The organism is Streptomyces sp. NPDC049585 (genome assembly GCF_040675615.1).
Lineage (GTDB): Bacteria > Actinomycetota > Actinomycetes > Streptomycetales > Streptomycetaceae > Streptomyces > Streptomyces luteosporeus.
Genome location: NZ_JBFAPE010000021.1, coordinates 1 through 56,473 on the forward strand (window position 1 = coordinate 1; position 56,473 = coordinate 56,473).

Sequence of the window (56,473 nt, forward strand, 5' to 3'; positions counted from 1 at the left end):
TACAACTACCACCGACCCCACACCGGCATCGCAGGCCAAACACCCGCCAGCCGTGTCACCAACCTGCCGGGACAACACACCTAGGGCGTGTCCGGCGGATCTTCGTCACGCGGCACTCCACGGCGCCCCGCAAGGGGCGCGGGGAACTGCGCGACAAGCCACGACGCACCCGCAGATTGCCCGGATCCCGGGGTGGCGTGTCAGCTGCGGGCCGTCGCCGGCTGATCGCGCCCACGCGGCGGTAGCCGCACATCGACACCGCCCCGCGCCCCTTGCGGGGCGCCGTGGTGGCGCGTGACGAAGATCCGCCGGACACGGCCTACGGGCACAGCCGTTCGACGTGCCAGCCGTCCCCGGAGCGGACGTAGCGCAGCCGGTCGTGCAGCCGGTTCTCCCGCCCCTGCCAGAACTCCACGACCTGCGCCGTCACCCGGAAGCCGCCCCAGTGCGGCGGCACCGGCACCTCGCTGCCCTCGGGGAAGCGGGCGGTCATGCGCACGTACGCGGCGTCCAGTTCGGCCCGCGAGGCGGCCACGGACGACTGTTCGCTGGCCCAGGCCCCGATCTGCGAGCCGTACGGCCGGGCCCGGAAGTAGCTGGCCGTCTCCTCGCGCGACACCCGCTCGGCCGTACCGGTGACGACCACCTGGCGGGCCAGCGGGTACCAGGGGAAGAGCAGGCCGACGTGCGGGTTCTCGGCGATCTCCCGGGCCTTGCGGGAGCCGTAGTTGGTGTAGAAGACGAAGCCCCGCCGGTCGTAGCCCTTGAGCAGCACGGTGCGCGAACTGGGCCGGCCGGCGGCGTCGGCGGTGGAGACCACCATGGCGTTGGGCTCGTGCAGTTCGGCCGTGACCGCGTCGTCGAACCAGTGCGCGAACTGTGCGTACGGCTCGGCCGGCAGGTCCTCCTCGGCCAGCCCGGCGAACCGGTACTGCCGCCGCATGGCGGCCAGGTCGTGGGCGAGCGCGTAGTCGGCGGCGTCGAAGTCGTCAGCGTGGGACACGGCCACATCTTGCAGGATGCCGGCCGTCCGCCGGGGCGCGGGGCCGGCGCCGCACGACCTTGCGCGCGCGAGCCGACCATGTCATCTGCCCCGTACGGCGGGTTCCCAATCCTCTCCGCCGGCAAAAGACCGGTGTGCCGGACATCACCTCGCCCGTCCGGGCCGAACTCCCGCGTGATCCCGCAGAATCACCAGGCGGACGGCCGTGCGTCACACGGACCCGTCCTTCTGCGGAGGCCGGGTGAAGTCCCGGGTGAAGTACCTCCGCGCGGGGCATGACCGGGTAGACCGGAACGGACCGCGAGCCGCAGACGCTGCCGCGGAGCCGCAACGGAAGCCACTGTGGCCACCCGTGTGGCCCTCCCCCGACCCATCCGGCCGGAACCGGTGACCCCGGCAGCCGGCGCGGCCGGTCGGCAGCCGCCTGTCGAACACGTCCTCAAGGAGCCGCCTGATGTCCGACTTCGTCCCCGGACTCGAAGGAGTCGTCGCGTTCGAAACGGAGATCGCCGAACCCGACAAGGAAGGCGGCGCGCTCCGCTACCGCGGTGTCGACATCGAGGACCTGGTCGGCAGCGTCTCCTTCGGCAACGTGTGGGGCCTGCTCGTCGACGGCGCGTTCAACCCCGGCCTGCCGCCCGCCGAGCCCTTCCCCATCCCCGTCCACTCCGGCGACATCCGGGTGGACGTGCAGTCCGCGCTCGCCATGCTCGCCCCCGTGTGGGGCCTCAAACCGCTGCTCGACATCGACGAGGCCACCGCCCGCGACAACCTCGCGCGCGCCGCCGTGATGGCCCTGTCCTACGTCGCCCAGTCCGCCCGCGGCCAGGGGCTGCCCATGGTGCCGCAGCGCGAGATCGACAAGGCGGAGACCGTCGTCGAGCGCTTCATGATCCGCTGGCGCGGCGAGCCGGACCCCAAGCACGTCAAGGCCGTCGACGCGTACTGGACCTCGGCCGCCGAGCACGGCATGAACGCCTCCACCTTCACCGCCCGCGTCATCGCCTCCACCGGCGCCGACGTGGCGGCCGCCCTCTCCGGCGCCGTCGGCGCCATGTCCGGCCCGCTGCACGGCGGCGCCCCCTCCCGCGTCCTCGGCATGATCGAGGAGATCGAACGCACCGGCGACGCCGCCGCGTACGTCCGGCGCACCCTCGACAAGGGCGAGCGCCTCATGGGCTTCGGCCACCGCGTCTACCGCGCCGAGGACCCGCGCGCCCGCGTGCTGCGGCGCACGGCGCGCGAGCTGGGCGCGCCGCGCTTCGAGGTGGCGGAGGCGCTGGAGAAGGCGGCGCTGGAGGAGCTGCACAACCGCCGCCCCGACCGGGTGCTGGCCACCAACGTGGAGTTCTGGGCCGCGATCATGCTGGACTTCGCGCAGGTGCCCGCGCACATGTTCACCTCCATGTTCACGTGCGCCCGCACCGCCGGCTGGAGCGCGCACATCCTCGAACAGAAGCGCACGGGCCGCCTCGTACGCCCCTCCGCGCGCTACGTGGGCCCCGGCCCGCGCGACCCGCGCGAGGTCGAGGGCTACGCCGACATCGGCCGCGTCGCCAACTGACGCCGCGCCGCCTCCTCCGGCCTGCCGTCCCCGGATGGCAGGCTGGGGGCATGCGCCCGCACCGCCTCGCCGCCGGCCTCACCGCCGGCACCGCCGCCGTCGCCCTCCTGGCGCTGCCCTGCGCCCCCGCCACCGCGGACTCCGCGCCCTCCGGCTTCACCATCGAGGACCCGCGCATCAAGGAGTCCAGCGGCCTGGCCGCCAGCCGCGCCCACCCCGGCATCTACTGGACGCACAACGACAGCGGCGACGGACCGTACGCGTACGCCGTCGACAGTCGCACCGGCCGCACCGTCGCCCGCGTCACCCTCGCCGGCATCACCGCCCGGGACGTCGAGGCCATCTCCCTCGGCCCCGACGGCGACCTCTACCTCGGCGACATCGGCGACAACCTCGGCGGCAGCTGGCCCGAGGTCCACCTCTACCGCTTCCCCGAGCCGAAGCGGCTCACCGACGAGATCACCGTCACCCCCGTGCGCTACACCGTCCGCTACGACGACGGCCCGCGCGACGCGGAGTCGCTGATGATCGACCCCAAAACGGGCCGCGCCTACATCGTCAGCAAGAAGAAGTCGGGCAAGGGAGCCCTGTACGAGGGGCCGCAGAAACTGTCGCCGGACGGGGTGAACACCTTCCGGCGGGTCGCCGACATCGGGGTGTGGGCCACGGACGGCGCGATCTCCCCCGACGGCACGCGCCTGGTCGTCCGCGGCTACTTCGAGGCCCGCGCCTACCGCTGGCGCGACGGCCGCCCCGTGGAGGAACTCCCCCGCCCGACCGTGCCCCTGCAACGCCAGGGCGAATCGGTGACCTTCACCCCCGACGGACGCACGCTGATGTACGGCACGGAGGGCGTGCGCAGCCGCGTCACCCCGGTGTCCCTGACCGGAACGCAGGTACCGGACGAGGCCGCGAAGCGCGCCCCGTCCGCCGCCCCGGACCGGGCGGCGACGACGGACACCGGCAGCGACGGCGGCACCCGGACCCTGGCCCTGGGCGCGGGAGCACTCGCCGCCGCAGCGGCCCTCGCGGTGGGCCTGCGCCGCGTCTTGCGGCGGCGGGGTTAGCGGGAGGGGGCGCCCCGTCCTCAGGCCAGGCGTTCGATCACGTAGTCGATGCAGGCCGTCAGGGCCTCGACGTCGGCCGGGTCGATCGCCGGGAACATCGCCACCCGCAGCTGGTTGCGGCCCAGCTTGCGGTACGGCTCGGTGTCGACGATGCCGTTGGCGCGCAGCGCCTTGGCCACCGCCGCCGCGTCGACGTCGTCGGAGAAGTCGATGGTGCCGATGACGAGCGAGCGCTGGGCCGGGTCGGCGACGAACGGCTGGGCGTGCTTCGACGCCTCGGCCCAGCCGTAGAGGGTGCGCGCCGACGTGGCGGTGCGGCGTACGGCCCAGTCCAGGCCGCCCTGGGAGTTGAGCCACTGCAGCTGCTCGTTGAGCAGGAAGAGCGTGGCGAGGGACGGGGTGTTGTAGGTCTGGTTCTTCAGGGAGTTGTCGATCGCCGTCGGCAGCGAGAAGAACTCCGGGACGTGGCGCCCGGAGGCGTGCACGCGGGCGGCGCGCTCCAGGGCGGCCGGGGAGAAGGCGGCGATCCACAGGCCGCCGTCGGCGGCGAAGGACTTCTGCGGCGCGAAGTAGTAGACGTCGCTCTCGGTGATGTCGACGGGCAGACCGCCCGCGCCGGAGGTGGCGTCGACCAGGACGAGCGCGCCCTCGTCGGCGCCGGCGACGCGGCGGACGGGGGCGGCGACGCCGGTGGAGGTCTCGTTGTGGGTCAGCGCGTAGACGTCCACGCCCGCCTCGGCGCGCGGCTCCGGGTGGGTGCCGGGCTCGGAGGAGATGACGGTGGGCTCGGCCAGCCAGGGGGCGGCCTTGGCAGCCTTGGCGAACTTCGAGGAGAACTCGCCGAAGCTCAGGTGCTGGGACTTCGACTCGATCAGGCCATGGGTGGCGACGTCCCAGAACGCGGTGGAACCGCCGTTGCCGAGGATCACCTCATAGCCGTCGGGCAGGGAGAACAGCTGCCGGATGCCGTCGCGCACCGAGCCGACGAGGTTCTTCACCGGGGCCTGGCGGTGGGAGGTGCCCAGGAGGGAGGTTCCGGTGGCGGCCAGGGCGTCGAGCGCCTCCGTGCGCACCTTGGAGGGGCCCGCACCGAAACGACCGTCGGCGGGCTTGATGTCAGCGGGGATCTGGATGTCAGCCACGGGCGCAGCCTAATCCGGGAAAGGTGGCCTCAGGGTGCGTCGTCCATCGGGTGAGATGCAGTTCATGCTCGTAGGCTCTTGGCCAGAACCAGCCGATGGGGGGAGTCGAAACCCTATGCAAGGTGCTTTGCTCGACGGCCGGTACCGCCTGGTGGAACGCATCGGGAGCGGCGGCATGGGGCAGGTGTGGGCCGCGTTCGACGAGCGGATGCGCCGGGACGTGGCCATCAAGCTGCTCTCCGACAGCATCGACGCCACCGACCCCGTCATCGTGGCGCGTTTCGAGCGGGAGGCGCGCGCGGCGGGCGGCCTGTCCAGTCCCCATGTCGTCACCGTGCACGACTACGGGGAGGGCGATCTCAACGGGCGGCAGACGCTGTTCCTGGTCATGGAGCGGCTCCGGGGGCAGTCCCTGAGCAGCGTCCTGGCGAAGGGCCGGCCCGACGTGGAGACGGCGCTGGCCTGGGGCCGGCAGATATGCCAGGCCCTGGAGGCCGCCCACCGCACGGGTCTTGTGCACCGTGACATCAAGCCGGCGAACGTGATGGTGACCGACGAAGGACGGGTCAAGGTCCTGGACTTCGGCATCGCCCGCTTCGTCGGCGAGACGGCCTCCTTGACCACGCTCACCGCCACGGACGCGGCGGTGGGCACACCCGCGTACATGTCGCCCGAACAGTTCGAGGGCTCCCGGGAGATCGGGGCGGCGTCCGACCTCTACTCGTTCGGGTGCCTGCTCTACGCGCTGCTGTGCGGGGGGCCGCCCTTCACGGGGGCGTCGCCGTACGCGCTGCTGCGTCAGCACCTGGACAAGCAGCCCGAGCCGCCGTCCCGGCGGCGCTCCGGCATACCCCGCCACCTCGACCGGCTGGTCCTGGACCTGCTGCACAAGGACCCCCGGCGGCGCCCGGCGGACGCGCGCGAGGTCGCGCGGCGCCTGGACGAGCGGGTGCTCGCCGTGCACGGCAGCGAACCGCCGGTGGCGGTGGGAACGCCCTCGGCCGTGGCGACCCCGGTCCGCCCACCGGTGGTCGGCGCCACCCCGCCACCGGTCGCCGCCCAGGAGTCCGTCCTGCGGCCCGTCGCCCTGTGCGCGGGCATCACGATCGGCGGGGTGGCCACGTCGCTCGCCGCGCTGACGCCGCTGGCACCGACCGTGGTGGTGCTCCTCGCGCTCCTGACCACGGGCGTGGCCGCCCTGGTCACCGGCGGGCTGACGGTGGGCGAGGAGCACGAGACGCTGACCGGTCTGACCGTGATGGCGCTGATCGCCGGAACGCTGGGCACGTTCTGCGCCATCGGCCCGTCGCCCTGGTGGGCGGGCCTGCTCACCGGCCTGGGCGTGCTCGTCTGCGGATTCGTGCTGTCGGCCGTGGCGTCGGGCATCTTCCAGGCCGAGGGCGGCTCGAAGACCATGGAGGCCACCGCTCCCGCGGCCGGCGTGACGAACGGGGTGATGTGCTTCGCCCTGATGCTGACCCGCACCGACGGCGGGCTGCTGATCGCCTCGCTCTCCGGCGTCGGCGTCTTCGCCACCACCCTGGCCGGCCTGGGCATCCTGACGTCGATCTCCCGGCGCTGAGGACCACCACCCTGCACCATGGCCGTATGGCTGTGACCGAGACGGCTCCGACCGAAGAACTGCAGCGGGCCCTGCGCGCGGCCGTGCGGGGAGAAGTGGACTTCTCCGCCTCCGGCCGCGCCCTGGTGACCATGGACGCCTCCAACTACCGCCGCGTCCCGGCCGGGGTCGTCGCCCCGCGGGACGCGGACGACGTGGCGGCGGCGCTCGCCGTGTGCCGGGAGCACGGCGTGCCGGTGGTGGCGCGCGGGGGCGGCACGTCGGTGGCCGGGCAGGCCACCGGCGAGGGCGTCGTGCTGGACTTCACCCGCCACATGCACCACATCGTGGACGTCGACCCCGCCGCCCGGACGGCCGTCGTGCAGCCGGGCGTGGTCCTGGACCGGCTGCGGGAGGCGGCCGCGCCGCACGGGCTGACGTTCGGGCCGGACCCGTCGACGCACGGCCGCTGCACGCTCGGCGGGATGATCGGCAACAACGCCTGCGGCTCCCACACGGTAGCCTGGGGCACCACCGCCGACAACGTGCGGGCGCTGGACGTCCTCACGTACGACGGCCGCTGCGCCCGCCTCACCCGCGGCGCCGGCACCGACGGGCTGCCGGCGGAGCTCGCCGAGGGCGTGACGGCCCTGGTGGAGGGCCACTTGGCGGTGCTGCGCACCGGTTTCCCCGCGCTGCCCCGCCGCATGTCCGGCTACGCCCTCGACGCGCTGCTGCCCGAGCGCGGCAGGGACTGGACGCGGGCCTTCACCGGCAGCGAGGGCACCCTCGGCGTCCTCACCCGGGCGACGGTGCGCCTGGTGGAGATGCCGGCCGCCCGCGTCCTGCTCGTGCTCGGCTACCCGGACGAGAGCGCCGCGGCCGACGCGGCCCGGGCGCTGCTGCCCCTGGCCCCGCTGACCGTGGAGGGCATGGCCGCCGACCTCGTGGCCGGCCCGGCCGCCGCGCTGCTGCCGCCGGGCGGCGCCTGGCTGTTCGTGGAGGCCGGCGGCGCGAGCGCCGCCGAGGCGGCCGCCCGCGCCGAGGAGCTGCGCCGGGCCGCCGGTGCCGGCGGCCACGCCCTGGTCACGGATGCCGCCGGGCAGCGGGCCCTGTGGCGTGTACGGGAGGATGCGGCCGGCACCGCCACCCGGCTGCCCGACGGCGGCGAGGCCTGGCCCGGCTGGGAGGACTGCGCGGTGCCGCCGCAGCGGCTGGGCGCCTACCTCCGCGACTTCCGGGCCCTGCTGGCGGCGTACGACCTGCGGGGCGCGCCCTTCGGCCACTTCGGCGAGGGCTGTGTGCACGTGCGCCTGAGCACCGACCCGACCACCGCCGAAGGGATGCGCCGCTACCGGGAGTTCTCCCGTGACATGGCCGACCTGGTCGTCTCCCACGGCGGCTCGCTCTCCGGCGAGCACGGCGACGGGCAGGCCCGGGCGGAGCTGCTGCCGCGCATGTACGGCGACGACGTGGTGCGGCTCTTCGAGCGCTTCAAGGACCTGTGGGACCCGGCGGGCGGCCTCAACCCTGGCATGCTCGTACGCCCCTACCGCCTGGACGAGAACCTGCGCTTCGCCGTCCTGCCGCGGCGGCCCGTGGACGTGGAGTTCGCCTACCCCGACGACCGGGGCGACTTCGCGGTGGCCGTACGGCGCTGCGTCGGCATCGCCAAGTGCCGGCAGACGACCGCGGGCGACGGCGACGACGTGATGTGCCCCTCGTACCGGGTCACCGGGCAGGAGCAGCACTCGACGCGGGGCCGGGCGCGGCTGCTGCACGAGATGCTGGCCGGGGAGGTGGTCACGGACGGCTGGCGCTCGCCGGAGGTCCACGAGGCACTCGACCTGTGCCTGGCCTGCAAGGGCTGCCGCAGCGACTGCCCGGTGGGCGTCGACATGGCCACGTACAAGGCGGAGTTCCTGCACCACCACTACGCCGGCCGGCTCCGCCCGGCCGCGCACTACGCGATGGGCTGGCTGCCGGTGTGGCTGCGCGCGGCCGCCGCGCTGCGCGCCGGGGCGCTGCTCGGCGGCGCGGCCCGGGTGCCCCCGCTGGCGGCCGCGGCCAAGCGCCTCGCGGGCATCGACGCCCGGCGGGAGCTGCCGGTGCCGGCCCGCGAGCCGTTCACCCGCTGGTGGCGGGCGGGCGGCGGCAACGCGGCGGGCCGCGGGCGTACGGACCGCCCGGGCCGTTTGAGCCGCCCGGCCGTCGTGCTGTGGCCGGACACCTTCACCACCCACTTCTCCCCCGCCGTCGGCCGCGCCGCCGTGACCGTGCTGGAGGAGGCCGGCCTGCGCGTGCTCGTACCGCCCCGGCCGGTGTGCTGCGGCCTGACGTGGATCTCCACCGGCCAGCTCACCCGCGCCCGGGCCGTCGCCCGCCGCACCCTGGACGTCCTGGCCCCGGCGCTCGCCGCGGGACTGCCCGTCGTCGGGCTCGAACCGAGCTGCACGGCCGCCCTGCGCACCGACCTGCCGCAGCTGCTCCCCGACGACCCGCGGGCCGCACAACTGGCGGCTGCCGTCCGCACCTTCGCGCAAGTACTTGTCGAACGCGACTGGCAGCCACCCCGCGTGGACCGACCCGTCGCCGGCCAGACCCACTGCCACCAGCACGCCGTCCTCGGCGACGCCGCCGAGCGCGAGCTGCGCCGGCGCGCCGGGCTCACCGGCGAGCTCAGCGGCGGCTGCTGCGGGCTGGCGGGCAACTTCGGGTTCGAGAAGGGGCACTTCGACGTCTCCGTCGCCTGCGCCGAGGAGCAGCTGCTGCCGTCCGTGCGCCGGGCCCCGAGCGGCACGGCCGTCCTCGCCGACGGCTTCTCTTGTCGCACGCAGCTCGCCCAACTCGCCGGTGTACAGGGGCAACACCTGGCCGAGGTCCTGTCGCAGGCCCTGAAAACCGCTGGGGGGACCGGCCGAAAATGACGCAAGCACGCTTGCTTGTTTCCGGGCCCGCTGTCACCCTCCCGTGCCATGCCCGCCTCCGTCCTCCGCGTCGGCAACGCCTCCGGTTTCTACGGCGACCGCTTCGACGCCCTGCGCGAGATGCTCACCGGCGGTCCCCTGGACGTGCTGACGGGTGACTACCTCGCCGAGCTGACCATGCTGATCCTCGGCCGCGACCGGCTGAAGGACCCCTCCGCCGGCTGGGCCCGCACCTACCTCGCCCAGCTGGAGGAGGGCCTGGGCCTGGCGATCGACCACGGCGTCAAGCTCGTCACCAACGCCGGCGGCCTCAACCCCGCCGGCCTCGCCGCGCGCATCACCGCCCTCGCCGACCGCCTCGGCATCCCCGCCCGCGTCGCGTACGTCACCGGCGACGACGTCCTGCGCGACCGCGCCTGGGGAAGCGGCGTGCTCACCGCCAACGCCTACCTCGGCGGCGGAGGCATCGCCGAGTGCCTGCGGGCCGGCGCCGACGTCGTGGTCACCGGCCGCGTCACCGACGCCGCCCTCGTCTCCGGCCCGGCCGCCGCCCACTTCGGCTGGAGCGCCTGCGACCTCGACCCGCTGGCCGGCGCGGTCGTCGCCGGGCACGTCCTGGAGTGCGGGGCCCAGGCCACCGGCGGCAACTACGCCTTCTTCGGCGAGCACGACGTGCGCCGGCCCGGCTTCCCCCTTGCGGAGATCCACCCCGACGGCTCCGCCGTCATCACCAAGCACCCCGGCACCGGCGGCGCCGTCACCGTCTCCACGGTCACCGCACAGCTGCTGTACGAGACCGCCGGCGCCCGCTACCCCGGGCCGGACGTCACCGCCCGCCTCGACACCGTCCGGCTGACCGCCGACGGGCCCGACCGAGTGCGCATCGACGGGGTGCGCGGCGAACCGCCCCCGCGCGACCTCAAGGTGGGCCTGACCCGCATGGGCGGCCACCGCACGGAGGTCGTCTTCGTCCTGACCGGCCTCGACGTCGAGGCCAAGGCCCGCCTGGTGCGCGCCCAGCTCGACGGGGTGCTCACCGCCCGCCGCCCGGCCGAGGTGCGCTGGTCCCTGGCCCGTACGGACCGGCCCGACGCCCCGGTGCAGGAGGAGGCCGGCGCGCTGCTGCGCCTGGTGGTGCGCGACGGCGACCCGGACACCGGACGGGCCGTGCACGCGGCCTGCGTGGAGCTGGCCCTGGCCAGCTATCCCGGCTTCCACCTGGCCGCGCCGCCCGGGAAGGGCACGCCCTACGGGGTGTTCGAGGCGGCGTCCGTGGCGCCCGAGGACGTACGGCACACCGCCGTCCTGCCCGACGGCACCCGTGTGCCCGTCCTGCCGCCCCCGCGCCGCTGCGGCGGGCGGGGCGCCGCCATGGGCCGGCCCCGGGTGCTGCTGCCCGACCCGCTGCCGCCCGGCCCCGTGCGCCGGGCACCGCTGGGGCTGGTGGCGGGGGCCCGCAGCGGCGACAAGGGCGGCAGCGCGAACGTCGGCGTCTGGGTGCGCGACGAGGCGGCCTGGCGCTGGCTGGCCCACGAACTGACCGTGGAGCGCTTCCGCGAACTGCTGCCGGAGACGGTCGGCTTCACCGTCGAGCGGCACGTCCTGCCGCGCCTGCGGGCCCTGAACTTCGTCGTCGACGGCCTGCTCGGGGAGGGCGCCGCCTCCCAGGCCCGCTTCGACCCGCAGGCCAAGGCCGTCGGCGAGTGGCTGCGCTCCCGGCACGTCGACATCCCCGTCGGTCTGCTGGCACGGACGGAGGGGCCGCTGTGACCGTTCTCGTCCCCGCCCTCGACCCGGCGTCGCCCGCCTCCGCGCAGAACCGTTCCGCCATGCTGGAGCGGCTCGCCGAGGTCGAGGCCGGGCATGCGCAGGCCGTCGCGGGCGGCGGCGAGAAGTACACCGCCCGGCACCGCGCCCGCGGCCGGCTCACCGCCCGCGAGCGCGTGGAGCTGCTCGTCGACCCCGACACGCCCTTCCTCGAACTGTCCCCGCTGGCCGCCTGGGGCACCGATCACGCCGTCGGCGCCTCCCTCGTCACCGGCATCGGCGTCGTCGAGGGCACCGAGTGCGTGATCACCGCCAACGACCCCACCGTCCGCGGCGGCGCCAGCAACCCCTGGACGCTGAGGAAGGCCCTGCGTGCCAACGAGATCTCCCTCGCCAACCGGCTGCCGCTGATCTCGCTCGTCGAGTCCGGCGGCGCCGACCTGCCCAGCCAGAAGGACGTCTTCATCCCCGGCGGCGCCCTCTTCCGCGACCTGACCCGGCTGTCCGCCGCCGGCATCCCCACGGTGACCGTCGTCCTCGGCAACTCCACGGCCGGCGGCGCGTACGTCCCCGGCATGTCCGACCACGTGGTCATGGTCAAGGACCAGGCCAAGGTCTTCCTCGGCGGCCCGCCGCTCGTGCGCGTGGCCACCGGCGAGGAGAGCGACGACGAGTCCCTCGGCGGCGCCGGGATGCACGCCCGCGTCTCCGGCCTCGCCGACCACTTCGCCGTCGACGAGGCCGACGCCCTGCGCCAGGCCCGGCGCATCGTGGCCCGCCTCGGCCACCGCCCGGCGCACGCCGGCCCGGCGGCCTTCGACCCGCCCCTGTACGACGCGGAGGACCTGCTCGGCATCGTCCCCGGTGACCTCAAGGTGCCCTTCGACCCCCGCGAGGTCCTCGCGCGCATCGTCGACGGCTCGGACTTCGACGAGTTCAAGCCGCTGTACGGAGCCGGCCTCGTCACCGGCTGGGCCCGCCTGCACGGGTACCCCGTCGGCATCCTCGCCAACGCCCAGGGCATCCTCTTCAGCGCCGAGTCGCAGAAGGCCGCGCAGTTCATCCAGCTCGCCAACCAGCGCGACATCCCCCTGGTCTTCCTGCACAACACCACCGGCTACATGGTCGGCCGGGCCTACGAGCAGGGCGGCATCGTCAAGCACGGCGCCATGATGATCAACGCCGTGGCCAACTCCACCGTGCCGCACCTGTCCGTCCTCCTCGGCGCCTCCTACGGCGCCGGCCACTACGGCATGTGCGGGCGCGCCTTCGACCCGCGCTTCCTGTTCACCTGGCCCAGCGCCAAATCGGCCGTCATGGGCCCGCACCAGCTCGCCGGCGTGCTCTCCCTCGTCGCCCGCGCCTCCGCCGAGGCCAAGGGACGCCCGTACGACGAGGACGCCGACGCCGCCCTGCGCGCCATGGTCGAGCAGCAGATCGAAGCCGAGTCCCTGCCCATGTTCCTCTCCGGCCGGCTGTACGACGACGGGGTCATCGACCCCCGCGACACCCGCACGGTGCTGGGCCTGTGCCTGTCCGCCGTGCACAACGCGCCCGTACGGGGCGTGCGCGGCGGCTTCGGCGTCTTCCGGATGTGAGGAGTGGCAGTGATCGGTTGCGTCCTGGTCGCCAACCGCGGCGAGATCGCCGTCCGCGTCTTCCGCACGTGCCGGGAACTGGGCATCGCCACCGTGGCCGTGCACTCCGACCCCGACGCCGATGCCCTGCACGTACGCGAGGCCGACGCCGCCGTACGACTGCCGGGCGCGGCGCCCGCCGACACCTACCTGCGCGGCGACCTGCTCGTCCGCGCCGCCCGCGCGGCCGGGGCCGACGCCGTCCACCCCGGATACGGGTTCCTCTCCGAGGACGCGGGCTTCGCGCGGGCCGTCGTCGAGGCCGGGCTGGTGTGGATCGGCCCGCCCCCGGAGGCCATCGGGGCCATGGCCTCCAAGACGCGCGCCAAACGCCTCATGGCGGCGGCGGGCGTGCCGCTGCCGGCACCCGTCGATCTCGCGGCCGTCACCGAGGCCGACCTGCCGCTGCTGCTCAAAGCGGCGGCAGGCGGAGGCGGACGCGGCATGCGCGTCGTCCGCCGGCTGCCGGCCCTCCCCGCCGAACTCGCCTCCGCCCGCGCCGAAGCGGCGGCCGCCTTCGGCGACGACGAGGTCTTCGCCGAACCGTACCTGGAGGGCGCCCGGCACGTGGAGGTCCAGATCCTGGCCGACGCGCACGGCACCGTGTGGACGCTGGGCACGCGGGACTGCTCCGTCCAGCGCCGCCACCAGAAGGTGATCGAGGAAGCACCGGCCCCCGGGCTCGACGAGGACGTCGACACCGCGCTGCGCCGGGCGGCCGAGGCGGCGGCGCGGGCGATCGCGTACGTGGGGGCGGGGACGGTGGAGTTCCTGGTGCGGCCGGAGCCGGTGTTTTTGGAGATGAACACGCGGCTGCAGGTGGAGCACGCGGTGACGGAAGCGGTGTACGGGGTGGACCTGGTGGCGCTGCAGATCCACGTGGCGGAGGGCGGGGCGCTGCCGGGCGCCGTGCCGGGCCCGCGGGGGCATGCGGTGGAGGCCCGCCTGTACGCGGAGGCGCCGGGGCGCGGGTTCGCGCCGCAGACGGGACGGGTGCGGCGCCTGTGGGTGGAGGGGGCTTTCCCCGGTCCCGCCCTTTCACCGTTTCCCGAGGGGCTTCGCCCCCCGGACCCCCCGGACCGCGCTGACGCGCGGTGTCCTCAAACGCCGGACGGGCTGGATCGTGCACCTGCTCCCGCCTTGCGCATGGATAGCGGCTACGCCGCCGGCGACCTCGTCACCGCTCACTACGACCCGCTCCTCGCCAAGGTCATAGCCCACGCCCCCACCCGCCCCGCCGCCTTGCGGCTGCTCGCCCACGCGCTGGAGCGCGCCGAGATCCACGGGCCCGTCACCAATCGCGATCTGCTGGTCGACGTGCTGCGGCACCCCGTCTTCGCCGCCGGTCCCCCGGACACCGGGTTCCTGGAGCGGGAGCTTCCTGCCCTCGCCCTCCCCGACCCCGAGGGGACCCGTCTCGCCGCGCTGGCCGCCGCGCTCGCCGGCGCGGCTGCCGCACCCGGTGCCTGGCGCAACGTTCCCGCGCACCCGCAGCGCAAGCGGTACCGCCGGGAGCCCGACGGCCCCGAGGTCGAGGTCGCGTACTGGCACACCCGCCACGGCACCCCGCGTCCCCACGACTTCCCGGGCGTCCGCGTCGTCTCCGCCGCTCCGACGCGCGTCGTCCTGCAGACCCCTGACGGCGTCGCGCGCACGTACCCCGTCGCCGCGTACGGCGACGACCGCGTCCACGTGGGCCGGTTCACGTTCACCGTGCTCCCCCGTTTCGCCGATCCCGCCACCGCACCGGCCGTACCCGGCTCCCTCCGTGCGCCCATGCCCGGCACGGTCGTCCGGCTCGCGGACGGCGTCGCCGTCGGCGCCACCGTCCGGGCAGGTCAGCCCCTGCTGTGGCTGGAGGCGATGAAGATGGAGCACCGCGTCACGGCCCCGGCCACCGGCGTCGTCACGGAGCTGCATGCGGCCCCGGGCCGGCAGGTGGAGACGGGACACCTACTGGCAGTGGTTCAGGAGGACGAGCCATGAGCACTGACGCGCACGAGCATCAGGAACTGCGTTCCGCGGTGGCCGCCTTGGCCGCTCGCTGCGGCCCGGACGCCGACGCGTTGTGGGCGGAGGCCGGCAGGCTGGGCTACCTGGGGGTGAACCTGCCCGCCGAGTACGGCGGCGGGGGCGCCGGCATCACCGAACTGGCCGTCGTCCTGGAGGAGCTGGCCACCGCGGGCCGTCCGCTGCTGCTCCTGGTGGTCTCGCCGGCCATCTGCGGCACGGTGATCGCCCGCTTCGGCACCGGCGCGCAGAAGCGCGCCTGGTTGCCGGGGCTGGCGGCGGGCACGGCGCGGATGGCGTTCGGGATCACCGAGCCCGACGCGGGCTCGAACGCGCACCGCCTGTCGACGACCGCGCGCCGCGCGCCCGACGGCAGCGGCGACTGGCTCCTGACCGGCCGCAAGGTGTTCATCTCGGGTGTGGACGCCGCCGACGCCACCCTCGTCGTGGGCCGCAGGGAGGATGCCCGTACGGGCCGGCTGCGGCCCGCGTTGTTCGTCGTACCGCGCGACGCGGCGGGCTTCACGTACCGCCGCATCCCCATGGAGGTCGCGTCGCCGGAGAAGCAGTTCGAGCTGGTGCTGGACGACGTGCGGCTGCCGGCGGACGCGCTCGTCGGCGAGGAGGACGCCGGTCTGGAGCAGCTCTTCGCCGGTCTGAATCCCGAGCGCATCATGACGGCGGCGTTCGCGACGGGAATGGGGCGGTACGCGATCGGGCGGGCCGTCGCGTACGCCCGGACGCGGCAGGTGTGGGACGTGCCGATCGGCGCGCACCAGGCGGTCGCGCATCCGCTGGCGCAGTCGCACATCGAGATCGAGCTGGCCCGGCTGATGCTGTACAAGGCGGCGGGCCTGTACGACGCGGGGGACGACGCCGGTGCGGGCGAGGCGGCGAACATGGCCAAGTACGCGGCGGCGGAGGCGGTGGTGCGGGCGGTGGACCGGGCGGTGCACACGCTCGGTGGCAACGGGCTGAGCACCGAGTACGGGCTGGCCTCGCTGATCACGGCGGCGAGGGTGACGCGTGTGGCGCCGGTGAGCCGCGAGATGATCCTCAACTACGTCTCCCACCGGACGCTGGGTCTGCCGAAGTCGTACTGAATGCCTTACCGAAGGCGGAGGTTCACGCACGCATGAGAACGGCCGGAAGCACTCCCGTGCCCAAGCAGGACCGCAGCCGGGCCACGCGCCGCCGGCTGCTGGAGGCGGCCGTGGCCTGCCTGGCCGAGCGCGGCTGGGCGGGTTCGACCGTGGGGGTGGTGGCCGAGCGGGCCGGGGTCTCCCGCGGCGCCGCGCAGCACCACTTCCCCACCCGCGAGGACCTGTTCACGGCGGCGGTCGAGTACGTGGCGGAGGAGCGCTCGGCGGCGCTGCGCACCCTGCTGTCCCCCGCGCAGCTGATCGTGGGGCCGGCGCGGACGTACGCGGTGCTGGACGCGCTCGTCGGGCTGTACACCGGCCCCCTGTTCCGGGCGGCCCTGCAGCTGTGGGTGGCGGCCGCGTACGAGGAGCCGCTGCGGGAGCGGGTCGTGGCGCTGGAGGCACGCGTGGGCCGGGACGTGCACCGCATGGCCGTGGAGCTGCTGGGCGCGGACGAGGCCCGGCCCGGGGTGCGCGAGACCGTGCAGGGCTTCCTGGACCTCGCGCGCGGCCTGGGCCTGGCCAATCTGCTGACGGACGACGGTGCCCGGCGCTCCCGTGTGGTCGGCCAGTGGACGGCGCTGGTCGACGACGCCCTGCGCCCGGCACCGTACGAACACTGACCAGCCGCTTTCGAACACCCCTGAACCCGGTGGCCCGCACCGGCCCTCTCAAGGACACTGGCGCGCATGTCCCCCGCGACGGCGCGGAGGGCATCGGCGCGAGACCCCGAGGGGGGATCTTCGAATGGCACTGCGCACGTGGGCAACGGCGGCCGCGGCCGCGGCTCTGGCCGCCTCCCTGATCGGTGCCGGTGGCACCGCCTCCGCCGCCCCCGGCACCGCCTCCGCCCGGCCCGACTTCGCCGCCCAGGCGGCGTCCGCGGGCCTGAGCGGTTCGCGGGCCGAGGAGCTGCAGAACAAGGTCGACGACTATCTCGCCCGACTGGGCGGCCGGCAGGTGGCCGCCAACAAGATCGAGTTCAGGGGCGGCACCGTGGTCGTCGCCCTCCCCGGCGAGCAGCAGGCGCGCGACCTGGGGACGGCGGGCGCGAAGTTCGCCGACTGCCCGTACGAGAACTTCTGCATGTTCCGGGGCACGTACTACACCGGCGACCAGCTCAACCTGTACTACTGCCGGGACCAGGGCCTGACCAACTGGACGGGCAACGGCTCCTGGTGGAACCGCCAGACCCCGGGCACCCAGGCCAGACTGCTCGGCCGCAACCACGACGTCGTCACGGTCACGGCCGGCGCGGAGTCCTGGCAGGCGGTCTACACCTGGGACCCGATCTGGTACGTCAGGCCCTGCTGACGTCCCCGGCACGGCCCCAGGCGGAGATCGTCACCTGGGGGATGTCGAGGAAGGCCGGGTCCTTCAGGAGGGCCTCGAACTCGTCGAGGTCCTCCCGGGCCACGAGGCCGTCCGCGACCAGGGCGGGCCCCGCCTGACCGATGAGCGGGGCCCAGCGGTCCTTCTCCAGGCCGCCCATGCAGCCGAGGTTGCCGGTGAAGGAGACGTCCTGCAGGCCGTTGCCGGCGAGCAGGGCGGGGATGCCGCGCGCCCACGTCATGTCGGCGCCCAGGTCGCGGTACTTCTGCTGGTAGCCGGCCAGGATCCGGCGGACCGCCGGGAACGGCGAGTCCTGCGCCGGCAGGTGGTAGGGCTCCTCGACGAGCAGCCAGCCGCCGGGGGCGAGCCAGCCGGCCGCCCGGGCGAGGACCTCGTCCCGCTCGGGCAGGTGGCACAGCAGGAACCGGGCGTGGATCAGGTCGAAGCGGCCCGGCGCGTAGTCCTCGCGCGTGACGTCGGCTTGCTGCACCTCCAGGTTGGCGGCACGGTCCGCGTCCAGGTACCGGGTGTCGATGTCGGCGGCGACGACCCTGCCCTGCGGGCAGCGCTCGGCGAGCCAGTACGCGATGGAGCCGGCGCCGGCGCCCAGTTCCAGGCAGTTCCAGGTCGGCCGGACGGGCAGCCGCTCGATGATCCCGGTGGTGAAGGCGTCCACGCTGCGCTGGATCGACTCCAGGCGGCCCTGTTCCCCGGAGGCGTCCCGGGCCAGCCTGCCGGTGCCGCGCGGCGGGACGGAAGCGGATCGGTCGGTGCTCATGTTTTCTCCGCTCACGTTTTCTCCGCTCATGACTTCTCCGAGGCCTCGGTTTCCGTGATCGTTCGCTCGGTCGGGAGGGACGTCGAGGGCGCCGAGGGTGCCGAGGGTGCCGAGGGCGTCGAGGGTGCCGGGGCCTCCGTGGCGGCCTGCGGCAGCCGGAACGCGCGGACGGGCGCGGTGCCGCGGGCCCGGGCGACGTCCTTGAGGAAGGCCACCTCGCTCTGCAGCCCGTGGCCCCCGGGGTTGACCAGCGCCAGCGAACTCGCCCGGGCCGGGGCGTGGTCGGCCTGCGCCCGCAGGGCGGCCCTCAGCCAGCAGGCCACGACGGCGGGCTCGACCTCCGCCTCCGGCAGCCCGTGCGCGTGCACGTGGCGGCGCGCCTGCTCGACGGTCTCGGGGGTGACCAGGTCCCGCAGGGCGAGCATGGCGTCGCGGATCTCGACCACCTGGCGGTACAGGCGCAGGTGCACCGAGCGCGGCGTCGCCATCAGGTCGCGCAGGATGGGGCGCGGGGCGTCCAGGGCCACGTGCGGAACGGCCGCCGTGAGCTCCAGCCACAGGGGGCGCAGGCGGCGCAGCGCGAAGGCGTCACCGGCCCACCGGCGCGCGGTCAGGACCAGGGGCAGCAGGACGCCCGCGACCATCAGCCAGGCCGTGATGCCGATGTTGAGCGGGAAGAGGGCGCCCAGCCAGGAGGGCCGGGCCAGGAGGTAGCCCAGCACGATCGTCCAGAAGACGGTGGAGGAGGTGAACCCGCCGGCGAGCAGCAGCAGTCCGGCCCTGAGGGAACGATCCTCCTTCGTCTGACGGGCGTAGCGCACGCACAGCACGACGCAGGGGATCGTGCCGATGAGGTGGGAGGCGATCAGGATCCACCAGAACGGGCTGTACCAGGGGACGTACTGCGCGGTCACGCAGCCGGAGTCCGGGGAGACCGTCTCGTTGAGGGCGACCAGCACCGCGACCGTGGCGGCCATCAGTCCGTAGACGAGCCAGGGGCGGCGGCGGGAGACCGCGGCGAGGGTGAAGTCCAGGATGAGGGCGGAGCTCAGGACGCCCCAGGCGTTCATGAACATGCCGCAGCTCTGGGCGAAAACGAGGTTCCGGTTGATGGCCGCGGTGACCGGGTCGAGGTAGACGGTGATGGAGCCGGCGATGCCGACCACCGACATCAGCAGTCTCTTCTGCTGTTGGGAGTGCCGGGCCGCGGGTATCCGCAGGAAGATCGCCACCCACAGGCACAGCGCGCCGATCAGCTCCACGCGCGAACCCAGCTCGTACACAGCCGCGTTGTCCATGCTCCGCCCCTCGTCCTGTTGCCCCGTTCGGTCCTGTTCGGCCCTGCTCAGCCCTGGATCCCGAGCGCGGCCTTCAGTTCCCCGGAGACTCCGGACGGCGACGAGGGCGTGAGCCTCTCGGCGGCCGCGTGAATGAGGCTGGCGACGAGTTCCGCTTCCTGCTCCTGCTCCGACGTGTAGTTGTTGCGTGCCAGGAGCCGGTTGATAAGCGTGGGGCTGACGTGCGGGAACAACTGGGCCAGCGCGCTGCGCGGATCCACCTCTTCGGCGGTGCCGTGCTCCAGCAGAATGTGCCCGATCTCGTGGAGGATGATGTGGTCCCTGTGGAACTGGGTCGTGTGTTCCTCGACGTAGATCTCGTCACTGGTGTCGGTGGCGATCCACAGACCACAGGCGGTTCCGGCGAGCGACGTGGGCAGCGTGTGAATACGAATGGGGCGGCCGCGCACGGCGGAGAGCTCCTCGATGAGCGCCGCCGTCGAAAACGGGACCGGCAGGTGCAACCGGTCGACCAATGCCTCGCACGTCTTGCGGATCTGTCGTGTGGTCACGGTGATCTCATGCCCCCAAACCGGGCATCTGCTGAATTCGTTCCCCTGATGTCTGTCGTGGCGCATACCGCAGTGCCCCACCCCCCTGGCGCGCCATATTGCACCATCGGCGCAGGACATTTCAACGGAGAGTGACGGCTGACGCGACGACTGGCGCCCGAAAACCTAGATCCATTAGGTTTCTTCCTAGGAGTCCTAGGAAGAGGAGGAAGAGACCCATGGTGCGCGCAGGACTCACCGCGGAGAAGCTGACGGCCGCGGCCGCTGCCCTCGCCGACGAGGCCGGGCTGGAGAAGGTCACCCTCTCCGCCCTCGCCCGGCACTTCGGCGTCAAGGACGCCAGCCTGTACTCGCACGTCAAGAACCTGCGGGAACTGCGCGTACGGATCGCCCTCCTCGCCGCCGACGACATGACCGACCGCATCGCGGCGGCCGTCGCCGGACGCTCCGGCAAGGACGCCCTCGTCGCCTTCGCCGACGCGTACCGCGACTACGCCCTCGCGCACCCCGGCCGGTACGCCGCGACGCAGCAACAGCTCGCCCCGGAGGAGGTCGGGGACGCCCCCGGATTCGTGCGCAGCGTCGAGCTGACCTACGGCATGCTGCGCGCCTACGGACTCACCGAGCCCGACCTCACCGACGCGGGCCGGCTGCTGCGCAGCACCTTCCACGGCTACATCCACCTCGAACTCAGCGGCGGCTTCGGCCACTCCCGCCCGGTGGCCGACTCGTGGGCCCGCTCGCTCGACGCCCTCCACCAGCTCCTGGAGAACTGGCCGTCCCGCCACCAGTCGTCCTGACACCAGTCGCCCCGACACCAGCCCTCCTCACGCCAGCCGTCCCGACGCCAGCCGTCCTCACGCCATCCGTCGTCACACCAGGGGGAGAAATGACGGACACCACCACTCTCACCACCGGCACGCTCGACGTGCCCGGCGCCACCCTGCACTACGAGGTACGCGGCAGCGGACCGCTGCTCCTGCTGATACCGGGCGGTGCGGGCGACGCCGGCCTGTACGCGGCCATGGCCCGCACTCTGGCCGCCACCCGCACGGTCGCCTCCTTCGACCCGCGCCCGCTCTCGCGCAGCCGCCTGCACGGCCCCCTCGGCGACCAGCGGGTCGACGAGTGGAGCGACGACGCGCGCCTGCTGATCGACCACCTGTCGCCGGACGCTCCGGCCTCGGTCCTGGGCTGCAGCTCCGGCGCCATCACGGCACTCGGCCTGCTGGCCCGCCACCCGGAGCGCATCGACCGGCTCGTCGCGCACGAGCCGCCGCTGCTGACCCTCCTGGAGGACCCGGCCCCGCACCTGGCGCTCTTCGCGGACGTCCGCGAGGTGTTCCGGGCCCGGGGCGCGGGCCCCGCAATGGCCCGCTTCAGCGAGGGCCTCGGCGAGCGCCCGGCGGAAGCGGCGACGGAAGCGGCGACGGAACTGCCGCCCGAGATCGTGGAGATGGCACCGCGCATGCACGCCAACCTCCCGGTCTTCCTGGAGCACATCCTGTGCCCTTTCTCCTCGTCCGAGCCGGACGTGGCCGCACTGCGGGCCGCGGCCGGCAAGCTGATCCCGGCGGCGGGGCGGCTCTCGCGCGGGCAGACGCCGCTGTACGGCCCGGCGGCCCGGCTCGCGGAACTCCTCGACCGGCCGCTGACGGAGTTCCCCGGCGGCCACCTCGGCGCCGTCGAGCACCCGCAGGAGTTCGCCGAGCAGTTGCTGGGGCTCCTCACAGCGCGCTGAGGAAGAACGCCAGCACGCGCTCGCGCACGGTGCGTACCGCCGTCACCGGGTCGCCCGTACCCACCATCGCGGCCCGGTCGCGCGCGCTCATCAGCCCGGCGGCCTGCAGCTGCGGGACGACGGACGCGTAGTCGGTGAAGACCCAGTGGGCGGCCCTGCGGATCTCCTGCCGCCGGGCACCGCGCATCACGCCCCACGACCGGTCGAGCTCCGCGCTGCGGAACCCGTCCGTCCCCAGCAGGAGCAGCGGCCTGTCCACGCCGTACCGGGCGACGGGCAACAGCTCGCCGGTGGGGTGGTCCAGGTAGCCCTCCAGGTCGATCGCGGCACGGATGCGGCGGTCCTCGTACAGCGCCTGCGCCGCGGCCGTACCGCCGGCGGAGTGGCCGTAGACGCCGACGCGGTCCAGGTCGAGGGGGACGTCGCACACTCCCCGGGCCAGCCGGTCCAGCACGAAACGGCAGTCGGCGACCCGGGCGGCGATCGCGGTACGGAAGACCGCCGGGTCGTGCCGCGGGTCGCCGGTGAAGACGCTGCCGCGCACCCGCTCCCGCCCGGCGCGCCCGCACGGGAACTCCACCTCGCCGGCGTCCCCCGGATGGTCGACGGTCACCACGGCGTACCCATGACTCGCCAACTCCTCGGCGAGCGACGTCCCCATCGTCCGCGGGTCGCCCCCGCCGGGTCTGTACAGCAGCACGGGCCACCGCCGTCCGCGGTGCGCGGGCGCACCGGCGTACGCGTGGGTGCGGGTGGCCGCCCAGTCGACGCCGGCCCTGGGCAGCCCCGAGTGGAAGTGGACGACGTCGAACGCGCCGAACGCCTTCGCCGCCCCCCGGTGCATCTGCGGGGCGCGGCGATGCCCGCGCACCGTGCGGGCCGGGTGGAAGACGGAGACCATGACCTCGCGAACACCGATGCGGGGCTCCCAGGGGTCGTTGCGGGAGGAGTCGACGAGGTACAGCTCGGTGACGCCGACCGGGTACGGCCCGGTGGGCGGCGGGAGCAGGGGCGTGACGGCGGGGGTCGCGCGGGGCGCGGCCGCCAGGGCGGCGAGGCCGGCGACGAGGGTGCGTCTCTTCATGCCGCCATGCTGGCGAGCGCCGGGGCGACCGGACGATCCTTTAGCCTCGGCCTGAAAGGGTGGCGCATTTGATACGCATCGTCTTCACGGCAACGGACTTCGCGCGCGTACGCTTCGCACCGCGCCCGGCACCGCTGCAGGAGTTGAACACCGCGTTCCTCAAACTCCTCGCCCCGGGCGGCACTCTGCTCCACGCCCGCTGGCGGCAACGGATCGCACGGACGCTGCCGGCCACGGTGAATCCGCTGGCCGACCTGGTACCGGGCACACAAGCCCCCGTTTTCCTCGACGTGTTCGCCGAAACACTGCAGGAAGCCGCGGAGACGATACGGGCCACGCGCCCGGCCCTCCTCCGCTCGGAGCTGGAACGCGTGTACGCCGGTCACGCGGCCCCGGCATGGATCCGCCACCTGCACGAGGGCGCCGATGCCGCCCCGTGGACGACCCTGCACCGCGCCCACCATGCCGCCTTCGAAACGATCCTGCGCCCGGTGTGGCCGGTGGTGCAGGACCTGCACCGGGCGGAGTTCACGCGCCACGCCCTGAGGGTGGCGGAGCAGGGTCTGGGACCGGCCCTGACCGCACTGGTCCCGGGCAGCAGCCTGAAGGGCGCCGTCTGGGAGCTGGCCTCACCCGGGACCCGCGAGATCCACCTCGGCGGCCGCGGCCTGACCCTGCACCCCACGTTCCACTGGACGGGCCACCCCCTGCCGGCCGACCTGCCGGACGAACCCCTGCACCTGACCTACCCGGCGGGCCCCGGCCTGCCCCCGACGGCGACACCGACCGACCTCGCGGCGGTCCTGGGCCGCACCCGCCTGACGGCCCTGCTCCTCCTGCAAACCCCCCACACGACCACAACCCTGGCCCGTCACCTGGGCGTCGCCCCGGCCACGGCCTCCACCCACGCCGCAGCCCTCCGGGCAGCAGGCCTGATCACCACCACCCGCACGGGCCGCGCGGTTCGCCACGAGCGCACGGCATTGGGCAGCTTGCTGCTGGGGTCGGACCACGTGCGTTGATCACCGTGGTGCCCGGGGGTGCTCCGACACGCTTCCGCCCGCCCTCCCGGCCTCCTTGCTTCCGGGCCGTTCCCGGGCGTTGGCTGGGGGCATGGAGTACACGCAGCTGGGGCGTACCGGGTTGAAGGTCAGCCGGATCGTGCTGGGGACCATGAACTTCGGGCCCGAGACCGACGAGGCGGGCAGTCACGCCATCATGGAGGCGGCGCTCGGCGCCGGGGTGAACTTCTTCGACACCGCCAATGTCTACGGGTGGGGCGAGGACAAGGGGCGTACCGAGGAGATCATCGGGAGCTGGTTCGCGCGTGGGGGCGGGCGCCGGGAGAAGGTGGTCGTCGCGACGAAGGTGTTCGGGGCGATGAATCCGCACGGCAGGCCGTGGCCCAACGAGGACCGGCTGTCCGCGCTGAACATCCGGCGGTCGGTCGAGGGCAGTCTGCGGCGGCTGCGCACCGATCACATCGACCTGTACCAGTTCCACCACGTGGACCGCAGGACGCCGTGGGAGGAGATCTGGCAGGCGATGGACGTGCTGGTCCAGCAGGGCAAGGTGCTCTACGTCGGCTCCTCCAACCACGCCGGCTGGCACATCGCCCGCGCCAACGAGACCGCCCACCGGCGGGGGTCGCTGGGGCTGGTGAGCGAGCAGTGCCTGTACAACCTGGCCGAGCGGCGGGCGGAGATGGAGGTGATCCCGGCGGCGCAGGCGTACGGCCTGGGGGTGATTCCCTGGGCCCCGCTGCAGGGCGGGCTGCTCGGCGGGGTGATCAAGCGCGGTGCCGCCGCGGGCCGCTCGGCGCAGGCGCTGGCGAACACGGCGGTGCGCGAGCAGGTCCAGGCGTACGAGGACGTGGTCGACAAGCACGGGCTGGTGCCCGGCGAGGTGGCCCTGGCCTGGCTGCTGTCCCGGCCGGGGGTGACAGGGCCCATCGTGGGGCCGCGCACGGCGGAGCAGCTGGAGTCGGCGCTGCGGGCGGTGGACCTGGTGCTGCCGGAGGAGCTGCTGACCTCGCTGGAGGAGATCTTCCCCGGCCCGGGGCCGGCTCCCGAGGCGTTCGCCTGGTGAGCTGCCTCGGCTACCTCACCGCGGCCACCACGGCGACGACGACGAGCATGAGGGCGAGCGCACCGGTCATGATCCGGTTCCTGGTCTTGGGGTCCACCCCACGAGCGTAACCGGACCGGTCAGCCGGCCCGCCTGGTGCCCAGGGGCCAGGCGGCCACGGTCTCGTAGCGGGGGCGCTCGCCGGGCACGCCGGAGGCGGGCAGGTGGCTGCGGACGAGTTCCAGTCGCTCGACCCACCACTTGCGGCCGTGGAAGTCGGCGAGCTCCTGCGCATACGGCCGCAGGTCCACGTGCCCGGTGGTGCGGGCGAGCGTGAGGTGCGGGCGGAACGGCTTGACCCGTTCCAGGTGCACCCCGGCTCGCCGGGCGCCGGCGACGGTGGAGCGGGCCAGGGCGCCCAGGGTCGCCACGGAGCCGGTGGCGCCGACCCACAGGACGCGGTCGCCGAAGCGGCCCCCGCCGTCGAACCGCAGCTCGTGCACCGGGTGCCGGTGGGCGGCCCGGGAGAGGCGCTCGTCCAGCTCCGGCAGCAGGGTCTCGTCGACCTCGCCGAGGAAGGCGAGGGTGAAGTGCCACAGGGGCGGCTCGGTCCAGCGCAGCCGGCCGTGGCCCCGCTCGGGCAGTGCGGCGCGCAGCTGTGCCACTTCGGCGGCCAGTTCGTCGACGGCCGGGGCGGGCGGGACCACTGCTGCGAACAGTCGCATGGGTCCAGTCTCCCGCGCAGGGAGACCGGAGACCCTGCCGGCCTACGCCGCCACCGTCACCTCCGCCGGCTTGCGCGGTACGAACGCCACGTGCGGGCGCCCCGGCCTCAGGTCGATCTTCAGGCGGAGGCCGCCCGCGCGGGCCAGGGCGAGGCCGACGCCGGCCGCCGCGAGGGCGGAGACGGCGCCGCCGGCGACGAAGCCGGTGCGGGGGCCGTAGGTGTCGGTGATCCAGCCGACAAGGGGGGCGCCCAGGGGCGTGCCGCCCATGAAGACCATCAGGAACAGGCTCATCACCCGGCCCCGGAGGGCGGGGTCGGAGGCCATCTGCAGCCCCGAGTTGGCGGTGACGTTGATCGTCAGGCCGCACATGCCGATCGGGACCAGCAGCAGCGCGAAGACCCAGAAGGAGGGGGCGAGCGCGGCGGCGACCTCCAGCAGGCCGAAGGCGGCCGCGGCGCCGACGAGCAGCCGCATGCGGGAGCTGCCGCGGCGGGCGGCCAGCAGGGCGCCGGCGAGGGAACCGGTGGCCATGAGGGTGTTGAGCAGGCCGTAGGTGCTGGCGTCGGAGTGGAAGACGTCGTTGACGTAGGCCGTGAGCCAGATGGGGAAGTTGAAGCCGAAGGTGCCGATGAAGCCGACGAGCACGATCGGCCAGATCAGCTCGGGGCGGCCGGCGACGTAGGCCAGGCCCTCGCGCATCTGGCCCTTGCCGCGCGGGGCGCGGTCGACCTTGTGCAGCTCGCTCGTGCGCATCAGCAGCAGGCCGGCGATGGGTGCGGCGAAGGAGAGGCCGTTGAGCAGGAACGCCCAGCCGCTGCCGACCGCGGTGATCAGCACGCCGGCGACGGCGGGGCCGACCAGGCGGGCGGTCTGGAAATTGGCGGAGTTCAGGCTGACGGCGTTGCGCAGGTCGGCCGGGCCGACCATCTCGACGACGAAGGCCTGCCGGGCGGGGTTGTCGACGACGGTGACGATGCCGAGCACCAGGGCGGTGAGGTAGACGTGCCAGACCCGGACCTGGCCGGTGAGGGTGAGCACGGCCAGGAAGAGCCCGGTCGCGCCCATGGCGGCCTGGGTGACCAGCAGCAGCCTGCGCTTGGGGAGCCGGTCGGCGATCACACCGCCGTACAGGCCGAGGAAGAGCAGGGGCAGGAACTGCATCGCCGTGGTGATGCCGACGGCGGCGGAGGAGCCCGTGAGGCCGAGGACCAGCCAGTCCTGGGCGATGCGCTGCATCCAGGTGCCGGTGTTGGAGACGACCTGGCCGGCGGCGAAGAGGCGGTAGTTGCGGTTCCGCAGTGAGCTGAAGGTGCCTCCCTTGGGCTGCGTGCGCGGCAGGGAGGTGGTGCGGGTGTCGTCGTGGTGGTGGTTCGGTGCGGGTGCGGAGTCTGCTCCGGTTCCCGAACTCAAGATGGGTTCGCCTCCTTCTGTGCGTCCTTACAGCTGCGCGAGCTTCTCCAGGACGGGCGCGGCGGCGCGCAGCGTCGCCCACTCGTCCTCGTCCAGCTGCCCGGCCAGGTCGGCCAGCCAGGCGTTGCGCTTGCGCCGGCTCTCCTCGAGCATGGCCTCGGCCCGCTCCGTCTGGCGGACCACCTTCTGGCGGCGGTCCTCGGGATGTGGTTCGAGCCTGACCAGTCCCTTGCTCTCCAGCAGCGCCACGATGCGGGTCATCGACGGCGGCTGGACGTGCTCCTTGCGGGCGAGCTCGCCCGGGGTGGCGGAGCCGCAGCGGGCGAGCGTGCCGAGCACCGACATCTCGGTGGGGCTCAGCGACTCGTCCACCCGCTGGTGCTTGAGCCTGCGCGACATGCGCATGACTCCGGACCGCAGTGCGTTGACGGCGGCCATGTCGTCGGGGTTGCTGGACAGATCCGGCATGTTCTTTAGATTAACTCATTACCTGAGCTAATGAAAGTACGATGAACGCATGACGCTGCGATCGGTTCCCCGACCGGGCCCCACCGTGGGCTTCGACCTCGACCTCACGCTCGTCGACTCCCGGCCCGGCATCCGGGCCGCCTACGCGGCGCTGGCCGCCGCCACCGGCACGTACATCGATGTGGACCTGGTCATCAGCCGGATCGGCCCGCCCCTGCTGGAGGAGCTCGGCAACTGGTTCCCCCGCGAGGAGCTCGCCGAGGCCAACGCGATCTACCTCGACGCCTACCCCCACCACGGCATCACCCCCTCGCCCGCCCTGCCGGGCGCCCTGGAGTCCGTGGCCGCCGTGCGCGCGCTGGGCGGCCGGGCCGTCGTGATCACCGGCAAGAACCCGCGCAACGCCCGGCTGCACCTGGAGCACCTGGGCATCGCGGCGGACGACCTGGTCGGCGACCTGTGGGCCGAGAGCAAGGCGATCGCGCTGCGCGCGCACGGGGCACAGGTCTACGTCGGCGACCACGTCGGCGACGTACGCGGGGCGCACGAGGCCGGTGCGCTGGCGGTCGCGGTGCCCACCGGCCCGTACGACGCGGCCGCACTGCGCGCGGCGGGGGCGGACGTGGTGCTGGAGGGGGGACTTGCGGACTTCCCCGCCTGGCTGCGCGACTACACCGGCGGTGCGGGCGCCGCCTGAGCCCGGGCCCGGCGCCGCTGGTCGGCGACGGAACGCAGCACTCCGGCGGCGGCGATCAGGAAGCCGACGCCCATCAACATGCACACGGCGTACGCGACGGAGGGCAGCGGGTCCCAGCCGAGGAACAGCGGGGCGACGGTGACCAGGGTGGCCACCGCCCCGACGAGGAAGACGACGGCGCCGGCGCGCACCAGCAGATCCCCGGCCCGGGGCGTTTCATCACTCACCCGACCAGGGTAGGGGTACGACCCAAGGACGTCTTGTCACGGGGCCGGGGACCATTAGCCTTGGGGGTAGCGGGCCCTTGCGACCCGCTGTAATGCTATCCAGAGCTGTTTTTCTGTTGAATTACGGCATATTTCGACGAGACACGAGGACGAGGACAAGACGTGCCTACCGGCAAGGTCAAGTGGTTCAACAGCGAGAAGGGCTTCGGCTTTCTCTCCCGCGACGACGGCGGAGACGTCTTCGTGCACTCCTCGGTGCTCCCTGACGGAGTCGACGCCCTCAAGCCCGGCCAGCGGGTCGAATTCGGCGTCGTCGCCGGCCAGCGCGGCGACCAGGCGCTCTCCGTGACCGTCCTCGACCCGACCCCCTCGGTCGCCGCCGCGCAGCGCCGCAAGCCGGACGAGCTCGCCTCCATCGTGCAGGACCTGACGACCCTCCTGGAGAACGTCACCCAGCAGCTCGAGCGCGGCCGCTACCCCGACAAGGCCCACGGCGCCAAGATCGCGAACATGCTGCGCGCGGTCGCCGACCAGCTGGACGTCTGAGAACGGGGCCTAGGCGCCCGGGAATGCCAGCGCGTCCCGGCCGAGGGGTGGTACGAGTCCCTCGGCCGCGGCGCGGGTCAGCAGGCCGCGCACCGCGGCGTAGCCGGCCTCGCCCAGGTCGGCGGTGAACTCGGTGACGTACAGCCCGATGTGCTGGTCGGTCACGGCCGGGTCCATCTCCTGCGCGTTGGCCAGCACGTACTCCCGCGAGGCCGTGGGGTCGTCCCAGGCCATGCGCACCGAGGTGCGGGCCGCCTCGGCCAGCCGCCGCAGCAGCGGGGCGCCCAGGGACCGCTTGGCGATGATCGCGCCCAGCGGGATGGGCAGGCCCGTGGTGTCCTCCCAGTGCGCGCCCATGTCGGCCAGGCAGGTCAGGCCGTAGTCGCGGTAGGTGAAGCGGGCCTCGTGGATGACCAGGCCGGCGTCCACCTTGCCGTCCCGCACGGCGGGCATGATCTCATGGAAGGGCAGGACGACGACCTCGCCGACGCCGCCGGGCACCTCCGCGGCCGCCCACAGCCGGAACAGCAGGTAGGCGGTGGACAGCTCGCTGGGGACGGCCACCGTCCGCCCGGCCAGGTCGGCCGGCGTCGCCCGGTCCCTGGTGAGCACCAGCGGGCCGCAGCCGCGCCCCAGAGCCCCGCCGCAGGGCAGCAGCGCGTACTCGTCCAGCACGTACGGCAGCACGGCGTAGGACACCTTCAGCACGTCGAACTCGCCGCGCTGCGCCATGCCGTTGGTGACGTCGATGTCGGCGAACGTCACGTCGATCGGTGGTGCGCCGGGCACCTGCCCGTGCGCCCAGGCGTGGAAGGTGAAGGTGTCGTTGGGGCAGGGGGAGTACGCCACCTGCAACGGCTGCTCGGTCGGCTGGGACATCAGCGGGCCACCTCCGCTCGCTCGGCCAGGACGGGGATCAGCTTGCCGAAGGCGTCGGTCAGCGCACCGAGCGCCTCCTTGATGCGCCAGGACTCGCGGTCGCGCGGCCCGACGGCGTTGGAGACCGTCCTCAGCTCGCCCGCGGGCACCCCGTGGGCGGCGGCCGCCCCGGCGACGCCGAAGCCCTCCATGCCCTCGGCCACGGCCCGCGGATGACGGCCCGCCAGCTCGGCGGCCCGGGCGGCGGTGCCGGTGGTGGCCGAGACGGTCAGCACGTCACCGCGCACGGCGCCGGTGGCGTCGGCCAGGGTACGGACGACGTCCTCGGGCACGACGTGGGAGCCGGTGCCGAAGCCCAGCTCGGCCAGCGGCACGAAGGAGCCGTCCGCGGCCTGCGCGCCCAGGTCGGCCGCCACGATCGTCTCGGCGGCCACCACGGTGCCGAGCGGCGCCGCGGGCGCGAAACCGCCCGCGATGCCCGTGCTCAGCACCAGGTCGTACGGCTCGCCGGCCAGCGCGGCCGCGGTCAGGGCCGTGGCCGTGGAGGCGGCGGCGGCCGCAGGCCCCACACCGCCCGCCAGGACGTCGAGCACCGCGCCGCCCGCGCGCAGCCGGTGCAGCACGAGGCCGCCGGGCAGCACGCGCTCCTCGCAGCGCGGCCCGGCGGCGGTCACGGCGTCCCGCTCGACCGCGACGGCCGCGACGACCAGGGCGCGCCGGTGGGAGGTCATGCGGCGGTCAGGACTGACGCTCAAGGGTGAAGTTCCAGACGCCCAGGGCCTTGCCGGACGCCGCCTCGACGATGCTGACCTGCGTCTTCTGGACCGCGCCACCCTGGCCGCCGGCGAAGAAGGCGCTGGCCGGGATGGTCCGGTACGTCTTCTTGTTCGCCTCCTGCTCGGCAGGCGTGTTGTTGATGAAGATCGTCCAGCCCTCGTCCGCGATCTTCGGGTCGACGCCGAAGCGGATCTTGTCCTCCATGGACGCCTTGACGGTCTTGCCCGAGTCGCCCTTCATGCACCCGAGGACCTTGTCGTTGGCGATGGCCTCGCCGTCGTTGTAGCAGGCGGCCTCGGCGGTGATCGTCGTCGAACCGACGGTCACGGTCGCCAGCGGCGTCGGCTTGTCGCAGGCGGAAAGGGCGACGAGCCCGAAGGTCACGGCACCGACGGCGGCAGTGGCGCGGCGGCGCTTGCCCCGGATAATCGCAGCGGTCATGCGGGCAGGCTATCGGGCCCGTTCGATCAGGCCACGCGCGGGTGCGGCGAGCCGCGCCGGGCGGCCGCCAGCAGCCCCCGTACGGCAGTGGCCGCCCCCAGCGCCAGGAACGCCGCCGCCACCGACATGCCGACCACCCCATTGAGCGGCAGCACGATCCCGATCGCGCCACCCACCACCCAGCACATCTGCAGCAACGTCTCCGAACGGGCGAACGCCGAGGTGCGCACCTGCTCGGGCACGTCCCGCTGGATCAGCGAGTCCAGCGACTGCTTGCCCAGCGCCTGCGCGATCCCGGCGACCGCCGCGACGAGCACCACGAACACCGCGTTGTACAGGGCCGCCGCCAGCACCGCCGACGCCAGCGCCACCGTCAGCACCAGCGCGATCGTCTTCTCGGGGCCGCGCGAGCGCAGCAGCGCCCCCATGGCCGTGCCCAGCGCGTTGCCGCCACCGGCCGCCACCACCACCACGCCCAGCGACAGCGCCGGGCCCAGCCCGTCCAGCGGATGCACCCGCAGCAGGAACGCCAGAAAGAACGTCAGGAAACCCGACAGCATGCGCAGCGCGCCGTTGGCCTGCAGCCCGTGCAGCACCGAGGCGCCCACCGTGCGCAGCCCCGGCCCCTTGGGCCGCCGCATCGTGCGCAGCCGCCCGCGCCGGGCGCGGCCGCGCTGCTCCGGCGCGTGCAGCAGCGCACGCACCTCGCCCTTGGCCGAGTCCACCGTGGCCGGCAACGACAACGACAAGTACGTGCCGAACGCGAACACCACGCACGCCCCGTACAACGGCCACTGCGGCCCCACCTGATGCAGCCCCGCCGCCACCGGGGCCGCCAGTCCCGTCGCCAGCAGCCCGCCCAGGGTCACCCGTGAGTTCGCCTTGACCAGCGCGATCCGCGGTGGCATCAGCCGCGGCACCACGGCCGAGCGCACCACCCCGTACGCCTTGGACGCCACCAGCACCCCGAGCGCCGCCGGATACAGCTCCAGCCCGCCGGTCGCCACGGCGCCCGACATCGTCACCGCCAGCACCGCCCGCGTCAGCATCGCGCCCGCCATCGCCGCCCGCCGGCCGTGCGGCAGCCGGTCCAGCAAGGGGCCGATGACCGGCGCCAGCAGCGTGAACGGCGCCATCGTCACCGCCAGGTACAGCGCCACCCGGCCGCGCGCCTGATCGGTGGGCACCGAGAAGAACACGGTCGACGCCAGCGCCACCGTGATCAGCATGTCGCCCGCCGAGTTCACCGCGTGCAGCTCGATCAGCTTCGCCAGCCCCGACTCGCCGGCGCCGTGGGCATGCGTCGCCCGGCGGATGCCCCGGGCCGCCCCCCGGAAAGGAGCGCGCACGACGCGCGCGGCCCGGCTGGCCGTACGGCGCAGCGGGCCGCCCTCGGCCGACCGGATGGCTCCCACCACGCCATACTGCCCCAACTGGCACCGCCGATGGCACTTTCGGGGGCCGCCCGGCCCCGGCACGCCCCGCCGTCGGCACGACGGTGACGCCCGGGTATGCCCGAGGTGGCCGCGCGGGGTAGCGTGCACAGCGCGCCACCGGCCGTCCGCTTCGGCCGCACCCCGGGTCGCCATCCCGCAGAATGGGGGGTGACAGGTGTGCCCGGGCCGTCCGGGCGCGGACGTCGACGCGGTCCAGCGGTCCGCTCCGTCCGTCGCCCCCGGCAGCCCGGTCGGCGCACTCGTGAGACGGCGTGGAAGAGAGAATCGATTCTTGTGAGTGCTGCGATGCGAAGCCGTACCCCGGACCGCCTGTGCGCCGAGGCGGTCGAACTCGCCCGGGCGGCCGCCGAGGAGGCCGCCGCACCGAGCACGGTGGGCGACCATGTCCAGGTCACCGCCGACGGGGACCGCGTCGTCACCCACCACTTCGCCTGCCACGACCCCGGCTACCGCGGCTGGCACTGGGCCGTCACCGTCGCCCGCGCCTCCCGCGCCAAGCTCGTCACCGTCGACGAGACCGTCCTGCTGCCCGGCCCCGACGCCCTCCTCGCCCCGGAATGGGTGCCCTGGAGCGAGCGGCTGCGCCCCGGCGACATGGGCCCCGGCGACCTGCTGCCCACCGAGGCCGACGACCTGCGCCTGGAGCCCGGCTGGACCGGCGAGGAGGAGCCCCCGGCGAACTCCGCGGTCTCCCACGAGATGAGCGAGCTCGCCGACGCCGAGGACGCCGAGGTCACGGCCGGCCCGCCCGCCGCCCAGCCCGTCGCCCCCCGGCGCGGCTCGATCTCCGCACTCGCCGAGGAACTGGGCATGCGCCGCGCCCGGGTCCTGTCCCGCTACGGGCTGCACACCGCCGCCGACCGCTGGGACGAGACCCACGGCTCCAAGACGCCCATGGCCCAGGCCGCCCCCGCCTCCTGCGTCAGCTGCGGCTTCCTCGTGCCGATCGGCGGCTCCCTCGGCCAGGCGTTCGGCATCTGCGCGAACGAGTTCGGGCCGGCGGACGGGCACGTGGTGTCCCTCTCCTACGGGTGCGGCGGGCACTCCGAGGCGGCCGTCATGCCGAAGCCGCCGCGGCCGGCGCCGCCGGTCGTCGACGAGACGCTCGTGGACGAGATGCCGTTGCGCGAGGGCGGCGAACAGCCGGCCGAAGAGGATCTCGGGCACTCCTGAGCCTGGCGGGATGCGAGCCGGTGGGTGTGCCCACCCTCCCCCAGCCAGCTACCGCCGGGAGGTGCCCCCACCGCCCTGCGGGACGATTGCCCGCAAGCGAGCGGTACCGTCGCCCCATACACACCTGTGAGGGGAGCGACGAGCGTGATGGATCCGTTCGGGACCGCGCGGCTGCGGCAGGGCGTGCTGGACGCGTGGGCGGCCTCGCCCGCACGGTTCCGGGAGGACGCCAACGCCGAGGAGGATCTCGCCCTCGGCGGCTACCGTGACCGCCTCGTCGTCGAGCTCGCCCAGAACGCCGCCGACGCCGCCGCCCGCGCCGGCGTCCCCGGCCGGCTGCGGCTGACGCTGCACGCCGGCGGCGCCGGCGCGCCCGCCACCCTCGCCGCCGCCAACACCGGTGCACCGCTGGACGCCGCCGGCGTCGAGTCCCTGGCCACCCTGCGGGCCTCCGCCAAGCGCGATGCCGAGCCCGCCGGGCCCGGCGCGCCGGTGGGCCGCTTCGGCGTCGGCTTCGCCGCCGTCCTCGCCGTCACCGACGAGCCGGCCGTGCTCGGCCGCACCGGGGGCGTGCGCTGGTCCCTGGCCGAGGGCCGGGCGCTGGCCGAGGCCGCGGCGCAGGGCGTGCCCGCCCTGGCCGAGGAGATCCGCCGCCGCGAGGGCCACGTGCCGCTGCTGCGGCTGCCGCTGCCCGCGGAGGGCGCCGCGCCCGCCGGGTACGACACGGTCGTCGTGCTGCCCCTGCGCGACGTCGCCGCCGAGGACCTGACCCGGCGTCTGCTCGCCGGGATCGACGACGCCCTGCTGCTGACGCTGCCCGGCCTGGCCGAGGTCGTGATCGAGACGCCGGAGGGCGGGGTGCGCACCCTGACCCGGCACCGGCAGGGCCCGTACACGGTCGTCGAGGACTCCGCCCGGGCCGGTGCCACGCGCTGGCGGGTGGAGAGCACCTGCGGCCGCCTGGACGCCGCGCTGCTGGCCGACCGGCCCGTCGAGGAGCGCCACCGGCCGTACTGGTCCGTCACCTGGGCGGTGCCCGTGGGCCCGGCCGGCGAGCCCGTACGCCCCGTGACCGCGCCCGTCGTGCATGCGCCGACCCCCACCGACGAGCCGCTGCGGCTGCCCGCGCTGCTGATCGCGAGCTTCCCGCTGGAGCCCACCCGGCGGCACACCGCGCCGGGTGCGCTGACCGACTTCCTGATCGGGCGCGCCGCCGAGACGTACACGGCGCTGCTGCGCGACTGGCACCCGGTCTCCACCGGCACCCTCGACCTCGTACCGGCGCCGCTGGCCACCGGGGCCGTGGACGCCGAGCTGCGCCGGCTGGTGCTGGAGCGGCTGCCGCGCGTGCCGTTCCTGCCCGGCGCGGCCGGCAGCCTGCCGGAGGAGCCGGCGCCGGCGCCGGGCACCGGCGTGGAGGGCATCCCCTGGACCGAGGGCCCCGACGCGGCCACGCACACCGCGCAGGGGGCGGCGCCGGCCGAGGCCGAGCGCCCGGCCTGGGACGACCCGTTCGCCGAGGCCGGCGAGCCCGTGGCCATCCGGCCGCTGGACGCCGAGCTCGTCGAGGGGGCGGGCGCCGAGACCGTGGCGGTGCTCGCCGAGCTGTTCCCCACCCTGCTGCCCGCCGGCCTGGAGCGCCGCCCCGAGCTGCGCGCCCTGGGCGTGGTCCGCATCCCGCTGGGCGAGGTCGTCGACCGGCTGGCCGGCGTCGAGCGCGACCCGTCGTGGTGGTGGCGGTTGTACGACAGCCTTGCCGGGGTCGACCCCGACCGGCTGACCGGCCTGCCCGTCCCGCTCGCCGACGGCCGGACCGCCGTCGGCCCCCGGCAGGTGCTGCTGCCGCCCTCCGACACCACCGGCTCCGAGCGGCTCTCCCGGCTGGGCCTGCGGATCGCCCACCCCGACGCCGCGCACCCGCTGCTGGAGAAGCTCGGCGCCACCCCGTCCTCGCCCCGCGCGATCCTGACGACCCCCCAGGTGCGGGCGGCCGTCGCGAACTCCCTGGACGCCGAGGAGGTGTGGGACGAGGAGGGGACGCTGGACGCCGACGCCCTCGCCGAGGTGGTCCTCTCCCTCGTGCGCGACGCCGAGCTCGCCCCCGGCGACGAGCCCTGGCTGGGCGCCCTCGCCCTGCCCGACGAGGACGGCGAGCTCGCCCCCGCGGGCGAACTCGTCCTGCCCGGCAGCCCCTTCGAGCAGGTCATCAGGCCCGGCGAGCTCGCCGCCGTCGACGCCGAGCTGGCGGCGCGCTGGGGCGAGCAGCCGCTGACCGCCGTCGGCGTCCTCGCCACCTTCGCGCTCGTGCGCGCCGGCGACGTCGTCCTCGACCCCGACGAGCTGGAGCCGCGCGACGGCGACTACGCCGAGCCGGACGACGTGGGCCTGCTGGACGCCGTCGACGTCTGGTGCGAGGACGTCCTCGACCGCTTCCCCGACACGCCCGTGCCGCCCGTCGCCACCGAGATCACCGCCGTGCGCGACCTGGAGCTCGTCGACGACGACGCCTGGCCGCAGGCGCTGGCCCTGCTCGCGCAGCCGCCGCTGCGCGACGCGCTGACCACGCCGGTGCGGGTACTGCTGCCGGACGGCACCACCGAGTCCGTCCGCCCGTACACCGCGTGGTGGCTGCGCGGCCACCCCGTCCTGGACGGCCGCCGCCCGGCGGGCCTGCGGGCGGCCGGCGGCGACCCGCTGCTGGCGGGCCTGTACGAGGCGGCGGACGCAGGCGGTCTCGCGGACGAGCAGGTGCTGCGGGCGCTCGGCGTGCGCACCTCGCTCGCCGCCCTGCTGGACGAGCCCGGCGGCGCCGCCGAGCTGCTGGCCCGCCTCGCCGACCCGGCCCGCCCGGTGCACGAGGCCCAGTTGCACGGGCTGTACGGGGCGCTGGCAACCCTCGACCCGGAGGAGGTCACTCTCCCGGACGAGCTGCGGGCCGTCGTCGACGGCGAGGTACGGGTGGTGGACGCGGCCGACGCGCTCGTCGCCGACGCCCCCGACCTGATGCCCCTCACGGCGGGCCACCCGCTGCTGCCCGTCCGCCCGGACCGGGCCGCGGCCCTCGCCGAGCTGCTGCAGGTGCGGCGGGTGAGCGAGGTGTTCCCCGTGACCGTGCCTGCGGGCGACGGGGAGGTGCACCAGGTCCCGGCGGGGCTGCTGGCCCTGCTGCCGGGCGCGCCGGGGACGTACGTCGAGCACGAGGAGCTGGTCGTCGGCGGCGTCGAGCTGGACTGGCGCCTGGGCCCGGACGGCGTCCTGCACGCGACCACCCTGGAGGGCCTGGCGGCCGGTCTGGCCTGGGCGGCCGGCGCGTGGTCGCGCCGCTTCGAGGCGGCGGCACTGCTGGAGGACCCCTCGCGCACGCAGGAGCTGGCGCGGGCCCGCTGGTTCGACTGACGGTGCCTACCCTGGTCGTAGTGGGCCCGTCACGACCACGGGCCGTACGACCAGGAGGCCGTCATGACCAGGAAGACAGCCGACTGCCGCAAGTACCCCAGCGAGTCCCACTGCACGCTGACGATCACGGGTGAGGAGGACGAGGTCCTGCGCGCCGCCACCGAGCATGCCGTCTCCGTCCACCAGCACGAGGACAGCCCGGAGCTGCGCGAACAGATCCGCGGCATGCTGGAGGACGCCCCCGAGGGGACGTAAGGCCGCGGCACCACGGCGCCCCGTAGGGGCTGTCCGGCGGATCACGCAGTGCCCCGTAGGGGCGCGGGGAACTGCGCGATCGGCCACCGACGGCCTGCAGCCGAACGCGCACCCCCGGGCCCGGGCGCAGCACGGCACTCACGTGCGGGCGCGTCGTGGCTTGTCGCGCCCACGCGGCGGCAGCTGCATATCGACACCGCCCCGCGCCCCTACGGGGCACTGCACGATCCACCCGGGCAGGGCCCCGGCGCTACGCCGGGAAGCGGCGGCCGATCCAGCGCCAGGTCAGCTCCAGTACCACCGCCGCCGCGGTGGCGATGGCGACGGCCGTCCACGGCATCAGCGTGCCGACCAGCTTCAGCGCGAAGAAGTGCTGCAGCCACGGCACCGCCAGGACGGCCAGGAAGCCCACCCCCATGGCCACCACCAGCGCCACGCGCCACCACGTCCACGGCCGGGCGATGATCGCCAGTACCCACATCGAGATCAGGAACAGCGTGAGCGTGGCCGCGCTGGTCTCCGCCTGCAGCGAGCCCGGCCCGCTGTAGTGGGCGCGGGCCAGCAGGTACGCGGCGAAGGTGGCCAGACCCGCGATCAGCCCGGACGGCACGGCGTAGCGCATGACCCGGCGCACGAAGTGCGGCCGGGCCCGCTCCTTGTTGGGGGCGAGGGCCAGGAAGAACGCCGGCACGCCGATGGTCAGCGTGGACAGCAGGGTCAGGTGGCGCGGCAGGAAGGGGTAGGGCACGCGGGTGGCGACGACGAGGATCGCCAGCAGCACCGAGTAGGCGGTCTTGGTCAGGAAGAGCGTGGCGACGCGGGTGATGTTGCCGATGACGCGCCGGCCCTCGGCGACGACGGACGGCAGCACGTCGAAGCCGTTGTTCAGCAGCACGATCTGGGCGACGGCCCGGGTGGCCTCGGAGCCGGAGCCCATGGCGACGCCGATGTCGGCGTCCTTCAGGGCGAGGACGTCGTTGACGCCGTCGCCCGTCATGGCGACGGTGTGCCCGCGCGCCTGCAGGGCGGCGACCATGTCCCGCTTCTGGCGGGGGGTGACCCGGCCGAAGACGGTGGCGCGTTCGAGGGCGCCGGCCATGCGGTCGGGGTCGGCGGGCAGCCGGCGGGCGTCCACGGGCCCGTCGGCGCCGGGCAGCCCCAGCTGGGCGGCGACGGCGCCGACGGAGACGGCGTTGTCGCCGGAGATGACCTTGGCCGCGACGTCCTGCTCGGCGAAGTAGCGCAGGGTCTGCGCGGCGTCGGAGCGCAGTCGCTGGGCGAGGACGACGAGGGCGGTGGGCTGGAGGTCCTGCGTGGCGCGGGGGTCGTCGAGGTCGTACGGGGCGCGGGCCAGCAGCAGCACGCGCATGCCCTTGGCGCCCAGGTCCTCGGCCTCGGCGAGGGCGCCGTCCCCGTCGGGCAGCAGCACGTCGGGCGCGCCGAGCAGCCAGGTGCCGCTCTCGCCGTCGGGGCCGTTGAGGGCGGCCCCGCTGTACTTGCGGGCGGAGGAGAAGGGCAGCGCCTGGGTGCAGCGCCAGCCGGGGCGGGCGGGGAAGGCGTCGATGACGGCCTGCAGGCTGGGGTTGGGCCGGGGGTCGGCCTCGCCGAGCGCGCCGAGCACCTGGCGCGCCTGCTCGCCCTCGACGGGGGCGCGGGGCAGCAGGCGCAGCTCGGCGACGTCCATGCCGCCCTCGGTGAGGGTGCCGGTCTTGTCCAGGCAGACGACGTCGACGCGGGCCAGGCCCTCGATGGCGGGCAGCTCCTGCACCAGGCACTGCCGGCGGCCGAGGCGGACGACGCCGATGGCGAAGGCGACGGAGGTGAGCAGCACCAGCCCCTCGGGGACCATGGGCACGATGCCGGCGACCATGCGCCGCACGGCCTCGCGCCAGTCGTGCCGCTGCACGACCAGCTGGCTGAGGACGAGGCCGATGGCGGCGGGCAGCATCATCCACGTCACGTACTTGAGGATCCGGCTGATGCCGGTGCGCAGTTCGGAGTGGACGAGGGTGAAGCGGGACGCCTCCTCGGCGAGCCGGGCCGCGTACGCCTCGCGGCCGACCTTGGTGGCGGTGTGCGCGCCGCTGCCGGCGACGACGAACGAGCCGGACATGACCGCGTCGCCGGGGCGCTTGAGGACGGGGTCGGCCTCGCCGGTCAGAAGGGACTCGTCGATCTCCAGCCCGTCGGCCTCGACCACCTCGCCGTCGACGACGCACTTGTCGCCGGGCCCGAGTTCGATGACGTCGCCGAGGACGATCTCGTGGGTGGCCACGGGCACGGGCGCCCCGTCGCGGCGGACGGTGGGCCGGGCCTCGCCGACGACGGCCAGGGAGTCCAGCGTCCGCTTGGCGCGCAGTTCCTGGACGATGCCGATGGCGGTGTTGGCGATGATGACGAAGCCGAAGAGGCCGTCCTGGATCGGGCCGACGACCAGGATGATCAGGAAGAGGACGCCGATGATGGCGTTGAAGCGGGTGAAGACGTTGGCCCGGACGATGTCCGCCAGGGATCTGGAGGACCGTACGGGGACGTCGTTGACCTCGCCGCGCGCGACCCGCTCGGCCACCTCCCGGGCGCCGAGGCCGGGATGCCGAGCGACTGCCGTCGCCCGCGACGGTTCGCCCATGTTCCGACGGTAGCCGAAAGGGCCGGTCGCGGCCTTCGGCCGGGTGTCAGTCGCGGCCCTCGGCCGGGGCGCCGGCGGCGGCCGTGGCCGCCGCGTGCCGCTTGAGCGCGGCGTCGCGCCTGCGGACGTACCAGATGCCGATGAGGCCGAGGCCGGCGCCGGCCAGGCACGTCCACACCCACCACAGGTGCCCGTGGTCCTCGAACCACCCGTAGAACGGCAGCTGGGCCAGGAAGAGGACGAACCACACGATCGTGCCGCCCGTGATCGTGGCGACGACGGGCCCCTCCAGGGGCTCGGGAGCCTCGTGCGTGGGTGTCCACTTCTTCATGACGACCAGCCTAGTGCGTCCGAGGCCTTGCGCCGCAGGGGTCTACGCGCGGAGATAGCCAATCCGGCCTTGTTTATTCATACTGAATCGAACGGAATTTGACTGCTCGCTTTTGTTTGATCGGCCAAACGATGGCGAATCGGTGCCGAATCAACGGGCATTCAAGATCCTTTTTTGTTTGTTTCCCGGCCCTTCCCGGCCCATACGACTGAGGTTCCGCATGCCCACCTCGGCCACCTCCGCGGCCCGCGCCCAGCAGCCGTCCGGCCCGCCCCCCGCCGCCGGGCGCGGCGTCCTCGACCGGTACTTCCGGATCACCGAACGCGGCTCGTCCGTCGCCCGAGAACTGCGCGGCGGTCTGGCCACGTTCTTTGCGATGGCGTACATCATCGTGCTGAACCCGATCATCCTCGGCGCCGGCCAGGACAAGTTCGGGCACCACCTGGACAACGGCCAGCTGGTCACCGCGACCGCACTGATGGCCGGCCTGTCCACCCTCCTCATGGGCATCATCGGCAACGTGCCCATCGCCTGCGCCGCCGGCCTCGGCATCAACGCCGTCGTCTCGCTGCAGCTCGCCCCCAAGATGAGCTGGCCGGACGCGATGGGCATGGTGGTCCTCGCCGGCCTCGTCCTGATGATCCTCGTCGCCTCCGGCCTGCGGCAGCGCGTCATGGACGCCATCCCCGCCGGGCTGCGGCGGGCCATCGCCATCGGCATCGGCCTGTTCATCTCGCTCATCGGCCTCGTCGACTCCGGCTTCGTCACCCGCAACCCCGACGCCGCGCACACCACCGTCCCGCTCGGCCTCGGCCAGGGCGGTCAGCTGCAGGGCTGGCCCGTCCTCGTCTTCGTCCTCGGCCTCGCACTGACCTTCGTCCTCGTCGTGCGCAAGACCTCCGGCGCCATCCTCATCGGCATCGTCGTGATGACGCTCGTCGCCATCGTCATCAACTCCCTCGCCGACCTCCCCGGCAAGAACTGGGGCCTGTCCGTGCCCACCTGGCCGGACCGGATCGTCGCCACCCCCGACTTCGGACTCGTCGGCAAGGTGAGCCTCTTCGGCGGATTCCACGAGGTGGGGCTGCTCACCGGCTGCCTGTTCGTCTTCACCGTGCTGCTCTCCGGCTTCTTCGACGCCATGGGCACGATCATCGGCGTCGGCGAGGAGGCCGGGCTGACCGACGACAAGGGCCAGCTGCCCAACATGGGCAAGATCCTCATGATCGACGGCATCGCGGTCGCCGCCGGCGGCGCCGGCTCCGCCTCCGCCAACACCTGCTTCGTGGAGTCCACCGCGGGCGTCGGCGAGGGTGCCCGCACGGGCCTGGCCAACGTGATGACCGGCGGCCTCTTCCTGCTCGCCCTCGTCTTCACCCCCCTGGCCACCGTCGTGCCCTCGCAGGCCGCCACGCCGGCCCTGCTCGTCGTCGGCTTCCTGATCATGGCGTCCAACGTCAAGGAGATCGACTGGAACGACTTCACGATCGCGATCCCCGCGTTCCTGACGATCGTCTCCATGCCGTTCACGTACTCGATCACCAACGGCATCGGCATCGGCGTGCTCGCCTTCATCCTGCTGCGCATCGCCACGCGCCGGGCCCGCGAGATCCCGTGGCTGCTCAACGCCGTCGGACTGTGCTTCCTCGTCTACTTCCTGCTCAGCCCGATCGAGCAGGCGCTGGGCATCAAGTAACGCCCCTTACGCGGCACCAGGGCGCCCCGTAGGGGCGCGGGGAACTGCGCGACAAGCCACGACGCGCCCGCAGACGAAAGTGCCGTGGTGCGCGCCCGGACCCGGGCAGGTACGTCGACTGCAGGCCGCCGGTGGCCGATCGCGCAGTTCCCCGCGCCCCTGCGGGGCGCTGCCCGCTCAGCCCGGGCGGCGGGCTCGCCACAGGACGAATGCCGCCGACGCCACCGCCGCCGCCTTGACGACCACCGGCCACGTGTCGGAGAGCACCGCCGCCATCCCGCCCTGCGGTATCGGCTCGCCCCAGCGCCCGTTGGCCCGGCCCCACAGCCACACCATGCCGGCCGCCGCCACCAGTCCGGGCACGCCCAGCACCGCCCACTTCGACTCCGTCTGCGTCAGTCGGCGGGTGACGTACGCCAGGGCCCAGCCGGCGACCAGCACCAGCCAGTTGCCCAGCACGGCGCCCGCGACCAGCAGCACGGCCACCAGCAGGAGCAGGGGGCTCATGGGCACCCCGGCCCGCGAGCGCCACAGGCTGAAGCCGGGCTCGCCGGCCGCCTCGTCCTGCGTACCCTGCCCTTCCGCCGCCTCGGCGGCCTTCGCGGCCGCCGACAGCTGCGGCTCGGGGAGGCGCGGCGGCGGGGGCCTGAGCATGTCGGCGATCTCGATGCCGCCGGTGAAGCCGTACACGGCGTCCCCGCCCGCCTCCGCGGACGGGCGGGCATCGCCGCCCCCGCCGAGCGGCACCGGTTCGATGCGCTCGGTGCGCCACCAGTCGGCCTCCCGGCGGCCGCCCGCGGGCCGCAGCTGGTCCTCGGGCGCGAGGTGCGGCGGCAGGGCCTCCCGGCGCTGCTCGGGCACCCGCCCCGCGTCCGGCGCCACCGGCACGCCGGGCCCGTCCCCGGCCAGCAGCCCGTCTGCGTCGGCCACGGCCTCCGAGGGCGTGCCCAGGCCGTCGAGGATGCGCTGCACGGCCGTGGGTGTCTCGGCGCCCTCCGCGGCCCGGCGGCGCTCGATCTCGGTCCGGAGGCGGGAGACCAGGCGCATGCGGTCCCCGGAGGTCAGCGACTGTCTCTGCGCGAGGTCGCCGACCTTGCTCAGATAGTCGTAAACCAGCTGATCGCTCTCGATCCCCACCGAAGCCCCCAAGGCCGCACGAGCCGTCGCCTTCCCCGACGGTACCGGTTCCCCGTCCCGCGTCCCGGTAGCCCGGGCGAAGCCGGGGCCGATCCGCACGGACCCGGTACCGTAAACAGAATGACCACTTCGCGGGAGACAGGCAGCACCGGCGGCGCCCCGCGCACCCTCGCCGAGGAGCTGCGCGCCCGTCCCGACGAGGCCCTCGCCGCGCTGCTGCGCGCCCGGCCGGACCTGCTCAATCCCGTCCCGGGCGACCTCACCCAGCTCGCCACGCGGGCGGCCACCCGGGCCTCGGTCGTCCGCGCCCTCGACCGGCTGGACCGGTTCGCACTGCAGGTCGCCGAGGCCCTGGCCATCGCCGCGGACCCCTGCCCGTACGACGTGCTGGCCGCCCTGATGACAGGGGACGACGCCGAGGACCCGGCCGTCGCCGCCGAGCTGCCGCGCGCGGTCGCCACCCTGCGCGAACAAGCCCTCATCTGGGGCGGCGAGGACCGCCTGCACCTCGTGCGCACCGTCCGCGAACTCCTCGCCCCCACCCCCACGCGCCCCTCCCCCACCGGCCTGGGCCCCACCGTCGCCGAGGTCACCGCGGGCATGTCCCCCGGCCGGCTGCAGCAGATCATCACCACCGCCGGACTGCCCGGCACCCACGATCCGGTCACGGCCGTCGCCTCCCTGACCGCCCTTTTCGGCGACCGCGCCCGCATGAGCGCCCTCCTGGCCGACGCCCCCGCCGAGGCCACCGCCGTCCTCGGCCGGCTCACCTGGGGCCCGCCCTACGGCACCGTCACCGCCGACCCCGCCCCGCACCTGCGCTGGCTGCTCGACCGCGGGCTGCTGCTGCCCACCGCACCCGGCAGCGTCGTCCTGCCCCGCGAGGCCGCCCTCCACCTGCGCGGCGGCCGCGCCCACCGCACGCCCGAGCCGCTCGCCCCCGAACTCGCGCCCCCGACCGGGCACTCCGCGCCCGCCATCGACGCCACCGCCGCCGGCGCCGCCTTCACCGCGCTGGCCACCGTCGAGGACCTCCTCGGCTCCTGGGAGACCGACGGCCCCCTCGTCCTGCGCGCCGGCGGCCTGAGCGTACGCGACCTCAAGCGCACCGCCACCACCCTCGACACCACCGAGGAGACGGCCGCCTTCTGGGCCGAACTCGCCTACACCGCCGGTCTGCTGGCCTCCGACGGCGACGTCGACGAACGCTACGCCCCCACCCCCGCCTACGACGACTGGCTGCGCCTGCCCGCCGAACAGCGCTGGGCCCACCTCGCCACCGCCTGGCTCGCCGCCACCCGCACCCCCGGCCTCGTCGGCGGCAAGGACGCCAAGGGCCGCACGCTCGCCGCCCTCGGCCCCGACCTCGACCGGTCCGCCGCGCCCGAGGTCCGCCGCCGGGTCCTGGAACTGCTCGCCTCCCTGCCCGCCGGCACCGCCGTGCCCCACGACGCCCTCCTCGCCCGGCTCCGCTGGGAACGCCCCCCGCGCACCACCGCCGACGACCCCCGTGAACGGCTCGCCCGCTGGACCCTCGCCGAAGCCGAACTCCTCGGCGTCACCGGCCGCGGCGCCCTCGCCGGCCACGGCCGCGCCCTGCTCACCGACCCCGCCGCCGCCCCCGCCCTGCTGGCCCCGCTGCTGCCCGAACCCCTCGACCACGTCCTGCTGCAGGCCGACCTCACCGCCGTCGCCCCCGGCCCCCTGCGCCGGCCCCTCGCCCAGGAACTCGCCCTGCTGGCCGACGTCGAGTCCAAGGGCGGCGCCACCGTCTACCGCTTCGCCCCCGACTCCGTACGCCGCGCCCTCGACGCCGGACGCACCGCCGCCGACCTGCACGCCTTCCTCGCCGCGCACTCCCGCACCCCGGTGCCCCAGCCGCTGGCCTACCTCGTCGACGACGTCGCCCGCCGCCACGGCCACCTGCGCGTGGGCGCCGCCTCCTCGTACGTCCGCTGCGACGACGAGGCCGTCCTCGGCGAGATCCTCGCCGACCGCCGCTCGGCCGCCCTGCGGCTGCGCCGCCTCGCCGGCACCGTGCTGGCCGCGCAGGTCCCGCCGGACGCCCTGCTGGAGGGCCTGCGCGCCCTCGGCTACGCGCCTGCCGCGGAATCGGCGGAGGGCGACGTCGTCATCACCCGCGCCGACGCGCACCGCACGCCCCCGCGCACACCCCCCGCGCCCGTGCCGGAGGGCCCGCCCGTCCCCGACGCCACGCTCCTGGGCGCGGCCGTCCGCGCCGTCCGCGCCGGCGACCGCGCCTCGACGGCCCCCCGCAAAGCCTCCCCCGCCGCCGCGACGGGCGGGCTCCCCCGCACGACGTCGGCGGAGACCCTCGCCACGATGCAGGCGGCCGTCCTGACGGGCACCCCCGTCTGGATCGGCTACGTCAACGCGGAGGGCGCGGCGAGCCAGCGCGTGATCGCACCGGTACGGGTGGAGGGCGGCTACGTGACGGCGTTCGACCACACGGCGGAGGAGGTCCGCACGTTCGCCCTCCACCGGATCACCGGCGTGGCGGAACTGGCGGAGGACACGGTGTGACGCCTGCGGCGGGCTGAGCCCCGGTCCCGCCCTCTCCCCGTCTCCTGGCGGGGCTGCGCCCCCTAGCACCCCCCCGCTTGTCCTCAATCGCCGGACGGGCTCGATTGAGCCCGTCCGGCGATTGAGGACACCGGGCGGAGCCCCCGGGAGAAGGGGAGAGGGTGGGGCCGGGGCTCAGCCCGCCGCAGGCGCACGGCCACCGGCTCGCAGGACACGCCGCAACCCGAACGCGTACGTCGCGCCGAATCCCGCCGCGTACCCCGTCAGCAGCCCCGCCCCGTACACCGCTGCCGCCCCCAGCAGGCCGTCGCTGCCCCGCAGCAGGGGGAAGAGGGCCCACCCCGACGGGCCGATCGCCGTTGCGCCGCACGTGTGGCCGAGTTGGTGGAGGAGGCCCACCACGCCCCCGCCGCACGCGCCGCCCACGCAGGCCGTGACGAACGGTCGGCCCAACGGCAGGGAGACGCCGTAGACGAGGGGTTCGCCGATGCCGAGGAGGCCGGCCGGGAGGGCCGAGCGGATGGTTCTGCGCAGGTCCGCGTCGCCGCGGAGGCGGACGTAGACGGCCAGGGCGGCGCCGACCTGGCCGGCACCGGCCATGGCGAGGATCGGCAGCAGGACCGTCGAGCCGGTCTCGGTGATGAGCGTGGTGTGCAGGGGGATCAGGGCCTGGTGGAGGCCGAGCATGACCAGGGGCAGGAAGAGCGCGCCGAGGACGAAGCCCGCGGCCGCGCCGCCGTGGGTGAGCAGCCGGTCGGCCAGGTGGCCGGTGGCGGAGGAGATCTCGCCGGCCGCGAACATCAGCCCGTACAGCGTGACCAGCCCCGGCAGCAGCACGGTGAGGAAGGGGGTGACGAGGGTGTCCAGGGCCTCGGGGACGATGCGCCGGCAGGTGCGTTCGACGCCGGTGGCCAGCAGGGCGGCGGCCAGGGCGCCGAGGACTCCGCCCTGGCCGGGGGTCAGGGAGAGCCCGAAGGCGTCGACGCGGGCGACGCCCGGGTGGACGACGACGGCTGCCACCGCCGCGCCGAGGATCGGCGTGCCGCCGAACTCCTTGGCGGTCTGGTACCCGACGAGCACCGCGATCAGGGACATGAAGCCGCCGGCGATCGCGGTGAGCGCGGGGACGAGCGCGGGCAGCAGGTGCAGGTTGGCCAGCAGTCCGGCGAGGCCGGCGATGATGCCGCAGCCGACGAGGGCGGGGATGAGCGGTACGAAGATCTGCGCGATGCGGCGCAGGAGCAGCCGTCCGCGATCGGGGGGCGGCGGGGCGAGCAGCAGGTGCAGTTCCCTGGCCACCCGGCCGACCGTGCCGGGGCCGAGCACGATCTGCCAGGCCGGGCCGTCGGCGACCACGCCCAGGACGCCGGGCCGGGCCCGCAGGGCCGCGCCGTCCACGGCGGCGGGGTCGTGGACCTCGACGCGCAGGCGGGTCATGCAGTCGGCGACGGAGCGGACGTTCGCGGCGCCGCCGAGCAGCGCGAGGAGCGCCGCGCCCGTACCGGGCGGGTCGTGGGTCGGCCGGGCGTCCTGTGTCATGCGTGCTTCACCAGCACATGACGCTACGTCAGCCCGACGCCTCCCGCAGCGCGGCACGCAGGTGCCCGCCCGACTCCCTCAGCAACCGCGCCGCCGTGGCCCCGTCGACGCCGGCGAGCAGCACCAGGATGGCGTTCTTCGCCTCGCCGCCGGTCTCGGCGAGCGCCGCCTGCACCTCGGCGTCCGGCGCCCCCGTGGCGAGGGAGACGATGTGCAGGGAGCGGGCGCGCAGCTTGTCGTTGGAGGCACGGACGTCGACCATCAGGTTCCCGTACGTCTTGCCCAGCCGGATCATCGTGATCGTCGAGATCATGTTGAGGACGAGCTTCTGCGCCGTGCCCGCCTTCAGCCGCGTCGAGCCCGTCACCAGCTCCGGCCCCACGACGACCTCGATCGCGTGCTCGGCGGCCCGGCCCAGCGCCGAGCCGGCGTTGCAGGCCAGGGCGACGGTCAGGGCGCCCGCGGCGCGGGCGTGCCGGACGGCGCCGAGCGCGTAGGGCGTACGGCCGGAGGCCGAGACGCCGACGACGGTGTCGCCGGGGCCGGTGCCCAGGGCGTCGAGGTCGGCGGCGGCCAGCTCCTCGCTGTCCTCGGCGCCCTCGACCGCGGCGACCAGCGCGCCCGGACCGCCGGCGATCAGGCCGACGACCCGGTCGGGGCCGGTGTTGAACGTGGGCGGGCACTCGCTGGCGTCCAGCACGCCCAGCCGGCCGGCCGTGCCGGCGCCGGCGTAGACCAACCGGCCGCCGCGGGCCATGCGCTCGGCCGTCGCGTCGATGGCCGCCGCGATCTGCGGCAGCCGGTCGGCGACCGCGCCGGCCACGGTCGCGTCCTCCGCGTTCATGATCCTGGCGATGTCCCCGGTGGGCAGCCGGTCGATGTCGGCCAGCTCCGGCCGGAACGCCTCGGTGGTCAGCCCCGCCAGCTGCGCCCGCAGGGCGCTCAGGGCCACGGCCTCGGACATCTGGCGGGGCCTCTCCTCCGGCTCGGGGGAACGGGATGCCATCAGCGCCGGTCGCGCCGGTCGTGCGGGGCGTGCCGGTGCGCCAGCGCCTCGTACGAGGCGGCCAGCGCCGGTGCCGCCCGGTCGTACGTGGCCTGGGCGACGCCGATGAACAGGCAGTCCACCACGAGCAGCTGGCTCGTGCGGCTCGACATGGCCGCGGGGCGCAGCTCGCTCTCCCGGGCGGAGGACGTGACGAGGACGTGATCGGCGTACTGGGCGATCCCCCCGCCCGGCCGGCCCGTGACCGCGATCGTCGTCGCCCCGTGCTCGAAGGCGACGCGCAGCGGCTCGACGACATCGGTGGTGCTGCCGGAGTGCGTGAGGGCCAGGGCCACGTCGCCCGCGCCGAGCTGCACGGCCGTCGTCACGGCCAGGTGGGGGTCGGCGTGGGTGTGCGCCACCAGGCCGATGCGCAGCAGCTTCTGCACGAGGTCCTGGCCGACGAGGTGGGAGGCTCCGCTGCCGTAGACGTCGATGCGGCGGGCCGCGGCGAGTGCCGCGACGGCGGCCTCCAGGGCGGCGGTGTCCAGGCCGGCGGCGGTGTCCGCCAGGCACTGCGCCTCCTCCTGGGCCAGCTTGGCGACGACGCTGGCCATGGGGTCGTCCACGGCGATGTCCGCGGTCACGGCCGGGGCCCGGCCCGCCGCCTGCTCGGCGGCCAGCGCCGCCAGGGCCAGCCGCAGGTCGCGGTAGCCGGGATAGCCCAGGAGACGGGCCGTGCGCACGACGGTCGCCTCGCTGGTACCGGTGCGCTCGGCGAGCCCCGTCACGGTCAGCGCCGCGGAACCGGCCGGATCCCCGGCCACCGCCTCCGCCACGCGCTGCATGGAGCGGGTCATGGTCGGGGCGAGCGTACGCACCTTCGCGGCCAGCGCCGCGGGCGGAGTGGGGCGCGCCCCGAAGGTTTCCTTCACGGTGCCGCTCACGTTCCGAAAGGTATTTTCGGCCCGGCGCGCCGTCAACCCCGTACGCCCGGGACAATGGTGCACATGGAGCTCGAACAGGCACTGCACGCGGCGCGTGCGCTCGTCCTCGCCGACCTGGTCGCCGGCGACGTCGCCGAGGCCGACGTCGTCGACCTCGTCGAGGACGCGGTCGCCCACCGGCGGTGGTGGGTCGAGCAGTGGCCGCAGGGCGCCGAGTACCTGCCCGGGCTCGTGGCCCAGGACGTCCAGGACGCCCTGCTGGAACGGCACGGCCGCTGGCCCCTGTGCCCCCTGTGCACCGACTCCGGCGACCCCCACGCCCTCGAAGTCGAACCCGAACTCGGCCCCGACCCGCACTGGGCCTGCACCAAGCAGGCCGTGCTCGTCGCGCCCATCGGCTCCCTCGGCACGGCGGTGCGCTGATGCTCTACATCGATCCGCCGACCTGGCCGGGACACGGACGCCTGTGGTCCCACCTGGTCAGCGACGAGTCGTACGCCGAACTGCATGCCTTCGCGGCCGCCCTCGGCGCGCCGCCGCGGGCGTTCGACGGCGACCACTACGACATTCCGGCGTCCTCGTACGAGACGGCGGTGGGGATGGGGGCGACGCGGATCAGCAGCCGCGAGCTGGTACGCCTGCTCCGCGAGTCCGGCCTGCGCCGCCCGAAGCGGCGCGCGCCGTAGGCTTCCCCGTCTCCCGGGGGCTCCGCCCCGTAAGGGGCGCGGGGCGGTGTCGATCTGCGGCTGCGCCGCGTGGGCGCGATCAGCCGGCGACGGCCCGCAGTCCGACGCGCACCTTGGGCGGAGCAGCACCCCCTGTGCGGGCACGTCGTGGCTTGTCGCGCGGTTCCCCGCGCCCCTTACGGGGCGCCGTGGTGACCGCGTAACGAAGAGCTGCCAGACAGGGCCCGGCTACGCCGCCGGCTCGCGCTTGCGCTCCCGCTCCGCGGATCGCGCCACCACCCGCGACTCCCCGCCGTGCAAACGGCCGGCCACCACCGTCGTGCACAGTGCCAGCGCCGCCAGGTCCGCGCCCAGCCAGGCCACGGCCGGGTAGCCCCAGCCGGCGGCGATGACGAGGCCGCCCAGCCACGGCCCCACCGTGTTGCCGAGGTTGAACGCCGACGTCGTGGTCGCGCCCGCGAGCGTCGGTGCGGCGTTGGCGACGTTGAACATGCGGGCGTTGAGCGCGGGCGCCGTCGTGAACGCGGCGACGCCGAGCAGCATGGCCATGCCGACGGCCGCGGCAGCGGTGTGGGCGGTCAGGGCGAGGACCGCCATGACGACGGCCGCGGCACCGATGCCGCTGTACATCGTCCCGAAGAGGTGCGCGTCGGCGACGCGCCCGCCGATGGTCGTGCCGATCAGTGCGCCGACCCCGAAGAGGGCGAGGACGGTCGGTACCCAGCTCTCCGGCAGTCCGGCCGTCTCGGTGAGCAGCGGGGCGAGGTAGGAGAAGAGGCAGAAGACGGCGGCGGCGTTGAGCGCGGTGGTGATCAGTGCGAGCCAGACCTGCCGGTCGCGGTAGATGGAGAGTTCGGTGCGCAGGCGCGGCGCGTCGGCGCCGGTGGGCGGCTGGGTGGCGGGAACGACCGCGAGGACGCCGACCAGGCCCACGGCCGAGAGCGCGGCGACCGCCCAGAACGCGGCGCGCCAGCCCGCGTGCTGGCCGAGGAGGGCACCGGCCGGTACGCCGGCGATGTTGGCGATGGACAGGCCGCCGACCATGACGGCCATGGCCCGGGCGCGGGCGTCCACCGGGACGAGCGAGACGGCCACCGCCGCGCCCACGGCCCAGAACCCGGCGCACGCCAGTGCGCTCACCACCCGGGAGGCGAACAGCACCCCGTACGTGGGCGCGAGCGCCCCGGCCACCTGGCCGAGCCCGAAGACGGCGAGCAGGGCGACGAGCGTCGTACGGCGCGGCAGTCGCAGGGTCGCGGCGGCGAGCAGGGGCGCGCCGACGACCATGCCGATCGCGAAAGCGGAGACCAGCAGTCCGGCCTGCGGTATGGAGACGTCCATGTCGCGGGCGATCGGCTGCAGCAGCCCGGACAGCATGAACTCGGAGGTGCCGAGGGCGAATACGGACAGGCCGAGCACATGGACGGCGACGGGCATGGGCGTACGGGAGGGACTGGCGTGGGGCATATCCATGACCAGCGCGAACGGCCGGACCGCTATTCCCCGGTGAGCAGCTCCAGTTCGGTGGCGAGGTTGCGGCGTGCCAGCAGTTCCCACCGGTCGTGGCCGAGCGGGGTGCGGAAAAGTCGTGGCAGGGCGAGGAGATGACGCAGCACATCGGCGCGTCCTGCGCGGAAGGCGTCGTCCGGCACGAAGGCGTACTCCTCGCGGACGGCGGCCGCGTACGCCGCGTACGCGCGCGGGGAGCCGCCGAGCACCGCCAGGTCGGCGTCGCACAGCGTCTCGCCGTCGCGGTCGCCCGGGTCGGGGTCGTGGGTGGTGGTGAGCCGGACGAGCCGGGCGACCTCGGCCGTACGGGCCGGGTCCAGGCCGAGCTCGGGCAGGGCGCGCTCGGCGAGGTGGGCGGAGCGCTCCTCGTTCTCGGAGCGGTCCGGGCGGTAGACGGCGTCGTGGAACCAGGCGGCCAGGCGGACGGCGTCGATGTCGTCGGCGTACGGCTCCAGCGCGTCGAGGTGCGCGAGGACGGCGGAGAGGTGGTCGACGGTGTGGTACCGCCGCTGCGGCTCGGCCCAACGGGCCAGCAGGTCGTCCGCGTAACGGTCGGGATCGGGCCCCTGACCGGGCCGGACCCGCTCGACGGTCCGCCGCCAGCGGGCGCGCAGGGCATCGTGCTCGGACATGAGGGCCATGGTGCCCATTGTGGGCCACTCACCTGGCCGGATCCGGTGGAGTCTTCAGCAACGGTCCGGGCAGCACGTGCTACTCGGTTCCCGCCCACCAGGCCCGTACCGAGACGTACTACTCGCTCGGCAGTGTCACCGACGCGAAGAGCCTGACCACCTGCTGACCGCCGCCCCACCCCGCACCCCCGCCCCCGGCGAGGCCCCGTCGACGGGCGGGTGCGGGGTGTGGCACGCTTGATTACATGTCTAGACCAATTCTCGAGGTGATCGCCCTCGGCCCCGAGGACGCAGTGGCCGCGCAGGCCGGAGGTGCGGACCGGCTCGAACTGGTCTGCGACATGGCGGCCGACGGTCTCACCCCTCCCCTTGAGACCTTCACCGCCGTCCGGGACGCCGTCGACATCCCCGTCCGCGTGATGCTGCGCGCCACCGACGGCTTCGCCGCCGGCGACGCCGCCGCACTGGACGCCCTGTGCGCCCGGGCCGCCGCGCTGCGGGCCGCGGGGGCGCGGGAGTACGTCCTCGGCTTCCTGACCGACGACGGCCGCGCCGACCTCGCCGCCGTCGGCGCCCTCGTCGAGGCCGCCGGCCCGGCCGCCCGCTGGACCTTCCACCGTGCCGTCGACCGCGCGGCCGACCGCGACGCGCTGCGCAAGCAGCTCGCCGACCAGCCGGGCCTGGACACCTACCTCACCGCCGGCTCCCCCGCCGGCGTCGACGACGGCCTGCCCACGCTCCTGGCCGAGGCCGGCCGCGCGGACGAGCCCGGCTACGAGCCGCGCATCATGGCCGGCGGCGGACTGCAGCTCAAGCACGTGCCGCCGCTGCGGGCGGCGGGCATCACGGCCTTCCACATCGGCTCCGCGGCCCGCCCGGCGGGCTGGACGTCCCCGGTCGACCCCGCCGCGGTCCGCGTCTGGCGCGAGGCGCTGGACGGGTAGCGCCCCGTAAGGGGCGCGGGGCAGTGCCGATCGGCGGCAGCCGCAGATCGACGCTGCCCCGTGCCCCTTACGGGGCGCTGCGTGATCCGCCGGACACGGCGGAAGGGGTGGGCGCAAGCCGGCCCACCGGCCGGCGCCCGTCCCGCACGGCCCCCGCCAGGACCGTGGCGGCCACCACCAGCGCCGTGCCCGTCAGCGGGAACCAGCGCTCCCCCAGCAGCGCGATCGCCGCGCTGCCCGTCGCCCCGCCCGCCGCGATCCCCGTGTAGAGCGCGCTGCTGTTGAGCGAGATCAGCAGCGGTGCGTTCGCCGGGTCCACCGACACCAGCCGGTGCGGCAGGGCGACCCCGATCGCCCAGCCGGCCATCGAGACCACCGCCGCGTACGCCATGGCCCCCGGCATGGTGCGCCCCAGCCAGGGCAGCGCCGTGAAGGCCGCGGCCGCCACCGCGCCGCCCAGGAGCAGCACCCGGTCCGCCCCCAGGCGGTCGACGGCCCGGCCGCCCAGCCAGGTGCCGGCCACCGAGGCCGCGCCGCCGGCGAGCAGGACCAGGCTCAGCCGGTCGGCGTCGCCGCCGGTGGCGGTGCGCACGGCCGTGCCGAGGTAGATGTAGACGGCGTTGACGGCGAGGAAGTACGCGAAGGTGGTCAGCACGCCGATCGCCACGCGCCGGTCCCGCAGCGGCGCCAGCCGCTCGCGCAGTCCGGGGGTCGCGCCTCTGCCGGCCGCCGGCGGTTCGCGCAGGAAGAGGGCCACTCCGGCGATGGCGACGATGCCGAGCGCGACGACGAGCCACAGGGTCAGCCGCCACTCCACGCGCCCGAGGTAGGTGCCGAGCGGTACGCCGAGCGCCGTGGCGACGGTCATCCCGCCCATGACCGTGCCCAGCGCGCGGCCGCGCTGCTCGGGCGGCACGAGCCCGGTGGCGACCGCGTTGGCGGTGGGCGTGTAGAGCGCGGCCCCGGCCGCGGCGAGCACGCGCGTGGCGAGGAGCGTCTCGTACGTGGGGGCGAGCGCGCTGAGGGCGTTGGCGGCGGTGAAGACGACGAGGGCCGTCAGCAGCAGCCGGCGGCGCGGCCAGCGGGCGGTGAGCGTCGCCAGCAGGGGCGCGAACACCGCGTAGGCGAGGGCGAAGACGGTCACCATCTGGCCCGCGGCCGGGACGGAGACGTCCAGGTCGCGGGCGACGAGGCCGAGGATGCCGGCCATGACCATCGAATCGGTGCCCACGGCGAAGGTGCCGAGGGCGAGCAGGAGCAGGCGAAGACGCACGGATCCCCCTTGTCTGGCGTCAACTGTTTGGCGTTCGTCAAACAATAGGGAAAGGTGGATGATTGTCAAACAGTTGCCGAGGAGGAGAGGACCCCGCCCGATGCCGGACGAAACGCTTCCGCAGCCCGCACGCGAGGAGATCGAGCTGGTCGCCGTGTTGCGCGCCCTCGGCGACCCCGTACGCCTGCGACTCCTCGCCGTCTACGCCGACGACCGCGAGCACAGCTGCGACCAGTGCGAGCTCGGCCTGGAGGGCCTCCACAAGTCGACCGTCTCGCACCACATGCGCGTCCTGCGCGAGGCCGGCGTCACCACGACGCGCACCGCGGGTCGCAACCGCTACGTGCGCCTGCGCCGCGCCGACCTCGACGCCCGCTTCCCCGGCCTGCTGGACGCGATCCTGAAGGAGACCGCTCAGGCCGCGCAGGCCGGGCAGGCCGGGATCAGCGGCTGACGGGCCTCAGCCCTCGCCCCGCCCCAGCTCCGCCGGCAGCGGCTGCGCGTGCAGCACGGTCAGGCCCGACACCGCTCGGGTCAGTGCCACGTACAGGCGCCGCAGGCCCGTCCGTTCGTCGGGTTCGCCCGCCACGACCGCCGCCGGCTCGTCCAGGACCACGTAGTCGTACTCCAGGCCCTTCGCCAGCGTCGACGGCACCAGGGTCAGGCGGGCACCCTCGCTCGTCTCCTCGCCCGGGGCCAGGTGGGCGAGGCCGGCCCGGTCCAGGGCGCGGGCCAGTTCCGGTACGCGCGCGTCGGCGGCGATGAGGCCGGTCGAGCCCTCGTGGCCCAGGGCCTGCCGGCAGGCCGCCACCACCGCCTCGTCGAGCGCCTCCGCACCCACTTCGCGCACCGCGAAGTCGCCCGGCGACTCGCGCACCGAGGTGGCCTCCTTCAGGCCGGGCGCGATCGCCGGCAACAGCCGGGAGGCGTAGGCGATCACCTGGCGGGGCACGCGGAAGCCCTGCGTGAGCTCCGTGACGACCGCATCGGCCTTGCCGAGATGGGCCAGCGCCTCCTGCCAGGTGCGCGTGGCCCACGGCGTCGTGCCCTGCGCCAGGTCGCCGAGGATCGTCGCCGAGCCCGTGGTGCAGCGCCGGCCGACCGCGCGGTACTGCATGGGCGAGAGGTCCTGGGCCTCGTCGAGCACCACGTGCCCCAGCGAGGGCGTACGGGTCACGAGGTCGGCCGCCTCGTCGATCAGCACCGCGTCCGCCGCGGACCACTTGGCCGAGCGCACCGAGCGCGGCGGGCGCTCCCACAGGATGTGCCGCTGCTCGTCCTCGTCGAGCAGCCCGGCCGCCTGTTCCGCCAGGAACGACGCGTCCGACAGCAGGCGCAGCACGAGCTTCGCCGGGTCGACCGCGGGCCAGATCGCCTTGACCGCCGCCTTCACGGCGGGGTTGCGGGCGACCGCGTCCTGCACCCGGTCGTCGGGGGCCTCGCCGGACTCCTCCATGCGGACGAGCACGGCGTGCGCGATGCGCTGCGGCAACGCCTCGCGCGCGGCGCCGTAGCGGATGTCGCGGGCCAGCAGCTCGCGCACCATCTCCTCGATCTCGTACGCCGGCACCCGCCAGCGCCGGGCGCCGCGCACGACGACGACCGGTTCGGCCGGCATCGTCACGCCGGAACGCACCGCGCGCCGCAGCACCTCGGCCATGCGCGCGTCGCCCTTGATACGGGCGGCGGCGGGGGTGTCGGTGCCGCGCACCTCGACCTTGGCAACGCTGCCGACGAGGTCGGCGACGGTGGCCTGGGCGACGTTCAACTCACCCAGTGCGGGAAGTACTTGTTCGATGTAGCGCAGGAAGGAGCGGTTCGGCCCGACGACGAGCGTGCCGGTGCGGGCGAGCCGCTCCCGGTGGGCGTACAGGAGGTACGCGACGCGGTGCAGGCCCACCGCCGTCTTGCCGGTACCGGGGGCACCCTGCACGCACACGGTGCCGGCGATCCCGGCGCGTACGATCTCGTCCTGCTCCGGCTGGATGGTGGCCACGATGTCCCGCATCGGGCCGACGCGGGGCCGCTCGATCTCGGCCTGCAGCAGGGCCCCGGCCCGCTCGTCGGCGGCCGGGTCGGCGCCCGTGAGGTCCTCGTCCTCGTACGCCGTCAACTCCCCGCCCGTGTAGCCGAAGCGGCGGCGCAGCCGCACGTCCATCGGCTCCTTCTTCGACGCCCGGTAGAACGGCTGGGAGACCGGTGCACGCCAGTCGACGACCATCGGGTCGCCGTCGCCGTCGTGCACATGCCGCCGCCCGATGTAGAACTGCCCGCCCGTCGCCCGACCACCACCCCGGCCGGAGGCGCTTCGCGCCGCCCCTTTTGATGCGGCACCCTCCGCCAGCTCCGCACCGGGGGCATGCAGATAGTCCAGGCGCCCGAAGAAGAGCGGGGTGTGCGCCAGATCCGCCAGCGCCGCGATGCGCTCCTCGATCTGCCGCTCCAACACCTGGGCGTTGACCCAGTTGGCGGCGACATCCTTGATGTCGAGCGCCT

The 56,473-nt window shown here is 74.5% G+C and carries 49 protein-coding genes (1 of these 49 cut by a window edge); 25 read left to right on the plus strand and 24 right to left on the minus strand.

Annotation, left to right across the window (positions count from 1 at the left end; genetic code table 11):
• Positions 1-319 precede the first annotated feature (319 nt).
• On the minus strand, positions 320-1,003 hold the full coding sequence (gene pdxH / locus AB0K17_RS21075; protein ID WP_365983835.1) for a pyridoxamine 5'-phosphate oxidase: 684 nt from the start codon (positions 1,001-1,003) through the stop codon (positions 320-322).
• A gap of 454 nt (positions 1,004-1,457) precedes the next feature.
• On the opposite strand from pdxH, the gene AB0K17_RS21080 reads away from it, so the two are divergent.
• Entirely contained in the window at positions 1,458-2,567 is a 1,110-nt protein-coding gene (locus tag AB0K17_RS21080; protein WP_365969237.1) for a citrate synthase 2, read from the plus strand.
• A 50-nt stretch (positions 2,568-2,617) separates the two neighbouring features.
• Complete coding sequence (locus AB0K17_RS21085; RefSeq protein ID WP_365983836.1) at positions 2,618-3,634, plus strand: hypothetical protein; 1,017 nt, start codon at positions 2,618-2,620, stop codon at positions 3,632-3,634.
• A 20-nt stretch (positions 3,635-3,654) separates the two neighbouring features.
• On the opposite strand, the gene serC is transcribed toward AB0K17_RS21085, so the two are convergent.
• Complete coding sequence (serC, locus tag AB0K17_RS21090) at positions 3,655-4,776, minus strand: phosphoserine transaminase (RefSeq protein ID WP_365969239.1); 1,122 nt, start codon at positions 4,774-4,776, stop codon at positions 3,655-3,657.
• A gap of 115 nt (positions 4,777-4,891) precedes the next feature.
• On the opposite strand from serC, the gene AB0K17_RS21095 reads away from it, so the two are divergent.
• The 8 genes from AB0K17_RS21095 (at position 4,892) to AB0K17_RS21130 (ending at position 17,134) form a co-directional block, all read left to right on the plus strand.
• The gene (locus AB0K17_RS21095) at positions 4,892-6,358 is read left to right on the plus strand and encodes a serine/threonine-protein kinase (protein WP_365983837.1); all 1,467 of its coding nucleotides are present in this window, start codon (positions 4,892-4,894) and stop codon (positions 6,356-6,358) included.
• 26 nt (positions 6,359-6,384) lie between these two features.
• Positions 6,385-9,264, plus strand: coding sequence for an FAD-binding and (Fe-S)-binding domain-containing protein (locus AB0K17_RS21100; protein WP_365983838.1), 2,880 nt, complete (start codon positions 6,385-6,387; stop codon positions 9,262-9,264).
• A gap of 48 nt (positions 9,265-9,312) precedes the next feature.
• A complete protein-coding gene (locus AB0K17_RS21105) occupies positions 9,313-11,034 on the plus strand; it encodes an acyclic terpene utilization AtuA family protein (protein ID WP_365969242.1) in 1,722 nt (573 codons plus the stop codon).
• The gene (locus AB0K17_RS21110) at positions 11,031-12,629 is read left to right on the plus strand and encodes a carboxyl transferase domain-containing protein (RefSeq protein WP_365983839.1); all 1,599 of its coding nucleotides are present in this window, start codon (positions 11,031-11,033) and stop codon (positions 12,627-12,629) included. The genes AB0K17_RS21105 and AB0K17_RS21110 overlap by 4 nt, the downstream gene beginning before the upstream one ends.
• Positions 12,630-12,638: 9 nt before the next feature.
• A complete protein-coding gene (locus tag AB0K17_RS21115) occupies positions 12,639-14,654 on the plus strand; it encodes a biotin carboxylase N-terminal domain-containing protein (protein WP_365983840.1) in 2,016 nt (671 codons plus the stop codon).
• A complete protein-coding gene (locus AB0K17_RS21120) occupies positions 14,651-15,781 on the plus strand; it encodes an acyl-CoA dehydrogenase family protein (protein WP_365983841.1) in 1,131 nt (376 codons plus the stop codon). Before AB0K17_RS21115 ends, AB0K17_RS21120 begins: the two co-directional genes overlap by 4 nt.
• A 32-nt stretch (positions 15,782-15,813) precedes the next feature.
• Positions 15,814-16,443, plus strand: coding sequence for a TetR/AcrR family transcriptional regulator (locus tag AB0K17_RS21125; protein ID WP_365969246.1), 630 nt, complete (start codon positions 15,814-15,816; stop codon positions 16,441-16,443).
• Positions 16,444-16,567: 124 nt separating this feature from the next.
• The gene (locus tag AB0K17_RS21130; RefSeq protein WP_365983842.1) at positions 16,568-17,134 is read left to right on the plus strand and encodes a hypothetical protein; all 567 of its coding nucleotides are present in this window, start codon (positions 16,568-16,570) and stop codon (positions 17,132-17,134) included.
• Here AB0K17_RS21130 and AB0K17_RS21135 read toward each other — a convergent pair.
• The 3 genes from AB0K17_RS21135 to AB0K17_RS21145 are packed head-to-tail and all read right to left on the minus strand — an operon-like array spanning position 17,121 to position 19,779.
• Positions 17,121-17,930, minus strand: coding sequence for a class I SAM-dependent methyltransferase (locus tag AB0K17_RS21135; protein ID WP_365983843.1), 810 nt, complete (start codon positions 17,928-17,930; stop codon positions 17,121-17,123). The genes AB0K17_RS21130 and AB0K17_RS21135 overlap by 14 nt on opposite strands.
• A gap of 26 nt (positions 17,931-17,956) precedes the next feature.
• Entirely contained in the window at positions 17,957-19,228 is a 1,272-nt protein-coding gene (locus AB0K17_RS21140) for an MAB_1171c family putative transporter (RefSeq protein WP_365983844.1), read from the minus strand.
• A gap of 47 nt (positions 19,229-19,275) precedes the next feature.
• Positions 19,276-19,779, minus strand: a complete 504-nt coding sequence (locus AB0K17_RS21145) for a hypothetical protein (RefSeq protein ID WP_344432641.1) — start codon at positions 19,777-19,779, stop codon at positions 19,276-19,278.
• 218 nt (positions 19,780-19,997) lie between these two features.
• On the opposite strand from AB0K17_RS21145, the gene AB0K17_RS21150 reads away from it, so the two are divergent.
• Complete coding sequence (locus AB0K17_RS21150; protein WP_365983845.1) at positions 19,998-20,579, plus strand: WHG domain-containing protein; 582 nt, start codon at positions 19,998-20,000, stop codon at positions 20,577-20,579.
• A gap of 89 nt (positions 20,580-20,668) precedes the next feature.
• Complete coding sequence (locus AB0K17_RS21155) at positions 20,669-21,520, plus strand: alpha/beta hydrolase (protein WP_365983846.1); 852 nt, start codon at positions 20,669-20,671, stop codon at positions 21,518-21,520.
• Here the strand turns inward: AB0K17_RS21155 and AB0K17_RS21160 are convergent.
• A complete protein-coding gene (locus AB0K17_RS21160; RefSeq protein ID WP_365983847.1) occupies positions 21,507-22,604 on the minus strand; it encodes an alpha/beta hydrolase in 1,098 nt (365 codons plus the stop codon). The two genes, AB0K17_RS21155 and AB0K17_RS21160, sit on opposite strands and share 14 nt — an antisense overlap.
• 68 nt (positions 22,605-22,672) lie before the next feature.
• On the opposite strand from AB0K17_RS21160, the gene AB0K17_RS21165 reads away from it, so the two are divergent.
• Positions 22,673-23,626 (plus strand): helix-turn-helix domain-containing protein, encoded by a 954-nt coding sequence (locus tag AB0K17_RS21165; RefSeq protein ID WP_365983903.1) that lies wholly within the window; start codon positions 22,673-22,675, stop codon positions 23,624-23,626.
• Positions 23,627-23,717: 91 nt separating this feature from the next.
• Complete coding sequence (locus AB0K17_RS21170) at positions 23,718-24,692, plus strand: aldo/keto reductase (RefSeq protein WP_365969255.1); 975 nt, start codon at positions 23,718-23,720, stop codon at positions 24,690-24,692.
• Between the two features lie 119 nt (positions 24,693-24,811).
• On the opposite strand, the gene thpR is transcribed toward AB0K17_RS21170, so the two are convergent.
• The 3 genes from thpR to AB0K17_RS21185 are packed head-to-tail and all read right to left on the minus strand — an operon-like array spanning position 24,812 to position 27,277.
• The gene (gene thpR / locus AB0K17_RS21175; protein ID WP_365983848.1) at positions 24,812-25,396 is read right to left on the minus strand and encodes an RNA 2',3'-cyclic phosphodiesterase; all 585 of its coding nucleotides are present in this window, start codon (positions 25,394-25,396) and stop codon (positions 24,812-24,814) included.
• 42 nt (positions 25,397-25,438) lie between these two features.
• Positions 25,439-26,809: an MFS transporter gene (locus tag AB0K17_RS21180; protein ID WP_365983849.1), complete on the minus strand. Its 1,371-nt coding sequence runs from the start codon at positions 26,807-26,809 to the stop codon at positions 25,439-25,441.
• Positions 26,810-26,836: 27 nt separating this feature from the next.
• Positions 26,837-27,277, minus strand: coding sequence for a MarR family transcriptional regulator (locus AB0K17_RS21185; protein WP_365969259.1), 441 nt, complete (start codon positions 27,275-27,277; stop codon positions 26,837-26,839).
• A gap of 49 nt (positions 27,278-27,326) precedes the next feature.
• Here AB0K17_RS21185 and AB0K17_RS21190 point away from each other — a divergent pair, with 49 nt between their 5' ends.
• The gene (locus tag AB0K17_RS21190) at positions 27,327-27,974 is read left to right on the plus strand and encodes a haloacid dehalogenase-like hydrolase (protein ID WP_365983850.1); all 648 of its coding nucleotides are present in this window, start codon (positions 27,327-27,329) and stop codon (positions 27,972-27,974) included.
• Here the strand turns inward: AB0K17_RS21190 and AB0K17_RS21195 are convergent.
• The gene (locus AB0K17_RS21195; RefSeq protein ID WP_365983851.1) at positions 27,947-28,201 is read right to left on the minus strand and encodes a hypothetical protein; all 255 of its coding nucleotides are present in this window, start codon (positions 28,199-28,201) and stop codon (positions 27,947-27,949) included. The genes AB0K17_RS21190 and AB0K17_RS21195 overlap by 28 nt on opposite strands.
• Before the next feature lie 162 nt (positions 28,202-28,363).
• Between AB0K17_RS21195 and AB0K17_RS21200 the strand changes: the two genes are divergently transcribed.
• On the plus strand, positions 28,364-28,747 hold the full coding sequence (locus tag AB0K17_RS21200) for a cold-shock protein (protein ID WP_344432632.1): 384 nt from the start codon (positions 28,364-28,366) through the stop codon (positions 28,745-28,747).
• A gap of 9 nt (positions 28,748-28,756) precedes the next feature.
• On the opposite strand, the gene AB0K17_RS21205 is transcribed toward AB0K17_RS21200, so the two are convergent.
• Genes AB0K17_RS21205 through AB0K17_RS21220 form a run of 4 tightly spaced genes read right to left on the minus strand, consistent with a single transcriptional unit; the run spans position 28,757 to position 32,259 of the window.
• Positions 28,757-29,626 carry a 1,4-dihydroxy-6-naphthoate synthase gene (locus AB0K17_RS21205; RefSeq protein WP_365983852.1) on the minus strand — a complete coding sequence of 290 codons (870 nt, stop codon included), beginning with the start codon at positions 29,624-29,626 and terminating at the stop codon, positions 28,757-28,759.
• Positions 29,626-30,357 carry a futalosine hydrolase gene (locus AB0K17_RS21210; RefSeq protein WP_365983904.1) on the minus strand — a complete coding sequence of 244 codons (732 nt, stop codon included), beginning with the start codon at positions 30,355-30,357 and terminating at the stop codon, positions 29,626-29,628. The genes AB0K17_RS21205 and AB0K17_RS21210 overlap by 1 nt, the downstream gene beginning before the upstream one ends.
• Positions 30,358-30,364: 7 nt before the next feature.
• Positions 30,365-30,844: a DUF2771 domain-containing protein gene (locus AB0K17_RS21215; protein WP_365969264.1), complete on the minus strand. Its 480-nt coding sequence runs from the start codon at positions 30,842-30,844 to the stop codon at positions 30,365-30,367.
• A gap of 26 nt (positions 30,845-30,870) precedes the next feature.
• A complete protein-coding gene (locus AB0K17_RS21220) occupies positions 30,871-32,259 on the minus strand; it encodes an MFS transporter (protein ID WP_365983853.1) in 1,389 nt (462 codons plus the stop codon).
• Positions 32,260-32,586: 327 nt separating this feature from the next.
• Here AB0K17_RS21220 and AB0K17_RS21225 point away from each other — a divergent pair, with 327 nt between their 5' ends.
• From AB0K17_RS21225 to AB0K17_RS21235, 3 genes are all read left to right on the plus strand, one after another.
• Positions 32,587-33,474, plus strand: a complete 888-nt coding sequence (locus tag AB0K17_RS21225; protein WP_365983854.1) for a DUF3027 domain-containing protein — start codon at positions 32,587-32,589, stop codon at positions 33,472-33,474.
• 147 nt (positions 33,475-33,621) lie between these two features.
• Complete coding sequence (locus tag AB0K17_RS21230; RefSeq protein ID WP_365983855.1) at positions 33,622-36,870, plus strand: molecular chaperone Hsp90; 3,249 nt, start codon at positions 33,622-33,624, stop codon at positions 36,868-36,870.
• Positions 36,871-36,933: 63 nt separating this feature from the next.
• Complete coding sequence (locus AB0K17_RS21235) at positions 36,934-37,125, plus strand: DUF1059 domain-containing protein (protein WP_365983856.1); 192 nt, start codon at positions 36,934-36,936, stop codon at positions 37,123-37,125.
• Between the two features lie 250 nt (positions 37,126-37,375).
• On the opposite strand, the gene AB0K17_RS21240 is transcribed toward AB0K17_RS21235, so the two are convergent.
• Both AB0K17_RS21240 and AB0K17_RS21245 read right to left on the minus strand, forming a co-directional pair.
• Positions 37,376-39,754: an HAD-IC family P-type ATPase gene (locus AB0K17_RS21240; RefSeq protein WP_365983857.1), complete on the minus strand. Its 2,379-nt coding sequence runs from the start codon at positions 39,752-39,754 to the stop codon at positions 37,376-37,378.
• A 46-nt stretch (positions 39,755-39,800) separates the two neighbouring features.
• Positions 39,801-40,085, minus strand: coding sequence for a DUF2530 domain-containing protein (locus AB0K17_RS21245; RefSeq protein ID WP_365969271.1), 285 nt, complete (start codon positions 40,083-40,085; stop codon positions 39,801-39,803).
• Positions 40,086-40,305: 220 nt separating this feature from the next.
• Here AB0K17_RS21245 and AB0K17_RS21250 point away from each other — a divergent pair, with 220 nt between their 5' ends.
• Positions 40,306-41,781 (plus strand): NCS2 family permease, encoded by a 1,476-nt coding sequence (locus AB0K17_RS21250; protein ID WP_365969272.1) that lies wholly within the window; start codon positions 40,306-40,308, stop codon positions 41,779-41,781.
• Positions 41,782-41,958: 177 nt separating this feature from the next.
• Here the strand turns inward: AB0K17_RS21250 and AB0K17_RS21255 are convergent, their stop codons facing one another.
• Complete coding sequence (locus AB0K17_RS21255; RefSeq protein ID WP_365983858.1) at positions 41,959-42,918, minus strand: hypothetical protein; 960 nt, start codon at positions 42,916-42,918, stop codon at positions 41,959-41,961.
• 120 nt (positions 42,919-43,038) lie between these two features.
• Between AB0K17_RS21255 and AB0K17_RS21260 the strand changes: the two genes are divergently transcribed.
• Positions 43,039-45,462 (plus strand): helicase C-terminal domain-containing protein, encoded by a 2,424-nt coding sequence (locus tag AB0K17_RS21260; RefSeq protein WP_365983859.1) that lies wholly within the window; start codon positions 43,039-43,041, stop codon positions 45,460-45,462.
• A gap of 174 nt (positions 45,463-45,636) precedes the next feature.
• On the opposite strand, the gene AB0K17_RS21265 is transcribed toward AB0K17_RS21260, so the two are convergent.
• Genes AB0K17_RS21265 through AB0K17_RS21275 form a run of 3 tightly spaced genes read right to left on the minus strand, consistent with a single transcriptional unit; the run spans position 45,637 to position 48,921 of the window.
• A complete protein-coding gene (locus AB0K17_RS21265; protein ID WP_365970149.1) occupies positions 45,637-47,001 on the minus strand; it encodes a PTS transporter subunit EIIC in 1,365 nt (454 codons plus the stop codon).
• 28 nt (positions 47,002-47,029) lie between these two features.
• Positions 47,030-47,965, minus strand: coding sequence for an N-acetylmuramic acid 6-phosphate etherase (gene murQ, locus AB0K17_RS21270; protein WP_365983860.1), 936 nt, complete (start codon positions 47,963-47,965; stop codon positions 47,030-47,032).
• 41 nt (positions 47,966-48,006) lie between these two features.
• Positions 48,007-48,921, minus strand: a complete 915-nt coding sequence (locus AB0K17_RS21275; protein ID WP_365983905.1) for a MurR/RpiR family transcriptional regulator — start codon at positions 48,919-48,921, stop codon at positions 48,007-48,009.
• Between the two features lie 75 nt (positions 48,922-48,996).
• Between AB0K17_RS21275 and AB0K17_RS21280 the strand changes: the two genes are divergently transcribed.
• Together AB0K17_RS21280 and AB0K17_RS21285 are read left to right on the plus strand one after the other, a co-directional pair.
• Positions 48,997-49,356, plus strand: coding sequence for a hypothetical protein (locus AB0K17_RS21280; RefSeq protein ID WP_365970151.1), 360 nt, complete (start codon positions 48,997-48,999; stop codon positions 49,354-49,356).
• Complete coding sequence (locus tag AB0K17_RS21285; RefSeq protein ID WP_365983907.1) at positions 49,353-49,619, plus strand: DUF4031 domain-containing protein; 267 nt, start codon at positions 49,353-49,355, stop codon at positions 49,617-49,619. Before AB0K17_RS21280 ends, AB0K17_RS21285 begins: the two co-directional genes overlap by 4 nt.
• Before the next feature lie 228 nt (positions 49,620-49,847).
• On the opposite strand, the gene AB0K17_RS21290 is transcribed toward AB0K17_RS21285, so the two are convergent.
• Positions 49,848-51,056 carry a Cmx/CmrA family chloramphenicol efflux MFS transporter gene (locus AB0K17_RS21290; RefSeq protein ID WP_365983861.1) on the minus strand — a complete coding sequence of 403 codons (1,209 nt, stop codon included), beginning with the start codon at positions 51,054-51,056 and terminating at the stop codon, positions 49,848-49,850.
• 59 nt (positions 51,057-51,115) lie between these two features.
• Positions 51,116-51,760: a hypothetical protein gene (locus AB0K17_RS21295; RefSeq protein ID WP_365969522.1), complete on the minus strand. Its 645-nt coding sequence runs from the start codon at positions 51,758-51,760 to the stop codon at positions 51,116-51,118.
• Between the two features lie 245 nt (positions 51,761-52,005).
• Between AB0K17_RS21295 and AB0K17_RS21300 the strand changes: the two genes are divergently transcribed.
• Positions 52,006-52,704, plus strand: coding sequence for a copper homeostasis protein CutC (locus AB0K17_RS21300; protein WP_365969524.1), 699 nt, complete (start codon positions 52,006-52,008; stop codon positions 52,702-52,704).
• 67 nt (positions 52,705-52,771) lie between these two features.
• Here the strand turns inward: AB0K17_RS21300 and AB0K17_RS21305 are convergent, their stop codons facing one another.
• Entirely contained in the window at positions 52,772-53,977 is a 1,206-nt protein-coding gene (locus AB0K17_RS21305; RefSeq protein ID WP_365983862.1) for an MFS transporter, read from the minus strand.
• A 100-nt stretch (positions 53,978-54,077) separates the two neighbouring features.
• On the opposite strand from AB0K17_RS21305, the gene AB0K17_RS21310 reads away from it, so the two are divergent.
• The gene (locus AB0K17_RS21310) at positions 54,078-54,431 is read left to right on the plus strand and encodes a helix-turn-helix domain-containing protein (RefSeq protein ID WP_365983863.1); all 354 of its coding nucleotides are present in this window, start codon (positions 54,078-54,080) and stop codon (positions 54,429-54,431) included.
• 6 nt (positions 54,432-54,437) lie between these two features.
• Here the strand turns inward: AB0K17_RS21310 and AB0K17_RS21315 are convergent, their stop codons facing one another.
• On the minus strand, positions 54,438-56,473 hold the 3' portion of the coding sequence (locus AB0K17_RS21315; protein WP_365983864.1) for an ATP-binding domain-containing protein. 106 nt of this gene lie beyond the right edge of the window; 2,036 of the gene's 2,142 nt are visible here — the last part of the coding sequence; its start codon lies beyond the right edge, outside the window; the stop codon is at positions 54,438-54,440.

Bases quoted from the DNA above. Each gene is read 5' to 3' on its own strand.
- AB0K17_RS21080 (WP_365969237.1), top strand. From the start codon at position 1,458: ATGTCCGACTTCGTCCCCGGACTCGAAGGAGTCGTCGCGTTCGAAACG.
- AB0K17_RS21085 (WP_365983836.1), top strand. From the start codon at position 2,618: ATGCGCCCGCACCGCCTCGCCGCCGGCCTCACCGCCGGCACCGCCGCC.
- AB0K17_RS21095 (WP_365983837.1), top strand. From the start codon at position 4,892: ATGCAAGGTGCTTTGCTCGACGGCCGGTACCGCCTGGTGGAACGCATC.
- AB0K17_RS21100 (WP_365983838.1), top strand. From the start codon at position 6,385: ATGGCTGTGACCGAGACGGCTCCGACCGAAGAACTGCAGCGGGCCCTG.
- AB0K17_RS21105 (WP_365969242.1), top strand. From the start codon at position 9,313: ATGCCCGCCTCCGTCCTCCGCGTCGGCAACGCCTCCGGTTTCTACGGC.
- AB0K17_RS21120 (WP_365983841.1), top strand. From the start codon at position 14,651: ATGAGCACTGACGCGCACGAGCATCAGGAACTGCGTTCCGCGGTGGCC.
- AB0K17_RS21125 (WP_365969246.1), top strand. From the start codon at position 15,814: ATGAGAACGGCCGGAAGCACTCCCGTGCCCAAGCAGGACCGCAGCCGG.
- AB0K17_RS21130 (WP_365983842.1), top strand. From the start codon at position 16,568: ATGGCACTGCGCACGTGGGCAACGGCGGCCGCGGCCGCGGCTCTGGCC.
- AB0K17_RS21135 (WP_365983843.1), bottom strand. From the start codon at position 17,930: ATGAGCACCGACCGATCCGCTTCCGTCCCGCCGCGCGGCACCGGCAGG.
- AB0K17_RS21140 (WP_365983844.1), bottom strand. From the start codon at position 19,228: ATGGACAACGCGGCTGTGTACGAGCTGGGTTCGCGCGTGGAGCTGATC.
- AB0K17_RS21150 (WP_365983845.1), top strand. From the start codon at position 19,998: ATGGTGCGCGCAGGACTCACCGCGGAGAAGCTGACGGCCGCGGCCGCT.
- AB0K17_RS21155 (WP_365983846.1), top strand. From the start codon at position 20,669: ATGACGGACACCACCACTCTCACCACCGGCACGCTCGACGTGCCCGGC.
- AB0K17_RS21160 (WP_365983847.1), bottom strand. From the start codon at position 22,604: ATGAAGAGACGCACCCTCGTCGCCGGCCTCGCCGCCCTGGCGGCCGCG.
- AB0K17_RS21170 (WP_365969255.1), top strand. From the start codon at position 23,718: ATGGAGTACACGCAGCTGGGGCGTACCGGGTTGAAGGTCAGCCGGATC.
- thpR (WP_365983848.1), bottom strand. From the start codon at position 25,396: ATGCGACTGTTCGCAGCAGTGGTCCCGCCCGCCCCGGCCGTCGACGAA.
- AB0K17_RS21185 (WP_365969259.1), bottom strand. From the start codon at position 27,277: ATGCCGGATCTGTCCAGCAACCCCGACGACATGGCCGCCGTCAACGCA.
- AB0K17_RS21190 (WP_365983850.1), top strand. From the start codon at position 27,327: ATGACGCTGCGATCGGTTCCCCGACCGGGCCCCACCGTGGGCTTCGAC.
- AB0K17_RS21205 (WP_365983852.1), bottom strand. From the start codon at position 29,626: ATGTCCCAGCCGACCGAGCAGCCGTTGCAGGTGGCGTACTCCCCCTGC.
- AB0K17_RS21210 (WP_365983904.1), bottom strand. From the start codon at position 30,357: ATGACCTCCCACCGGCGCGCCCTGGTCGTCGCGGCCGTCGCGGTCGAG.
- AB0K17_RS21215 (WP_365969264.1), bottom strand. From the start codon at position 30,844: ATGACCGCTGCGATTATCCGGGGCAAGCGCCGCCGCGCCACTGCCGCC.
- AB0K17_RS21225 (WP_365983854.1), top strand. From the start codon at position 32,587: ATGCGAAGCCGTACCCCGGACCGCCTGTGCGCCGAGGCGGTCGAACTC.
- AB0K17_RS21230 (WP_365983855.1), top strand. From the start codon at position 33,622: ATGGATCCGTTCGGGACCGCGCGGCTGCGGCAGGGCGTGCTGGACGCG.
- AB0K17_RS21235 (WP_365983856.1), top strand. From the start codon at position 36,934: ATGACCAGGAAGACAGCCGACTGCCGCAAGTACCCCAGCGAGTCCCAC.
- AB0K17_RS21240 (WP_365983857.1), bottom strand. From the start codon at position 39,754: ATGGGCGAACCGTCGCGGGCGACGGCAGTCGCTCGGCATCCCGGCCTC.
- AB0K17_RS21245 (WP_365969271.1), bottom strand. From the start codon at position 40,085: ATGAAGAAGTGGACACCCACGCACGAGGCTCCCGAGCCCCTGGAGGGG.
- AB0K17_RS21250 (WP_365969272.1), top strand. From the start codon at position 40,306: ATGCCCACCTCGGCCACCTCCGCGGCCCGCGCCCAGCAGCCGTCCGGC.
- AB0K17_RS21260 (WP_365983859.1), top strand. From the start codon at position 43,039: ATGACCACTTCGCGGGAGACAGGCAGCACCGGCGGCGCCCCGCGCACC.
- AB0K17_RS21265 (WP_365970149.1), bottom strand. From the start codon at position 47,001: ATGACACAGGACGCCCGGCCGACCCACGACCCGCCCGGTACGGGCGCG.
- murQ (WP_365983860.1), bottom strand. From the start codon at position 47,965: ATGTCCGAGGCCGTGGCCCTGAGCGCCCTGCGGGCGCAGCTGGCGGGG.
- AB0K17_RS21280 (WP_365970151.1), top strand. From the start codon at position 48,997: ATGGAGCTCGAACAGGCACTGCACGCGGCGCGTGCGCTCGTCCTCGCC.
- AB0K17_RS21290 (WP_365983861.1), bottom strand. From the start codon at position 51,056: ATGCCCGTCGCCGTCCATGTGCTCGGCCTGTCCGTATTCGCCCTCGGC.
- AB0K17_RS21295 (WP_365969522.1), bottom strand. From the start codon at position 51,760: ATGTCCGAGCACGATGCCCTGCGCGCCCGCTGGCGGCGGACCGTCGAG.
- AB0K17_RS21300 (WP_365969524.1), top strand. From the start codon at position 52,006: ATGTCTAGACCAATTCTCGAGGTGATCGCCCTCGGCCCCGAGGACGCA.
- AB0K17_RS21310 (WP_365983863.1), top strand. From the start codon at position 54,078: ATGCCGGACGAAACGCTTCCGCAGCCCGCACGCGAGGAGATCGAGCTG.